Source organism: Aeromonas aquatilis (assembly GCF_054052405.1).
Genome location: NZ_JBSTYP010000006.1, coordinates 57,672 through 107,720, shown reverse-complemented (window position 1 = coordinate 107,720; position 50,049 = coordinate 57,672). Strand labels below are relative to the sequence as shown.

The 50,049-nt window shown below is 60.9% G+C and carries 45 protein-coding genes and 1 pseudogene (1 of these 46 cut by a window edge); 20 read left to right on the top strand and 26 right to left on the bottom strand.

What is annotated here, in order from left to right; all coding sequences use genetic code 11:
- Positions 1 to 91 precede the first annotated feature (91 nt).
- Positions 92 to 628: pseudogene (locus ACW5W8_RS03770) on the bottom strand (IS21 family transposase); the annotation flags it as partial.
- A 254-nt stretch (positions 629 to 882) separates the two neighbouring features.
- Here ACW5W8_RS03770 and ACW5W8_RS03765 point away from each other — a divergent pair.
- A protein-coding gene (locus tag ACW5W8_RS03765; protein ID WP_498626473.1) for an IS3-like element ISAs9 family transposase occupies positions 883 to 2,372 on the top strand; the annotation gives its coding sequence in 2 pieces (ribosomal slippage) (positions 883 to 1,297 and positions 1,297 to 2,372; 1,491 coding nt in all).
- A 222-nt stretch (positions 2,373 to 2,594) separates the two neighbouring features.
- On the opposite strand, the gene ACW5W8_RS03760 is transcribed toward ACW5W8_RS03765, so the two are convergent.
- The 6 genes from ACW5W8_RS03760 to nadK all read right to left on the bottom strand — a co-directional run bounded on the left by ACW5W8_RS03760 (position 2,595) and on the right by nadK (position 11,350).
- A complete protein-coding gene (locus ACW5W8_RS03760) occupies positions 2,595 to 3,959 on the bottom strand; it encodes an efflux transporter outer membrane subunit (protein ID WP_498626471.1) in 1,365 nt (454 codons plus the stop codon).
- Between the two features lie 2 nt (positions 3,960 to 3,961).
- Entirely contained in the window at positions 3,962 to 5,935 is a 1,974-nt protein-coding gene (locus tag ACW5W8_RS03755) for a MacB family efflux pump subunit (protein WP_498626470.1), read from the bottom strand.
- Complete coding sequence (locus tag ACW5W8_RS03750; protein WP_498626469.1) at positions 5,932 to 7,095, bottom strand: efflux RND transporter periplasmic adaptor subunit; 1,164 nt, start codon at positions 7,093 to 7,095, stop codon at positions 5,932 to 5,934. The genes ACW5W8_RS03755 and ACW5W8_RS03750 overlap by 4 nt, the downstream gene beginning before the upstream one ends.
- A 250-nt stretch (positions 7,096 to 7,345) precedes the next feature.
- On the bottom strand, positions 7,346 to 8,236 hold the full coding sequence (locus ACW5W8_RS03745; protein ID WP_040065992.1) for a manganese-dependent inorganic pyrophosphatase: 891 nt from the start codon (positions 8,234 to 8,236) through the stop codon (positions 7,346 to 7,348).
- A 314-nt stretch (positions 8,237 to 8,550) separates the two neighbouring features.
- Positions 8,551 to 10,215: a DNA repair protein RecN gene (gene recN / locus ACW5W8_RS03740; protein ID WP_421332608.1), complete on the bottom strand. Its 1,665-nt coding sequence runs from the start codon at positions 10,213 to 10,215 to the stop codon at positions 8,551 to 8,553.
- Between the two features lie 250 nt (positions 10,216 to 10,465).
- The gene (gene nadK / locus ACW5W8_RS03735) at positions 10,466 to 11,350 is read right to left on the bottom strand and encodes an NAD(+) kinase (protein ID WP_498626468.1); all 885 of its coding nucleotides are present in this window, start codon (positions 11,348 to 11,350) and stop codon (positions 10,466 to 10,468) included.
- Between the two features lie 291 nt (positions 11,351 to 11,641).
- Between nadK and grpE the strand changes: the two genes are divergently transcribed.
- The 3 genes from grpE (at position 11,642) to dnaJ (ending at position 15,688) form a co-directional block, all read left to right on the top strand.
- Positions 11,642 to 12,217, top strand: coding sequence for a nucleotide exchange factor GrpE (gene grpE / locus ACW5W8_RS03730; RefSeq protein ID WP_236270990.1), 576 nt, complete (start codon positions 11,642 to 11,644; stop codon positions 12,215 to 12,217).
- A 298-nt stretch (positions 12,218 to 12,515) separates the two neighbouring features.
- Complete coding sequence (gene dnaK, locus ACW5W8_RS03725; RefSeq protein WP_498626466.1) at positions 12,516 to 14,444, top strand: molecular chaperone DnaK; 1,929 nt, start codon at positions 12,516 to 12,518, stop codon at positions 14,442 to 14,444.
- A gap of 101 nt (positions 14,445 to 14,545) precedes the next feature.
- Positions 14,546 to 15,688, top strand: coding sequence for a molecular chaperone DnaJ (gene dnaJ / locus ACW5W8_RS03720; RefSeq protein WP_033136595.1), 1,143 nt, complete (start codon positions 14,546 to 14,548; stop codon positions 15,686 to 15,688).
- A gap of 61 nt (positions 15,689 to 15,749) precedes the next feature.
- Here dnaJ and ACW5W8_RS03715 read toward each other — a convergent pair whose 3' ends face one another.
- The 3 genes from ACW5W8_RS03715 to ACW5W8_RS03705 form a co-directional block, all read right to left on the bottom strand.
- Entirely contained in the window at positions 15,750 to 16,478 is a 729-nt protein-coding gene (locus ACW5W8_RS03715; RefSeq protein WP_021231152.1) for an MgtC/SapB family protein, read from the bottom strand.
- 218 nt (positions 16,479 to 16,696) lie between these two features.
- Positions 16,697 to 17,101 (bottom strand): hypothetical protein, encoded by a 405-nt coding sequence (locus ACW5W8_RS03710; protein ID WP_075115460.1) that lies wholly within the window; start codon positions 17,099 to 17,101, stop codon positions 16,697 to 16,699.
- A 359-nt stretch (positions 17,102 to 17,460) separates the two neighbouring features.
- Entirely contained in the window at positions 17,461 to 17,646 is a 186-nt protein-coding gene (locus ACW5W8_RS03705; protein ID WP_033136592.1) for a YgaP family membrane protein, read from the bottom strand.
- A gap of 88 nt (positions 17,647 to 17,734) precedes the next feature.
- On the opposite strand from ACW5W8_RS03705, the gene ACW5W8_RS03700 reads away from it, so the two are divergent.
- The 9 genes from ACW5W8_RS03700 to ACW5W8_RS03660 all read left to right on the top strand — a co-directional run bounded on the left by ACW5W8_RS03700 (position 17,735) and on the right by ACW5W8_RS03660 (position 27,527).
- Positions 17,735 to 18,049, top strand: coding sequence for an ArsR/SmtB family transcription factor (locus ACW5W8_RS03700; protein WP_498626465.1), 315 nt, complete (start codon positions 17,735 to 17,737; stop codon positions 18,047 to 18,049).
- On the top strand, positions 18,049 to 18,462 hold the full coding sequence (locus tag ACW5W8_RS03695) for a YeeE/YedE family protein (RefSeq protein ID WP_498626464.1): 414 nt from the start codon (positions 18,049 to 18,051) through the stop codon (positions 18,460 to 18,462). The genes ACW5W8_RS03700 and ACW5W8_RS03695 overlap by 1 nt, the downstream gene beginning before the upstream one ends.
- Positions 18,463 to 18,475: 13 nt before the next feature.
- Positions 18,476 to 18,946: a DUF6691 family protein gene (locus tag ACW5W8_RS03690; protein ID WP_498626463.1), complete on the top strand. Its 471-nt coding sequence runs from the start codon at positions 18,476 to 18,478 to the stop codon at positions 18,944 to 18,946.
- 41 nt (positions 18,947 to 18,987) lie between these two features.
- Positions 18,988 to 20,037: an efflux RND transporter periplasmic adaptor subunit gene (locus tag ACW5W8_RS03685; protein WP_498626461.1), complete on the top strand. Its 1,050-nt coding sequence runs from the start codon at positions 18,988 to 18,990 to the stop codon at positions 20,035 to 20,037.
- Complete coding sequence (locus tag ACW5W8_RS03680; RefSeq protein ID WP_498626460.1) at positions 20,030 to 23,194, top strand: efflux RND transporter permease subunit; 3,165 nt, start codon at positions 20,030 to 20,032, stop codon at positions 23,192 to 23,194. Before ACW5W8_RS03685 ends, ACW5W8_RS03680 begins: the two co-directional genes overlap by 8 nt.
- 79 nt (positions 23,195 to 23,273) lie before the next feature.
- The gene (locus ACW5W8_RS03675) at positions 23,274 to 24,413 is read left to right on the top strand and encodes an efflux RND transporter periplasmic adaptor subunit (RefSeq protein WP_498626459.1); all 1,140 of its coding nucleotides are present in this window, start codon (positions 23,274 to 23,276) and stop codon (positions 24,411 to 24,413) included.
- The gene (locus tag ACW5W8_RS03670; RefSeq protein WP_498626458.1) at positions 24,406 to 25,113 is read left to right on the top strand and encodes an ABC transporter ATP-binding protein; all 708 of its coding nucleotides are present in this window, start codon (positions 24,406 to 24,408) and stop codon (positions 25,111 to 25,113) included. Before ACW5W8_RS03675 ends, ACW5W8_RS03670 begins: the two co-directional genes overlap by 8 nt.
- Positions 25,114 to 26,328, top strand: coding sequence for an ABC transporter permease (locus ACW5W8_RS03665; protein ID WP_498626457.1), 1,215 nt, complete (start codon positions 25,114 to 25,116; stop codon positions 26,326 to 26,328).
- A complete protein-coding gene (locus ACW5W8_RS03660) occupies positions 26,328 to 27,527 on the top strand; it encodes an ABC transporter permease (RefSeq protein WP_124929826.1) in 1,200 nt (399 codons plus the stop codon). The genes ACW5W8_RS03665 and ACW5W8_RS03660 overlap by 1 nt, the downstream gene beginning before the upstream one ends.
- A 52-nt stretch (positions 27,528 to 27,579) precedes the next feature.
- Here ACW5W8_RS03660 and ACW5W8_RS03655 read toward each other — a convergent pair whose 3' ends face one another.
- Positions 27,580 to 30,042 (bottom strand): diguanylate cyclase domain-containing protein, encoded by a 2,463-nt coding sequence (locus ACW5W8_RS03655; protein ID WP_498626456.1) that lies wholly within the window; start codon positions 30,040 to 30,042, stop codon positions 27,580 to 27,582.
- A gap of 430 nt (positions 30,043 to 30,472) precedes the next feature.
- On the opposite strand from ACW5W8_RS03655, the gene lplA reads away from it, so the two are divergent.
- Both lplA and ACW5W8_RS03645 read left to right on the top strand, forming a co-directional pair.
- A complete protein-coding gene (lplA, locus tag ACW5W8_RS03650) occupies positions 30,473 to 31,489 on the top strand; it encodes a lipoate--protein ligase (RefSeq protein WP_498626455.1) in 1,017 nt (338 codons plus the stop codon).
- 225 nt (positions 31,490 to 31,714) lie between these two features.
- Positions 31,715 to 33,409, top strand: a complete 1,695-nt coding sequence (locus ACW5W8_RS03645) for a pyridoxal phosphate-dependent decarboxylase family protein (RefSeq protein ID WP_498626454.1) — start codon at positions 31,715 to 31,717, stop codon at positions 33,407 to 33,409.
- Between the two features lie 133 nt (positions 33,410 to 33,542).
- Here ACW5W8_RS03645 and ACW5W8_RS03640 read toward each other — a convergent pair whose 3' ends face one another.
- From ACW5W8_RS03640 to yiaY, 3 genes are all read right to left on the bottom strand, one after another.
- Positions 33,543 to 34,172: an NAD(P)H-binding protein gene (locus tag ACW5W8_RS03640; protein ID WP_498626452.1), complete on the bottom strand. Its 630-nt coding sequence runs from the start codon at positions 34,170 to 34,172 to the stop codon at positions 33,543 to 33,545.
- Between the two features lie 171 nt (positions 34,173 to 34,343).
- Positions 34,344 to 34,682: an outer membrane protein assembly factor BamE gene (gene bamE / locus ACW5W8_RS03635; protein ID WP_005337980.1), complete on the bottom strand. Its 339-nt coding sequence runs from the start codon at positions 34,680 to 34,682 to the stop codon at positions 34,344 to 34,346.
- A gap of 136 nt (positions 34,683 to 34,818) precedes the next feature.
- Positions 34,819 to 35,970: an L-threonine dehydrogenase gene (gene yiaY, locus ACW5W8_RS03630; protein WP_498626451.1), complete on the bottom strand. Its 1,152-nt coding sequence runs from the start codon at positions 35,968 to 35,970 to the stop codon at positions 34,819 to 34,821.
- A 382-nt stretch (positions 35,971 to 36,352) separates the two neighbouring features.
- Between yiaY and udp the strand changes: the two genes are divergently transcribed.
- Positions 36,353 to 37,108, top strand: coding sequence for a uridine phosphorylase (gene udp, locus ACW5W8_RS03625; protein WP_005337975.1), 756 nt, complete (start codon positions 36,353 to 36,355; stop codon positions 37,106 to 37,108).
- A 58-nt stretch (positions 37,109 to 37,166) separates the two neighbouring features.
- Here the strand turns inward: udp and ACW5W8_RS03620 are convergent, their stop codons facing one another.
- Both ACW5W8_RS03620 and ACW5W8_RS03615 read right to left on the bottom strand, forming a co-directional pair.
- Positions 37,167 to 37,238, bottom strand: coding sequence for a hypothetical protein (locus ACW5W8_RS03620; RefSeq protein WP_498626472.1), 72 nt, complete (start codon positions 37,236 to 37,238; stop codon positions 37,167 to 37,169).
- 9 nt (positions 37,239 to 37,247) lie between these two features.
- Complete coding sequence (locus tag ACW5W8_RS03615; RefSeq protein ID WP_498626450.1) at positions 37,248 to 37,943, bottom strand: RluA family pseudouridine synthase; 696 nt, start codon at positions 37,941 to 37,943, stop codon at positions 37,248 to 37,250.
- A gap of 239 nt (positions 37,944 to 38,182) precedes the next feature.
- Between ACW5W8_RS03615 and rihA the strand changes: the two genes are divergently transcribed.
- Entirely contained in the window at positions 38,183 to 39,118 is a 936-nt protein-coding gene (gene rihA, locus ACW5W8_RS03610) for a pyrimidine-specific ribonucleoside hydrolase RihA (protein ID WP_498626449.1), read from the top strand.
- 33 nt (positions 39,119 to 39,151) lie between these two features.
- A complete protein-coding gene (locus ACW5W8_RS03605; protein ID WP_005350434.1) occupies positions 39,152 to 39,619 on the top strand; it encodes a hypothetical protein in 468 nt (155 codons plus the stop codon).
- Between the two features lie 187 nt (positions 39,620 to 39,806).
- Here ACW5W8_RS03605 and ACW5W8_RS03600 read toward each other — a convergent pair whose 3' ends face one another.
- Together ACW5W8_RS03600 and ACW5W8_RS03595 are read right to left on the bottom strand one after the other, a co-directional pair.
- Positions 39,807 to 40,103: a winged helix-turn-helix domain-containing protein gene (locus ACW5W8_RS03600; RefSeq protein ID WP_498626448.1), complete on the bottom strand. Its 297-nt coding sequence runs from the start codon at positions 40,101 to 40,103 to the stop codon at positions 39,807 to 39,809.
- On the bottom strand, positions 40,100 to 40,630 hold the full coding sequence (locus ACW5W8_RS03595; RefSeq protein ID WP_005350438.1) for a DUF1523 family protein: 531 nt from the start codon (positions 40,628 to 40,630) through the stop codon (positions 40,100 to 40,102). The genes ACW5W8_RS03600 and ACW5W8_RS03595 overlap by 4 nt, the downstream gene beginning before the upstream one ends.
- 364 nt (positions 40,631 to 40,994) lie before the next feature.
- Here ACW5W8_RS03595 and ACW5W8_RS03590 point away from each other — a divergent pair, with 364 nt between their 5' ends.
- Positions 40,995 to 41,627 carry a LysE family translocator gene (locus ACW5W8_RS03590; RefSeq protein WP_498626447.1) on the top strand — a complete coding sequence of 211 codons (633 nt, stop codon included), beginning with the start codon at positions 40,995 to 40,997 and terminating at the stop codon, positions 41,625 to 41,627.
- A gap of 73 nt (positions 41,628 to 41,700) precedes the next feature.
- On the opposite strand, the gene ACW5W8_RS03585 is transcribed toward ACW5W8_RS03590, so the two are convergent.
- The 8 genes from ACW5W8_RS03585 to ACW5W8_RS03550 form a co-directional block, all read right to left on the bottom strand.
- Positions 41,701 to 42,909, bottom strand: a complete 1,209-nt coding sequence (locus ACW5W8_RS03585; RefSeq protein WP_498626446.1) for a cation:proton antiporter — start codon at positions 42,907 to 42,909, stop codon at positions 41,701 to 41,703.
- A 113-nt stretch (positions 42,910 to 43,022) separates the two neighbouring features.
- Positions 43,023 to 44,126, bottom strand: coding sequence for a beta-N-acetylglucosaminidase domain-containing protein (locus ACW5W8_RS03580; RefSeq protein WP_498626445.1), 1,104 nt, complete (start codon positions 44,124 to 44,126; stop codon positions 43,023 to 43,025).
- Positions 44,127 to 44,169: 43 nt separating this feature from the next.
- On the bottom strand, positions 44,170 to 45,897 hold the full coding sequence (locus ACW5W8_RS03575; RefSeq protein WP_498626443.1) for a potassium/proton antiporter: 1,728 nt from the start codon (positions 45,895 to 45,897) through the stop codon (positions 44,170 to 44,172).
- Positions 45,898 to 46,177: 280 nt separating this feature from the next.
- Positions 46,178 to 46,324 carry a hypothetical protein gene (locus tag ACW5W8_RS03570; RefSeq protein WP_005337933.1) on the bottom strand — a complete coding sequence of 49 codons (147 nt, stop codon included), beginning with the start codon at positions 46,322 to 46,324 and terminating at the stop codon, positions 46,178 to 46,180.
- Positions 46,321 to 47,010, bottom strand: a complete 690-nt coding sequence (locus ACW5W8_RS03565; protein WP_498626441.1) for a M15 family metallopeptidase — start codon at positions 47,008 to 47,010, stop codon at positions 46,321 to 46,323. Before ACW5W8_RS03565 ends, ACW5W8_RS03570 begins: the two co-directional genes overlap by 4 nt.
- On the bottom strand, positions 47,007 to 48,134 hold the full coding sequence (gene dapE / locus ACW5W8_RS03560; protein WP_498626440.1) for a succinyl-diaminopimelate desuccinylase: 1,128 nt from the start codon (positions 48,132 to 48,134) through the stop codon (positions 47,007 to 47,009). The genes ACW5W8_RS03565 and dapE overlap by 4 nt, the downstream gene beginning before the upstream one ends.
- A 19-nt stretch (positions 48,135 to 48,153) precedes the next feature.
- A complete protein-coding gene (locus tag ACW5W8_RS03555; RefSeq protein ID WP_498626439.1) occupies positions 48,154 to 48,504 on the bottom strand; it encodes an ArsC family reductase in 351 nt (116 codons plus the stop codon).
- A 319-nt stretch (positions 48,505 to 48,823) separates the two neighbouring features.
- Positions 48,824 to 49,138 carry a hypothetical protein gene (locus ACW5W8_RS03550; RefSeq protein WP_498626438.1) on the bottom strand — a complete coding sequence of 105 codons (315 nt, stop codon included), beginning with the start codon at positions 49,136 to 49,138 and terminating at the stop codon, positions 48,824 to 48,826.
- Between the two features lie 285 nt (positions 49,139 to 49,423).
- Between ACW5W8_RS03550 and dcuC the strand changes: the two genes are divergently transcribed.
- Positions 49,424 to 50,049, top strand: the 5' portion of a protein-coding gene (gene dcuC / locus ACW5W8_RS03545) for a C4-dicarboxylate transporter DcuC (RefSeq protein WP_498626437.1). Its footprint extends 751 nt past the window's final position; only the first 626 of its 1,377 coding nucleotides appear in the window; its start codon is at positions 49,424 to 49,426; its stop codon lies off the right edge, out of view.

The following is a 50,049-nucleotide window of genomic DNA, read 5'->3' as shown; positions in this document are numbered from 1 at the left end:
CAATGTCAGCCCGGCGGAGTTTAACAAGAGGTATTGGAGAACTGCTCAGGCTGCTTGATCCGGGACTGTCCGATCTTGTCAGGACACCTCAGTAGTTGGACGCACCGAGCACGGCGACAAAGACTTGTGCCTGACGGACCTCACCCGTGGTCGGCGACACGGTGGGCACCGTGGGCCCGCAGTAGTCGATAAAGAGCTTTTCCCCCGCCTTATGGATCTGGCGCATGGAGCGCTTTTGCAACTGACTCCAGGACTTGTAACGGTCGCAGAACTGGGAGTAGCTGTAACAGCTGTTGGGATAGCGCTGGGTGTACTCTTCCCAGAGCAGTTGTTTGGAGACCCCCTTGCGCTTGAGCTCCTGATGGACAGAGGGCCAATCCGGCACGACATGGCGGGCCGATATGGTGGTATCGGCCTGCGGATAAAACAGGGCAGCCAGTCGGCCATCATCAAGCTCGGTGGGCAGGGGCCAGGTCAGGCCGAGCGCCTGGGCACTTTTGAGGAGTTTCTGGATGGAGCCGACACTGACCTTGGTACAGATACTGATCTGGCGAAAAGAGAGCTGAGCCTCCAGCCGCAGTCGCAGCACTTCACGAATTTTACGCATTGCAATCCTCTTGGCAGACATAGGCTCTTCCCTGGCAAAAGGGAGAGCGTATCAAAGGTTGTTAAATCAATGCGTTAAGGATGATTCCGGTGAATGTGAACAGTGATTCCGGGATGTTGAACACTGTTTCCGGAAAGGAGGGGCAAAGTGTTCAGGTTGAGCCGGAACCCCCAGTGGCAGGGTAGTTGTCGCCTGATTTTTTCACTGGGGGCTGGAGCTGTAAAATGGTTAATCACAGGATTGCGCCTGAGCTTAGGGAGAGAGCCATCATGCATATGATGCCACCCTATAACTGGAGCCTCAGACAGGTTGCTGATGATATTGGTGTTGGCATTGCAACTGTTCATGGCTGGCGAAAACAACTGGAACTAGAGGGGCTGATCATCCGAAAAATCGAACCCGACTCGGAGCATTCTACAGAGCAAATTTTTACGATCCTGCTTGAAACGGCCGCATTGTCTGAACATGAGCTGGCTGAGTATTGTCGGAAACATGGTCTGTACCCTGAGCATCTTGTGGCATGGAAGCACAATTGCCTGGCGGCCAATCAGCCTAAACATCGCCAATTGGTTAATGAACAGCGTGCTGTTCGTTCAGAGAAAGCCCGCATCCGAGCGCTTGAAAAAGAGCTACGTCGAAAAGACAAGGCGCTAGCCGAATTGGCTGCACTGCTGGTACTTCAGGAAAAGTTGTCAGCCCTCCGGGACAACGAAGAGGACGACTGACCTCTTACCTGGAGAGGCAACGGATAATTGCGCTGATAGAGGAAGCGGTAGACCACGGGGCTCGCTATGCGCAGGCCTGCCGAGTTGCTGGAATCACACACAGGACCTTTCAGCGATGGTTCTGCGACGGCAGGCTAAAACCGGATGGAAGACCATTAGCCAGACGGCCAGTGCCAGCCAATAAGCTGACAGAACATGAGCGAACACAGGTACTACAAGTATGCTCTGAGGCTGAGTACGCGTCTTTGCCTCCGTCGAGGATCGTCCCCATGCTTGCTGACAGGGGCATATACCTTGCTTCGGAAGCAACATTCTATCGGCTCCTGAAGGCAGAAGATCAATTGCACCACAGAGCCGGTGGGAAACCCCGTGGTACTTATAGCCGTCCGACCAGCTATACAGCACATGGTCCGAACCAAGTCTGGTCTTGGGACATCACCCATTTGCCAGGAGAGATCAAAGGGGAGCGGTATTATCTATACATGCTCATGGACGTATATAGTCGTAAAATTGTGGCAGCGGAAGTGAGGGAGGTCGAGCGCGGTAAATATGCAGCAGCCTTGTTACAGCGGGCCGTCATCATGGAAAACTGCCGGAATAGCGGATTAATTTTACACTCAGATAACGGGGCTCCGATGAAGAGCTTCACCATGCTGGCCAAAATGTATGAACTGGGTGTCTGCTCGTCATTCAGTAGACCCCGGGTCAGCAATGATAACCCCTACTCGGAGTCGCTGTTCCGAACACTGAAATATTGCCCTGCATGGCCTGCCGATGGCTTTAGCGATATAAGCAAAGCACGGGCATGGGTACACAACTTCATACGCTGGTACAACACCCAACATCGTCATAGTGGGATTAAGTTTGTCACACCAGAACAAAGGCACCAGGGTTTGGATAAGCCTCTGCTTAAACAACGGGAAGCAGTCTATGAAGCCGCACGATGCCAGCATCCTGAACGCTGGTCTGGTAAAACAAGGAACTGGACACCAGTAAGTATGGTGGCGCTCAATCCGGAAAATGAACGCCGGGCTGCATAAAAAGCGACAACTACCTTGAAAAACGCCGGGAATCGGTGTTCATGATCGGCCGGAATATGCATATTCAGGGTCGCCGATGCATGTAATTGGATGGGCTGCCGTAACAGCCCCTGATGATGGGCAATGGAGTTCGGTTGCCGTGTGGGCGAGGGGGGGCTGTGCGGTCCATTGCGATGGCATTCCCCACTCTGCCGGCTGAGCGGGGAATGGCCGGGTGAAGCGTTATCGGGGCGCCACGCTATCGCTGCCACCCAGGGCGCGATAGATTTTGGCAGTGGTGGTGAGCTGCTCTTTTTGCTGGGCCAACAGGCTCTGCTGGGCATCCCACAGTCGGTTCTGCTCATCGAGCCAGGCTTGCACGCCGGTCGCACCCGCCTGGAAGCGTGCCTTGGCCAGTCGTTCGGCCTCCCGGGCATAACTCAGCTGCTCCTGCAGATAATCGAGTCGCTGCTGGCCATAGTGGCGTGCGGCCAGATTGTCTTCCACCTCCACCAGTGCGGTGTAGAGCTGTTTGCGAAACTCGGTTTCAGCAATCTGGTAATCCAGCTCTGAGCTTTCGATGGCGAGCTGGGTGCGGTTGTATTCAAGGAAGGGGAGGGCGAGGCTGGCTCCCAGCGTACCTACCGGATTTTGCAGCACCTGCGCCAATCTATCGGATGCGGTGCTGGCACTGCCGGTTAGGGTCAGGCTGGGGTAGAAGCTGGTGCGGATCTCATCCCCTTTAGCCAGCGTCTTGCGCAGCCGCAATTCGGCCGCTTTGACATCGGGGCGGCGGGCCAGCACATCGGCCGGAATACCCACTGCAAGTTCAGGAATGGCCTGCTTTGCAAGGGAAGCGGGTGCATACTCCAGCGGCCCGCTGCTGCGGCCCAGCAACAGACGCAGGGCATTGCGAGCCTGTTCCTGCTGCGCTTTGAGGGAGGCCAGCTCAGCCTGCTTGCCTGCCAGTTGCTGGCGTGCCTGCGCCAGATCGAGTCGGGTGATGGCGCCTGCCTGGTATTTGGTTTGGGTCAGCTGCTTGGTTCGGGTCAGGTTGGCCAGCTGCTGTTCTCCGAGTGCGATGGCAGAGCCGAGATAGCCGAGCTGCCAATATTGCTCCAGAGTATTGCCGATCAGCAGGAGTCGGGTGCTGGCGAGATCCTGCTCGCTTGCCGCCGCCTCCCAGCTTGCCTGATCTTGCACCGAGGCAAGCTTGCCCCACAAATCCACTTCGTAACTGAGGCTCAGCGAGGGACCCAGACTGTTGGTGTCTTTGCCGGTTTTCAGATCCTTGTTGCCACTGGCTGCGATAGTGCCATTGACCGAGGGGGTGAGGTTGGTATCGGCCTGCTCGGCGCCCAGTCTGGCGCTTTTGAGCTTGAGGGCCGCCACACGCATGTCCGGGTTGGCGACCAGTACCGCGTCGACCAGTTTGTCGAGCTGGGGATCATGAAATTCCCGCCACCAGGGGCCTGCCTGCGCAGCCAGTTGGGAGCCCTCTGCCTGTTGCCATGTGGGGGCGATCGCCAGTTCGGGTCTTTGATAGGTGCTGTGCTGACTGCAGCCGCTGAGGGCCATGCAGAGAGCCAGCCAGGAGAGTTTGTGCATTGTTATTCCCTCGCCAGTGCGACAACAGGGTCGAGCCGCGCCGCATTGCGTGCCGGCAAGTAACCAAACAGGATCCCGATGAGTGACGAGCAGCCAAAGGCCATCAGGATGGAGAAGAGCGAGAACTGCATCTTGATGGAGTCCACCAGCAGTGAAAAGAGCGCGCCAATACCGAGCGAGAGGCCGACGCCGAAGATCCCCCCCAGCAGGCTCACCATCACAGCTTCAATCAGGAATTGCTGCAAAATATCTGACTGGCGGGCACCCACGGCCATGCGAATGCCGATCTCGCGGGTGCGCTCCACCACCGACACCAGCATGATGTTCATCACGCCCACCCCGCCGACGATCAGCGAGATCACCGCAATGGCCGAGACCATCAGGGTCATGGTGGCGGTGGTTTTCTCCACCGATTTGATGATGCTGTCGCTGCTGAAGGTGAAGAAATCCTTCACCCCGTGGCGCTTGGTGATCAGCTCGATCACTGCCTGCTCGGCAAGTGCCGGTTGTACCCCGTCTTTGACCCGGATGGTGATCTGGCTGAAGTGGTGCTGCGAGATGAGGCGACTCATCACCGCGCTGTAGGGCAGCCAGATATTGACCGACTGGCTGGTGGGGCCGAAGCCGGTCTCCTGCGAAACCACACCGACAATCCTCACCGGCAAGGTGCCGACCAGTACCACCTTGCCGACCGGTTCTTCTTTGCCAAGCAGGCTGGTGATGCTCTTCTTGTCAACTACGGCAACGGCGGCACGCTGCTGGATATCTTGCCACTCCAGTAAGCGACCACTGACCAGCGTCATCCCCTTCACCTTGAAATAGTCGTTACCAACCCCGGTCACATTGCCGCTGTTGGTCTTGTTGCGATATCGCAACTGGCCGGAGCTGCCAATCTCGGGGCTGGCGCCCGCAAGATAGGGTTGCCCCAACAGGGCATCGAGATCCCCCTTGTTGAGGGTCTGGATGCTGGCCATCTTCTCATCGCCCCATCCCTTGCCCGGGAAGATTTCGATGGTGTTGGTGCCCATCGCATTGATCTGGTCGATCACCTTGGCGCGAGCCCCTTGACCAAGGGCGACCACGCTCACTACGGCGGCGATGCCGATGATGATGCCGAGCATGGTGAGAAAGGTGCGCATCCGGTGGGCTAGCATGGCATGGATCGCCATCCGTCCCGCTTCCCGATAGCGATCCCAGTCGTGGCCCATGGCACCTTTAGTGGGCACTATTTTTTGAGGGGTTGTGGCGGTGGCTGGAGCCAACACGGCCGTTTGGCAGGGGCCGCTATCTTGTTCAATCCGACCATCTTTGAGAGTGATGATCCGGTCGGCATGGCTGGCCACGTTCATATCGTGGGTGACCAGAATGATGGTGTGGCCCTGAGCGTGCAGCTCCTTGAGGATCGCCATCACCTCCTTGCCGCTCTGGCTATCCAGTGCGCCGGTCGGTTCATCGGCGAGGATCACTTCGCCGCCATTGGCCAGCGCCCGGGCGATACTGACCCGCTGCTGCTGACCGCCGGAGAGCTGGCCCGGGGTATGGTGGCTGCGATCGGCCAGCCCCAGTCTGCCCAGCAGCTGACGCGCGCGCGCCTGGCGATCCGGGCGACTGGTGCCGGCATAGACGGCGGGGATCTCCACGTTGGCGGCGGCATCGAGATGGGGCAGCAGGTGGTAGCGCTGAAAGATAAAACCGAAGTGGTGGCAGCGCAGCCGGGCCAGCGCCAACGCATCCATGCTGGCTGTGTCCTGACCGCGAAACAGATACTGACCGCCGCTCGGGCTATCCAGGCAGCCCAGCAGGTTCATCAGGGTCGATTTGCCAGAGCCGGATGCGCCGACAATGGCGATCATCTCTCCTGCCGAGATGGTGAGATCAAGAGGGTGGAGCACGGTGACTTCGCTGTCGCCGCTCTGGTAGCGTCGCTCGACCCCTTTCAGCTGGATCAACGGCAGCTGGTTCAGGGGCTCACTCATAGCATCACCGCCATCTCATCATTGTCGGTGGGGGCTCCGTGATTGAGCTGCACCTCCTCCTTCTCACTCAGCCCGCTGATCACCTCAATGCGGATCTCGTCCTTCATACCTGTCTTGATATGACGGGTTTCGGTCGTCTCATCTTCCTTGATCACGGTGGCTTCATACTCGTTGTCACCCAGCGACTTGCCGAGGGCGGTTTGCGGCACAGTGAGCACCTGCTTGCGCTCGCCTAGCACTATGGTCACCTGGGTGGTCATTGCGACCCGCAGGGTATGAGCGGGATTGGGTACATCGAACAGGGCGTAGTAGTAGACAGCCGCATTGCTGGTGGTGGTACCTGTGGTGGCCTGATCGTTGATGTTGGTGGGCGCTAACTCCACGGCGCGAAGCGTACCCTGATAGCGGGTATCCGGATCGCCGATCAGGGTGAAGTAGACCGGCATGCCGGCTTTGACCTTGGTGACATCTGCTTCGGAGATCTGCGCCTTGACCGTCATAGTCTCGAGGTTGGCCAGCTTGAGCACGGTCGGAACCGTCTGGCTGGCAGCCAGGGTCTGGCCCTGACGGGTCACAATGCTGATGACGGTGCCATCCATCGGCGCCAGGATCTTGGTGTAGCCCAGCTCAGTCTTGGCCCGATCAACCTTGATCAGGGCGTTGTCGATATTGGCCTGGCTATTTTGCAGTTCGGCGCGGGTGACCGCCAGCAGGGCCTCGGCACTTTCCAGATCGGCCCGTGAGCTTGCCTCCTGCTTGAACATCTGCTGCTGGCGCCGCCAGGCGAGCTCGTTCTGTTTTAGTTGTGCCTGCTTGATCTTGAGCTGGGCGCGGTTGCTGGCAAGTTCCGCCTCGGCCGTCTTGAGGTTGTTCTGGGCAATCAGGGGATCGATCTCGGCCAGCAGGTCTCCCTGCTTGACCTGATCTCCGGCCTCGACGGCCAGCTTGGTAACCTGACCGGAGACCTGAGCCCCCACATCCACCTGCTCTACGGCCTGCAGCACACCACTGGCCAGCACGGTTTGGGCGATATCCTCGCGGGTCACCTGAGCGGTCAGCATCGCCTTGGGTGGTTGACTGGGCCAGAGCAGCCAGCCGAGGAGCACCACGGCGATCAGCATGGTGATGGCCAGGGTTCTCTGCTTGGGGGTCATGTTCATCGATCACCTGAATGGAAACGGAAAAGGTTGTGCGCGGCGATTATCCTGCAGCAAAGCCCTGATAAATAACAGCCGCAAATATGTAAGCAAAGTTATGGCGTTAACTGTCAATAAGCCGTGAAAGGAGTAAGCGAGAGACCGCAGTGGTGAGCAAGATGGTCAGCAAGCGGATAGGGAGTGCCGCTGGCGGTGGCGATGAAAAAGCCCTGCGCAGAGGCAGGGCTTTGGAATAGGTGATGGCGAGGGAAGATCAGGCCTTGGCCAGCAGATCCATCACCCAGGGCAGACCCTGCTTCTTGCGGCTGACAAAGCCCGGGTGGTAGCTGGACTCTGCCGGTACTTTGGCGTGCTCGGTAAAGTAGATACGGCTGGCAGCCGCAGTCAGGTCAGTCACCATCAACACGAAGAAGTCGAGCCCTTCGCTCGCCACGCGCTGGGCCATCTCCTGCTGCAGGGCTGGCAGGTGCTCGGCCAGTTGCTGTTCGCTGCCCACTTCGATCTGGCTCATGATGAAGTTCAACCCTTCGGCTTGGAATGCCTTCTCATCCTGCTGCAGCAGTTGAGCTGGAGTCAGGCCGCTCAGGTCGGTTTTCGCCATCAGCAGCTGTTGGCCGAATTCGGCCAGCGATACTTCGGCCAGCGGTGCCAGACGCTCACAAGCGATCTTGTCCTGCTCGGTGGTGGTGGGCGAGGTGAGACAGAGGGTGTCGCTCATGATGGCGCCCAGCATCAGGCGAGCCTGGCTGCGGGTCACAGTGCCTTGCTGGCTCAGCAGATCGAAGGCGATGGTGCAGGTGCAGCCGACGGCACGGATCCAGGCATCCAGCGGAGACTGGGTGACCAGGGTACCGAGACGGTGGTGATCCACCAGACCCAGTACATTGGCTTGTGCCAGTGTGGCAGGACCCTGTTCCAGATCACTGAAATCCACCAGCCAGACATCTTCACCGGTCAGATCTTTGGTCAGCAACTCGGGTTCGCTGACGCCAGCCTGCTCCAGAATAAAACGGGTTTCGGTGCGCAGGTCACCCAGACGCCATGGGGTGGCCTGACGGCCCTGGCCATTGAGCCAGTCGGTGATAACCAGCGCACTGCAGATACTGTCGCTATCAGGATTCTTGTGACCAAAAACGTGGATCATAGACAAAGCCTCACAATTGGATACCCATAAAGGGGGGCAACACTATGCGAAATCCGCTACATGAAGGCAACCGGATCCACGTCCATGTTGCTGCCAGCTTCGCCTAACTCGCTATTTTATTGATCTGGGTCGGTAATCCTGACGCGAGTTCAGTTATCACAGTTGGCTATTGGCTATTGGCTATTGGCTATTGGCTATTGGCTATTGGCTATTGCTGACTGCGCAGGCTATGGCACTCGTTCTTGCCTGCGCAGTCAGCATGTTCTGTCAGCGTTATCAGTCGCCATCGCTGCAAGTGGGCTTTATTGCCTGATTCAGCGACGCAGCAGCTCGCGGGCATTGGCCAATGTGTTGTCGGTGATCTGGTCGCCACCGAGCAGGCGTGCCAGCTCGTTGAGACGGGCTGTCTCATCAAGGTTACTCATTTGGGTTTCGGTGGTTTTGCCATCGGTATGCTTGCTCACCACCATATGCTGGTGGCCGTTGCCAGCCACCTGAGGCAAGTGAGTGACCACCATCACCTGAGTGGACTCCCCGAGCTGGCGTAGCAGGCGACCTACCACAGCGGCAGTCGGGCCGCTGATCCCCACATCCACCTCATCGAAAATCAGGGTCGGAGTGGAGATCTTGCGGGCGCTGATCACCACGATGGCGAGGCTGATGCGCGACAGCTCACCGCCGGAGGCCACCTTGCCAAGCGGCTGGATCGGTTGGCCCGGGTTGGTGGTGACCATAAACTCCACCCGATCTATACCTAGCGGAGAGAGGCTGCTCTGGGCATCGGGGCGCACCTCGATGGCAAAGCGGCCATCGGGCATCGCCAGTTCGTGCATGCTGCAGGTTACCTTGGCGCCCAGCTCCTGGGCGTAACGCTGGCGACTCTGGCTCAGGGCTTCGGCGGCCTGCACAAAAGCTTGACGGGCATCGGCCAGCTCATCTTCCATCCCCTCTAACCGCTCCTCATCGGAGTTGAGGCGAGCGAGATCCGAGGCCAGCTCCTGATGGTACTGAGCCAGATCTGCCGGTTTGACATGGTGCTTGCGGGCCAGATTGATCGCCTTGGAGAGGCGGGCCTCCAGCTCGTTGAAACGTTCGGGATCCAGCTCCAGCCGATCGAGGTAGCTGCGCAGTTCGCTGTGGCTCTCCTGCACCCCGATCAGCGCTTCGTTCAGCATCTCCAGTACCGGGGTGAGGCGGCTGTCCATGCTGACCAACCCCTCGGCCCGATCGACGGCCGATTGCAGCAGCCCTGCGATAGTGGTCTCTTCGTTGTCATAGAGCAGGTCGAGGCAAGCCCCGCACTCTTGCATCAGTTCTGTGCCGTTGGCGAGACGCTGGTGCTCTTCCTCGATCTCTTCGAACTCCCCCGGTTGCAGGGCAAATTCGTCCAGCTCCTGCACCTGGTACTCGATAAGCTGACGGCGCGCTTCCCGCTGCTGCTGCTCGGCCTTGAGCCGGTTCAGTTCGTTTTGCAGTTGGCGCCACTGCTGATAGTGCTGGCGCACCTCGTCGAGCAGCAGATGGTGACCGGCATAGCCATCGAGCAGAGCGAGCTGGTAGTCCGGTTTGAGCAGCATCTGGTGGGCATGCTGACCGTGTACGTTGACCAGCAGCTGGCCCAGATTCTTGAGCTGGGTGAGGGGGACGGGCACGCCGTTGATATAGCTGCGTGAGCGCCCCTCGGCTGAGATGACTCGCCTGACGATACACTCACCTTCGTTTTCCAGCTCGTTGGTAGCGAGCCAGGCGCGGGCGGCCGGGTTGTTGTCCAGCAGGAAGCGGGCGCTGACCTCGCTTTTGTCGCTATCGGGTCGCACCATGCCGGCTTCGGCCCGCTCTCCGAGGCAGAGACCGAGGGCGTCGATGGCGATGGATTTACCGGCACCGGTCTCACCTGTGATGCAGGTCATGCCCGGTTGCAGATCGAGTTCGAGAAACTTGACGATGGCGAAGTTGTTGACGGTCAGCTGGGTCAGCATGGTCTCATCCTGTATAGGTCAACATTACTGTGTATGCATCCAGTATATACTGGTCTTATATACAGTAAAGAGGGCACCGTCATTTTTAACAAAGGAAAGCCGCGCCAGTGCGGTATGGCTATGAAAATGCGGTACTGACTATTGGGACGCGGTACGGATATGAGAGTGCAGGGGACGTTGCCACGACAGAAAAGAGAAGGGCGCCAATTCAGGCGCCCTCTCTGGCAATGCCGTTGTCGGTCAGCGACGATTAAAACAGCTTGCTGCCCCAGCCGAGCTTGTTGCGCAGCACGTGGAAGTAGCTGTAGTCGAGTGGGTGAACCAGATGAAGCTGATGATGGCTCTTCTTGATGAGTATCTCGTCCCCCGGGTGGACCGCCAGCGTCACCTGGCCGTCACAGCTCACCTGCATGGCATCGTCCTGATTGTCCGGCGAGACCAGCAGCCGTACTTCGCTGTCGGCATCGAGCACGATGGGGCGACTGCTCAGGGTGTGCGGGAACATGGGTACCAGCGTGATGGCGTTGAGTTTGGGGGTGAGGATGGCGCCGCCCGCTGACAGGGAGTAGGCGGTGGAGCCGGTCGGGGTGGCGACGATGATGCCGTCCGAGCGCTGGCTATACATAAAGCTGCCATCGATATAGACCTCAAACTCGATCATGTGAGCGATCTTGCCCGGGTGCAGCACTGCTTCATTCACCGCCAGATTGCTCGATTTGCGCTCGCCGTGGCGATAGACCGAGGCTTCCAGCAGGAAGCGGTGTTCGCTCTTGTAGTGACCGGAGAGCACCTGCTCCAGCGGCAGCAGGTAATCTTGTGGCGAGAGATCGGTCAGAAAGCCGAGGTTGCCCCGGTTGACCCCGATCACCGCCACATCGAAGCGCGACAGCACCCGCGCCGCCCCCAGCATGTTGCCGTCACCGCCGACCACGATGGCAAGATCGGCTTGCTGGCCCAGTTGCACCAGATCCATCACGTGTTCATCGAGGATGCTCAGGGTCTGGGCGACCCGGCTCTCCACCAGTACCCGAAAGCCGCGGGCGGTCAGGTATTGATGCAGGCCGGTCAGCGTCTGGTTGGCCCCCTCATGGTGGGGTTTGCCAATCAGGGCGATGGTTTTGAACGGAGAATCCATAGTCAGTCAGATCTGGGATGGGTATTGCGGGCCAGTATACAGTGCTTTGCTCCGCTTGTGACGCTCTCCCGTGTGACGGGGCCGGCTATCCCCTTGAGGCTACTGGTTAAACGGTGAGCGGTAACCCGGATAAACCGACGGTTGCTGCTATTCAGCAACCCTGATTGCCCTTTACCCCTTGAAAGCCGGGGATGCATCCCCATAATAGCGCCAACATAGTCGGTCTGTTGTCGTCCGGTCGCTCAACCAGACGTCAGGGCCCTCATAAGTAACCCCGGAATTGGAGATGTCATGAACCACGAAGAGCAAAAGGTTGAAGCGATGGAGCAAGTGGAAGCCCAGCCAGTCGAGCCGACCGATGTAGACAGTGAAGTGACAGCCGAGCAGGCCCGCATTGCCGAACTGGAAGCGCAGCTGGAAACCGCCATCCAAAAAGCGGCGGAAGAGCGTGAACGCGCCCTGCGTACCGCCGCCGAGATGGAGAACCTGCGCCGTCGTACCGAGCTGGATGTGGAGAAGGCGCACAAATTCGCTCTGGAGAAGTTCGCCAATGAACTGCTGCCGGTGCTGGACAACCTTGAGCGAGCCATCGAACTGGCCGACAAGGAGAACGATGCCCTCAAGCCGATGATCGAAGGTGTCGAGCTGACCCTGAAATCCATGCAGAGCGGCGTGGCCAAGTTTGGTCTGGTAGCGCTCGACCCGATCAACCAGCCGTTTGACCCCAACGCCCATCAGGCGATGAGCATGGTACCGAGTGCCGATGTGGCGCCGAACACCGTGATCGCCGTAATGCAGAAGGGCTATGACCTCAACGGTCGGGTGATCCGTCCGGCCATGGTGATGATCGCCAAAGCGGTCGACTGATTGGCTGTGGGTGCCCGAGCCCGCCCCGTGGCGGGCTTTTTGTTTCGCAGTGCAGCACCTGCTCATCTTGCCCGGTTTAACGGCTCAACGTGACCGTGCAACCATGACAAAGGGTGTGGTTTTTTAGGGTTGGGGCTTGAAGCTGCGTCTGGCGACCCCATATAGGTAGCAAGGCCGCGGCGGCACAAAAAATTTGATGCCGGGAGCTTGAAAGCCAGATTGGCAGCCCCCACCTAGCCGTTAACGCATTAAGGCGAGTTCCTCGCCAGTTTATTCAAAGTATTTGGAGATTCGTCAAATGGGTAAAATCATCGGTATTGACCTGGGTACTACCAACTCCTGCGTCGCTATTCTGGATGGCGACACTGCTCGCGTGATCGAGAACGCAGAAGGCGATCGTACTACTCCGTCCATCATTGCCTATGCCGATGATGGCGAGATCCTGGTTGGTCAGCCGGCCAAGCGTCAGGCCATCACCAACCCGAAAAACACCCTGTTCGCCATCAAGCGTCTGATCGGTCGTCGTTTTGAAGATGAAGAAGTGCAGCGTGACCTGAAAATCATGCCGTACGCCATCGCCAAAGCTGACAACGGCGACGCCTGGGTTGAAGTGAAGGGCAAGAAAATGGCACCGCCGCAGATCTCTGCCGAAGTGCTGAAGAAGATGAAGAAGACCGCCGAAGACTATCTGGGCGAGCCGGTAACGGAAGCCGTTATCACTGTTCCGGCCTACTTCAATGACGCCCAGCGTCAGGCTACCAAGGATGCCGGTCGCATCGCCGGTCTGGATGTAAAACGCATCATCAACGAACCGACTGCAGCAGCTTTCGCCTACGGCGTGAACAAGGTCAAGGGCGAGCGCAAGGTTGCCGTATATGACCTGGGTGGCGGTACTTTCGATATCTCCATCATCGAGATCGACGAAGTTGAAGGCGAAACTACCTTCGAAGTACTGGCGACCAACGGTAACACCCACCTGGGTGGTGAAGACTTCGACAACCGCGTCATCAACTACCTGGTTGACGAGTTCAAGCGTGAGCAGGGCATCGACCTGCGCAACGACCAGCTGGCTCTGCAGCGTCTGAAAGATGCCGCCGAGAAAGCCAAGATCGAGCTCTCTTCTGCCCAGCAGACTGACGTCAACCTGCCGTACATCACTGCAGATGCCACCGGTCCGAAGCACATGAACATCAAGGTAACCCGTGCCAAGCTGGAATCTCTGGTGGAAGACATGGTGAAGGACTCTCTGGAGCCGGTTCGTGTCGCCCTGAAAGACTCCGGTCTGGCAGTTGGCGAGATCGACGACGTGATCCTGGTTGGTGGTCAGACCCGTATGCCGCTGGTTCAGAAGACCGTTGCCGAGTTCTTCGGCAAAGAGCCGCGTAAAGACGTCAACCCGGACGAAGCCGTGGCCATGGGTGCAGCCATCCAGGGTGCCGTACTGTCCGGTGAGAAGACCGACGTACTGCTGCTGGACGTCACCCCGCTCTCCCTCGGTATCGAAACCATGGGTAGCGTGATGACTGCGCTGATCGAGAAGAACACCACCATCCCGACCAAGAAGTCCCAGGTGTTCTCCACTGCCGAAGACAACCAGTCTGCCGTGACCATTCACGTGCTGCAGGGTGAGCGCAAGCGCGCCAGCGACAACAAGTCTCTGGGCCAGTTCAACCTGGAAGGCATCCGTCCGGCACCGCGCGGTCTGCCGCAGATCGAAGTGACCTTCGACATCGATGCCAACGGTATCCTGCACGTCTCTGCGAAAGACAAAGAGACCAACAAAGAGCAGAAGATCACCATCCAGGCCTCCTCTGGTCTGTCTGATGACGAGATCGAGCGCATGGTACGCGAAGCCGAAGCCAACGCGGCCGAGGACAAGAAGTTTGAAGAGCTGGTACAGGCTCGCAACCAGGCTGATGGTCTGGTCCACTCCGTACGCAAGCAGATCACCGAAGCCGGTGAAGCCCTGCCTGCCGACGACAAGACCAAGATCGAAGCCGCTCTGAGCGAGCTGGAAGCGGCCATCAAGGGTGACGACAAGGCTGCTATCGAAGCCAAACAGCAGGCGCTGCTGGAAGCGTCCCAGAAGCTGATGGAAATTGCCCAGCAGCAGGCTCAGGCCCAGGGTGCAGCCGGTGCTGATGCCGGTCAGTCCTCCTCTTCTACCAATGCTGACGACGACGTAGTCGACGCCGAGTTCGAAGAAGTGAAAGACGACAAGAAGTAAGCCCTACCCAGATGGGCGGAGTCCGCTTCGCCCATCGGCTTGGTCAATGAATTCACGGGCGTTGGGTAACCAACGCCCGTCTGCGTAACCACAGGATGAGTATGTCGAAGCGCGATTTCTACGAAGTACTGGGTGTGGCGAAAGATGCCGACGATCGCGAGATCAAGAAGGCGTACAAGCGCCTGGCCATGAAGTATCACCCGGATCGTAACCAGGGTGATGCCGCATCCGAAGAGAAGTTCAAAGAGGTCAAGGAAGCCTACGAGGTCCTGACCGATGCCAACTTGCGTGCCCGTTACGACCAGTACGGCCATGCCGGTGTTGACCCGAGCCAGGGTGGCGGTGGCCACGGTGGCTTTGGCGGCAATGCCGACTTCGCCGACATGTTTGGTGACGTATTCGGTGATATCTTCGGCGGTGGCCGTGGGGGTGCCCGTCGTGGCCCGGCCCGTGGCTCCGACCTGCGCTACACCATGGAGCTGACGCTGGAAGAGGCGGTTCGCGGGGTCTCCAAGGAGATCAAGGTGCCGACCCTGGTTCACTGCGAAGTCTGTAACGGCTCCGGTGCCCACACGGGCAGCAGCGCCCAGACCTGCCCGACCTGCCACGGCTCCGGCCAAGTGCAGATGCGTCAGGGCTTCTTTGCGGTGCAGCAGGCGTGTCCGCACTGTCACGGTCGCGGCAAGATCATCAAGGATCCGTGCCGCAAGTGTCACGGTGAAGGTCGCTACCAGCGCACCAAGACCCTGTCGGTGAAAATTCCGGCGGGCGTCGATACCGGCGATCGCATCCGTCTCTCCGGTGAAGGGGAAGCGGGGGAAGCGGGGGCGCCGGCAGGGGATCTCTACGTACAGGTGCACGTCAAAGAGCACGAGATCTTCGTGCGTGACGGCAACAACCTCTACTGCGAAGTGCCCATCAGCTTCACCGCAGCTGCCCTGGGTGGCGAGATTGAAGTGCCGACCCTGGATGGCCGCGTCAAGCTCAAGGTCACTCCGGAGACCCAGACCGGCAAGATGTTCCGCATGCGTGGCAAGGGCGTGAAGTCCGTGCGCTCCGGTCAGGTAGGGGATCTGATGTGCAAGGTGGTGATCGAGACGCCGGTCAACCTCACCGAGCAGCAGAAAGAGCTGCTGCGCCAGCTGGACGAGTCGTTCAGCGGTGCCGCTGCCAAGACCCACAAGCCGAAATCGGAAGGCTTCTTCGAAGGGGTGAAACGCTTCTTCGACGATCTGACCAGCTGATTTCAGCCACCCGAATAAACAGAGCCGGCCTTGTGCCGGCTCTTTTTTTGATCTTTTGCTGTCAATCCGTGGTACTGGTGCGCCAGAACACCTGCTTGATATGGGGGTGGATGCCGAGTTTCACCATCAGGGCATCCAGCTCGTCGCCATCGATGGAGGTAGCCAGCAGCACCGCAGAGATCTCCAGATCCCCCTCGCCAAACGGCTCGATATCGAGTTCGCTCAAGGGGTAGTTGGCCTGCTCCAGCATCTCCTCGAGCCAGTGCAGCACCTCCTTTTGATGCTCGCGCGGGGTCAGGGCCGTCACCTTGTAGGTGACTTCGGTGTCCAGATTGTCTACCGGGCGACGGTTGATCTGGTTGACCAGCGGTCGCAGCAGGGTGTTGGCGGCGAGCACGAACAGGGCGCCCAGAATTGCCTCCATGGCCAGCCCGGCGCCACAGGCGGCGCCGACTGCTGCCACGCCCCAGAGGGTGGCGGCGGTGTTGATGCCGCGGATATTGCCCGACTCGCGCATGATGACGCCGGCGCCGAGAAAGCCGATGCCGGAGACGATATAGGCCACCACATGGACCACGTTGTAGTTGCCGCCGTGCAGGTCATAGATACGCTGGGCCAGACTGACGAACAGGGCGGCCCCCACGGCGACCAGCACGTTGGTGCGCAGGCCTGCGGTACGCTGGCGGTACTGGCGCTCCAGCCCGACCAGACTGCCAAGCACAAAGGCGAGCAACAGGCTGGCCAGGGTGTCGAGCAGGGAGATCATGTCAATTTGTTGCCACATCTTCATGGCGTACTCCTTCTGATAAGCGCTGGCTTGACGCAATCCATGATGAAACGCCGGATGGCGGATGGATCAGGGGATGATTGCGCGGATGGCCAGCAGACAAACAAAAACGCGGTGTCCCGGGGCGCGAGCACCATCAGATGCCCTGATGCTCGGCGAGGACGCAACAAGCGGGGCCAGCGTGGCTGGCCCCTTTCACTGTGGTTAACGCAGGTGTGCGGTCAGTTGAGCTCGGGATCGCAGTCGATGCGCGGGCGCAGTTGCCAGCGCACCGGATGTGCCACCCCGACCTGATGAACAAACTGCACCAGATAGCGGCGCTGGGGCGGGGTGCACTGCAGGTTGAGCACCAGCTCTCGCCCGCCGCCGCGACCCGGCTTCATCGATTGCATCGGTTGCAGCCCGGCCGGTTGCAGGGTGTGGTTCACCATATCCAGCACCTGCTCCATATCGGCGCGATCCTCGCAGCGGATCTGCAGCCGGTAGTGATGCTGACGCGGTTTGCCGCCCAGCCAGCGTGGCAGCATGCCACGGCCGAGCCGGCTCAACAGGGGGTGAGCCCGGGTAGCAACAGAACCTGTTGCTACCGCGCGATCCGCAGCCGGTTTGATTGAGATAAAACGCATAGCAGCCTCCTTGTGGGAAGCAGAAACTATGCAGGCATGGCGACCGTGGCGATTGGCCTCTGGTTGCCAGACGTCAAGTGTAAAAAGAGAAGAGGGGAGTGGATTTCCGCTTCTCGCAGGGCTGCGAGCATGCGGCAGAGAAAGACCTGCGGCTAGCTCGCGACCTTGGTACCGACGATGAGGGTCGGTCTACAACTGTCACTTGATGAGTTGCCCACTGATGGTCTCCGCTATTGATAAGAGGCTCGAATGATAGCCGAGGCGGCTGGCTGGGTAAACCCCGCGCCGCCCGCAGCAACATCTTGAAACATAATCGAAAGCCCCGTTTTACCACGCAGGATTGCCAAAATCCGACCCGGTTATTTCAATCCCATCCGCTTGAGGATCATCGCGGCCGGGCAGAAACCGGTGAACGCGCTCTGGATCAGGTTGACCCCGACAAAGGCACTCAACCAGACAAAGCCCGGATGAACCCAGGTGGTAAGGATCAGTGAGAGCAACAACATGCAACCCGCGACGATTCTGACTCCGTTATCTACTGTCATGGCCCTTCTCCTTATCTACTTTAGATGTTGCTAATTTAGTGTTGTTTTATACAATAGAACAAATATCAGCAATTGCTAATTTACTCTTATGAGCCAATTCGACGAGATGAACAGACATGCGACAGCTGCAGCCTCCCTGCTCAAGGCGTTGGCTCATCCCGAACGCCTGATGGTGCTCTGCCAGCTGGTGGAGGGGGAGAAAGGCGTCGGGGAGCTGCTGGCCCATAGCCAGCTGGGGCAGTCGGCCTTCTCCCAGCAACTTTCGGTATTGAAGCGCTACGGCCTGATCCGTTCGCGCAAGGTCTCCCTGCAGATCTACTACTCGTTGGTGAGCGAGGCGGCCGCCGATGTGCTGGGTGCGCTGCAAACCCATTTTTGTCACTCAGAAAATAAGGAGTCTTGATGATGGAAAGCCAATGGCTGCTCTCTTTGGGCGGCGGCATGCTGGCGGGGCTGTCGGCCCTGATCCTGATGTTGTTCAACGGCCGGGTGGCCGGGATCAGCGGCATTCTGGCCGGTGCACTGCAACACCGTGCGCCCTGGCGGGTGTTGTTTCTGCTGGGGCTCGGGGCGGGCGCCTGGTTGGCGCTGACCCTGGGCTGGGCCAGCATGCCCGCATTCACCACCTTGCCCGGCTGGCCTGTGGTGCTGCTGGCCGGTCTGCTGGTCGGGGTCGGTACCCGTCTTGGCAATGGCTGCACCAGCGGCCACGGCATCTGTGGCATGGGGCGGCTCTCCCTGCGCTCCATCGTCGCCACTCTCACCTTTATGGCGGCAGGCTTTATCACCGTCTTCGTCACTCAACATCTGTTGTAAGGGGCTGATCGCCATGACATTGCTGACAAGTTTGTTTGCGGGCCTGCTGTTTGGACTGGGGATGGCCATCTCCGGCATGGTGGATCCCGCCCGGGTTACCGGTTTTCTCGATCTGGCCGGGGCCTGGGATCCCAGTCTCGCCTTCGTGATGGGGGGCGCCCTGCTGGTCTTTATGCCGGGTTATTTTCTGCTGGTGAAACCCCGTCGCCAGAGTGTGCTGGGGGAGCCCATCGTCGCCGTACCTGCCCCAAAGTTGGATCGCAATCTGGTCGGCGGTGCTGCGCTGTTCGGTATCGGCTGGGGATTGGTGGGTATCTGCCCGGGGCCTGCCTTGAGTCTCATTTCCAGCGGCCAGCCCATGATAATGTTGTTTATAGCGGCCATGGTGGCCGGGATCTTGCTGTTTGACAGAGGGCTGGCCAGGGGGCTGACCAAGGCGCCAGCTCGGGGAAAGGGTAAGGTACGCCAGTCCCATACCGGCTGATCCCGTGAAGTGACTGATGATGCCAGGGAAGGAGAGTGACGATGGAACAGAACCGGTTGCTGGTGATCACCTTGTTGGTGATGACATCGCAGGCCATGACATCCGCCCTGGCCGCAGAAGGGGAGCCTATTGCCCCGCTGACAGAGCCCTTGCTGACAGTGGCGCCACAGCCAGTGACCGACTGGCTGACGCTGGATGGCACCGTCAGTGCCATCAATCAGGGGACGGTGGCGGCCCAGACCAGCGGCCGCGTCTCCCGCATGCTGGTGGATGTGAACGATCAGGTGCAGGCGGGACAACCGCTGCTCGAGATCAGCGGCAAGGAGCAGTTTGCCGCCGTCACGGGTGCCCAGGCGCGGCTGGCCCGGGCGCAGGCCCAGCAGGTGGAGGCAGAGCGCCAGCTTGCCCGCTTTCAGGCACTGATTGCCAAGGGCGTGATCACCCGCGCCCAGCTTGATAATGCCGAGGCTTCCGAGCGCGCCGCCCGCGCAGAGGTCAATGCCGCCAACGCGGCCCTCACTCAGGCCCGTGAGGCCTACGGTTATACCCGCATTCTGGCTCCCTACGCCGGAGTGGTGACCAAGCGGCTGGTGGAGTTGGGGGAGACGGTGGCCCCGGGTACCCCGCTGCTCTCCGGCTTCTCCCTCGACACATTGCGGGTGGAGGTGGAGTTGCCCCAATCCGCCCTGACGCTGGCTCGTGAGCCTGCGGATGTGCAGGTGCTGCAGCCCGATGGCAAGTCTGTTACCCCGGTCAAACTGACCAGCTTCAACTATGCCGACAGCCAGAGCCACGCCTTCAGGTTGCGCCTCGACTTGCCGCCGCACACCGCCGGGGTATTGCCCGGCATGTGGCTCAAGGTGCAGCTCAAGCAGGGTGAGCGTCAGGTGTTACAGGTGCCGGATCGCGCCCTGCTGCGGCAAGGGGAGTTCAACGGCGTCTATCTGCAGCAGCCCGCTGGCTGGGCCCTGACGCCGGTGCGGGTCGGCCATTGCGTCGAGGGACGGTGCGAGATCCTGGCCGGGCTGCAAGCCGGTGACAAGCTGGCCCCCGATGGCTGGGCGCAGCAGCAGGAGGTAGCCCATGAGTAGCGAGCAGAACGGCAACAAGGAGAGGCTGGGGCCTGCCGGTCGGCTGGCTGCGCTGTTTCAGGGCTCGGCCATCACCCCGCTGCTGGCACTGGTGGGGCTGTTGCTCGGTCTGTTTGCTGTGCTGGTGACTCCCAAGGAGGAGGAGCCGCAGATCGATGTCACCTTCGCCGATGTCTATATTCCCTTCCCGGGAGCCACTCCGGCTGAAGTGGCCTCTCTCGTTACCACCCCTGCCGAGCAGGTGGTCTCCCAGATAAAGGGTATTGATACCCTCTACTCTTTTTCCCAACCCGATGGCGCCCTGCTGGTGGTGGTGTTCAAGGTGGGGGTGAGCCGCGAGCAGGCTATTGTCGATCTCAACAACCAGCTCGACTCCAACCGTGACTGGTTGCCACAGGGGATCGGAGTTGGTCAGCCACTGGTAAAACCCCGGGGGATCGATGATGTCCCCATCGTCAGTTTGACCTTATGGAGTAAAGAGGGGAGCAAGCAACTGGGGGCACCCGAGCTGACCCTGGTCGCCCATGAGCTGGAGACCGAACTCAAGCGCATTCCCGGTACCCGCGATATTTACACGCTGGGCAGCCAGAGTGCCGTGTTGCGGGTGATGCCGGATCCGGCGGCCCTCAGCGCCCACGACATCAGCTGGGGCGATCTGAGCCAGCGACTGGCGGCCGCCAATCAGGTGGGCCCGACACTGGCCATCGAACAAGACAACCGGGAGATCAAGGTACAGGTGGGGCAGTTCCTGCAAAGTGAGCAGGAGGCTAGAGAGCTGGTGGTGGGGCTGCACGACGGCAAGCCGGTCTATCTGGGGGAGGTGGCCAGGGTCTCTCTGGGTCAGGAGACCCCGACCAAACGCAGCTGGATGGGGCAGGGGGATCGCAGTTATCCGGCGGTGACCCTGGCTATCGGCAAGCAGCCGGGTCAGAACGCAGTCGATGTGGCCAAACGGGTGGAGGCGCGGGTCGAAAGTTTGCAGAACCGACTGATCCCTGCCGGGGTTGAGGTGACGGTGACCCGGGACTACGGCGTCACCGCCGAGACCAAATCCAACACCCTGATCGGCAAGCTGATTTTTGCCACCACGGCGGTGGTGCTGCTGGTACTGGTGAGCATGGGCTGGCGCGAGGCGCTGGTGGTGGGTGTGGCCATCGTCATCACCCTGGCGCTGACCCTGTTTGCCAGCTGGGCGTGGGGCTTTACCCTCAACCGGGTGTCGCTGTTCGCGCTGATCTTCTCCATCGGCATTCTGGTGGATGACGCCATAGTCGTGGTGGAGAACATCCACCGCCATCGCGGTTTGGGCAAGGGGGCGCTCAAGGATCTGATTCCGGGGGCAGTGGACGAAGTAGGGGGGCCAACAATACTGGCGACCCTGACCGTCATCGCGGCCTTGCTGCCGATGGCCTTTGTCAGTGGCCTGATGGGCCCTTACATGAGCCCCATCCCCATCAATGCCAGCATGGGGATGCTCATCTCCCTGCTGGTGGCCTTTATCTTCTCCCCTTGGCTGGCGAGCCATTTGCTCAAGGGGGAGGCGCACGGTGCCCACGGCGAGGCCAAGGCGGGTCTCTTTCACCGGCTGATGACCCCTTTCCTGATCGGTGATGGCGCCAAGCGCGCCAGACGCAAGCTCTGGCTGGTGGTGTTGCTGCTGGTCGGGGCTGCCGCCGCCATGCCCATGGTGCAGTGGGTAGTGCTCAAGATGCTCCCCTTTGACAACAAGTCGGAATTCCAGCTGGTGCTCGATATGCCGGAGGGGGCGACCCTGGAGCAGACCGAGCGTACCCTGCTGGCGGTCGGACGAGAGCTTGCCAAGGTGCCTGAGGTGAAGGATTACCAGATCTACGCCGGCGCCGCCGCCCCCATCAACTTCAATGGCCTGGTGCGCCACTACTTTATCCGCAGCGGCGCCAACGTGGGGGATATTCAGGTCAATCTGGTGGACAAGCATGAACGGGATCGCAGCAGCCACCAGATTGCCCAGTCGGTTCGGGAGCCGCTGCAGGCTATCGCCAGCGAGGCGGGGGGCAACCTGAAAGTCGTTGAGGTGCCGCCCGGCCCGCCGGTCTGGTCACCCATCGTTGCCGAGGTGTATGGCCCGACTCAGGCCGCCCGCGAAGCGGCGGCGCGCGCCGTTCAGGCCCGCTTTGTGGCCACGGCCGATCTGGTGGACGTGGATATCTATCTGACCGACCCGCAGCCCAAGTGGCGGCTGGTGGTGGATCGCAGCAAGGCGGCCCTGCTCGGGGTCGATCTCGGGGATCTGGTGAACACCCTCAATGGCGGGGTGGGTTATCAGGATGCCAGCTGGCTGCAGGGGCACGGTGCCAAGTATCCGGTGCCGATCCGCATCGAACTGGCTCCCGGTGACAAACGGGATCTGGCGGGCGTACTGGCCCTCAAGGTGCGCAGCCAGAGCGGCCAGCTGGTGCGGGTCTCCGAGCTGGTGAGTCGCCGTGATGAGGTGGCCCCCAGCTATATCATGCACAAGAACATGCAGCCCATGGTGATGGTGGTGGCCGATATGGGCGGCCATACCGACAGCCCGCTCTACGGCATGTTTGCCGCCGGTGCCGATATCGACCTGCCCCAATATTACGTGCAGCAGCCCGATAAATTGGGGGAGGTGGCGCTGTTGTGGGACGGGGAGTGGAAGATCACCTACGAGACCTTCCGCGATATGGGCATCGCCTACGGGGTGGGGATGATCCTCATCTATCTGCTGGTGGTGGCCCAGTTCCGTTCCTATCTGGTGCCACTCGTCATCATGGCCCCCATTCCGCTCACCATCATAGGGGTGATGCCGGGCCACGCCCTGCTGGGGGCCCAGTTTACCGCCACCTCGATGATCGGGATGATTGCGCTCGCCGGGATCATCGTACGCAACAGCATCCTGCTGGTGGACTTTATCGAGCAGCAGCGCAGCGCCGGGGTGGCGTTCGAGCAGGCGGTGATCGAAGCGGCGCAGGTGCGGGCCAAACCCATCATGCTGACGGCGCTGGCGGCGATGATCGGGGCTCTGTTTATCCTCGATGATCCCATCTTCAACGGACTGGCCATCAGTCTGATTTTCGGGATCCTGGTCTCCACTTTGCTCACCCTGGTGGTGATACCCTTGCTCTATTATGCCCTGCTCTCCCGACGCTCATGACGGGAGTCACTAGCGAAGGCGAAATGATGCCCTGCTCTCCTGTTGGTCGTGACGGGAGTTATTAGCGAAAGGATGCGCGATGAAGAGAGGTTGGTTGTGGTGGGGAAGTGGCGCCGTGGTAGCGGTGGCTGCTGTGGCATGGTGGTGGCGACCGCAGCCGACGCCGATCAGACTGGCTGAGGTCGGGCGGGGGGATGTGCTGGTCACTGTGGTCAATACCCGGGCTGGCACCATCAAGTCGTGTCAGCGGGCCGGGCTCAGTCTGCCCGGTGGCGGCGTGGTGGAGCAGATCGCCGTCAAGGCCGGGGAGCGGGTAGCCCGGGGAGATCTGCTGCTGACCCTCTGGAGTGATGATATTCACGCCGATCTCGCCCGGGCCCGCGCCCAGCAGGCCCTTGGCAAGACCCAGCGCGAGGAGCGTTGCAGCGAGGCGGCCTACTACGAGCGGGAGGCCAACCGGCTGGCCACCTTGCTGGCCAAAAATCTCACCTCCCGCACCCTCGCCGAGCAGGCCCAGAATCTGGCTGATACCCGCCGCTATGTCTGCCAGGCATCCCGTCAGCAGGAGCGGGTCGACGAGGCGCAGGTCGCCCAGGTGGAGGCCCGCTTGAGCGAGCGCCGCCTGCTGGCGCCGTTTGCCGGAGTGGTGGCTGAGGTCAACAGCAAGCTGGGCGAATACATGACCCCCTCACCGCCCGGAGTGGCCATGCCCCCGGTTATCGATCTTATCGACGATCGCTGCCTCTATGTCTCAGCCCCCATCGATGAAGTGGATGCTGCCCGCCTCAAGGTGGGCCAGTCTGCCCGGGTATTGCTCGACGCCATGCCCGGGCGCGATTTTGCCGCCAGCGTCACCCGCATCGCCCCCTATGTGAAAGAACTGGAGAAGCAGGCTCGTACCGTGGAGGTGGAGGCGACGCTCACCACTGTGCCCACCGATGTCCCCCTGCTTATTGGCTACAGCGCCGACCTTGAGGTCGAGGTGACCCGCGCCACCGATGTGCTGCGGGTAGCGGCCAGCAGCCGGGCCGACGATGGCAGTGTGCTGCGGCTGGAAGGGGATAAGCTGGTGCGGGTGGTACCCCGCTGGGGTGTGGAGAACTGGAACTGGATTGAAGTGGCCGAGGGACTCGCCGCCGGTGAGCGGCTGGCGGCCCAGCCCGGACAGATTGTCGGGGATGGCCCTTTCAGCGCCGCTACGGAGCAAACGGATGAGTGATCTCATTCGCCTCGAAGCCGTCAGCCGTCGTTTCACTCTTGGCGGCAGCGAAGTGGCCGCCCTCGATCGCGTTTCCCTGCGGGTTGCCGAGGGGGAGTATCTGGCGGTGATGGGCCCCTCGGGCTCCGGCAAATCGACCCTGCTCAATGTGCTGGGGCTGCTGGATCGGCCCGATGAGGGGCGTTACTGGCTGGGAGAGGAGGATACCGCCACCCTGTCAGAACCGGCGCTGGCCCAGCTGCGCGGCCATCGCATCGGCTTCGTGTTCCAGTCGTTTCACCTCATCTCCCGCCTCACCGCCCGTGAAAATGTCGAGCTGCCGCTGATGCTGTGCGGGATCGCTCCCGCCGAGCGCCATCGTCGCAGCCAGCAGTTGCTGGGAGAGCTGGGGCTGGAGAACCGGGCAGGACACCGCCCAGCCGAACTCTCCGGCGGTCAGCGCCAGCGGGTAGCCATCGCCCGGGCCATGGTGATGGCACCGCGGTTGATCCTGGCCGACGAACCCACCGGCAATCTCGACTCCCGCTCCGGGGAGGAGGTGATTACCCTGCTGGAGGGGCTCAACCGGGAGCAGGGGATCACGCTGGTGGTGGTGACCCACGATCCGCGCCTCGGGGAACGGGCGGGCAGGCGGATCCTGATGAACGATGGCCGCATCAGCACCGATAGCATTGATAGCACTCATAGCGGTGGGGGCTGAATGCGGCGGCCCGACGTTATTCGCTTTGCCGCCGTGGCCCTGCTGCGCCAGCGCTCACGGGCGTTGGTGCTGATCCTGGCGGTGAGTCTGAGCGTCACCTCGGTGCTGCTGCTCACCTCGCTGGGGGAGGGGGCAAGGCGCTATGTGGCCGACCAGTTCAGTTCCCTTGGCAAGGATCTGCTGGTGATGTTCCCGGGCCGCAAGGAGACCACCGGCGGGCTGCCGCCGGTCACCGGCAACAGTCTGCGGCAGATCACTCTCGATGATATGCACTACCTTGGCCAGCATCAGCCCAAGGTGCGGCTGGTGCCGCTGGTGATGGGCTTTGCCGAGGCCAAACAGGGGGCGCGGCTGCGCCAGACCATGCTGCTTGGCAGCAGCAACGGGCTGCGCGATACCCACGGGCTGGAGCTGCTCTCCGGCCGCTGGCTGCCGGGGGATGCCGCAGAGGATCGACCGGCCGTCCTGCTCGGGGCCAAGGTGGCCCGTGAGCTGTTCGGTCAGGCCGATCCGGTCGGCCAGTGGCTGCGTTTTGACAATCGCCGCTTTCGGGTGGTGGGGGTCTTCACCAGCCAGAGCAGCAATCTGGGGATGGATATGGCCGAGGCCGCGCTGATCCCGGTCGGTAGCGCCATGCGGCTGTTCAACACCGAGGGGCTGTTTCGGCTGCTGATCCAGCCGCTGGCGGGGCAAGCGGTGCCCCCGCTGGTCAAGCGACTGGAGCAGCTGATGCAGGCGCGCCACGGGGTGCTCGATGTGACCGTGGTGCGCCGCGACGCCATGCTGGCTACCTTCTCCACTATTCTCTCGACCCTCACCCTGGCAGTTGCCGGCATCGGCGCCATCAGCCTGCTGGTCTCCGGCATCATGATGATGAATCTGGCGCTGATCAGCACCCGCCAGCGCACCGGCGAGATCGGCCTGCTCAAGGCGCTGGGGGCCGACAGCCGCCAGATCCACCAGCTGTTTTTGTGGGAGGCGCTGCTGCTGAGCGGCAGTGGCGCGCTGTTTGGCACTGTGTTGGGCTATGCCCTGGTGGCCCTTGCCAGGGTGATTTGGCCCGGATTTCCGGCGGCGGTCCCTCTGCTCGCTACTTTCTGCACCATACCGGCGGCCCTGCTGACCGGGCTGTTTTTTAGCTGGCTGCCCGCCTCCCGGGCGGCACGGCAAGATCCGGTCAGCAGCCTGCGCAGCGGGCAGTGGAGCGGTGGCTGATGCGCGCCGCTGATCTGCTGTTCTGGTTGTGGCGTGCCCTGCTGGCAGGGCGCAGTCGCAGCCTGCTGTCGGCGCTGGGTATCGCCATCGGGATCGCTTCGGTGACCCTGCTCACCGGCATCGGCGAGGGGCTCAGGCTCTATCTGCTCGACAGCTTCTCCCAATTTGGCACCCGGCTGATCGCCGTGACCCCGGGCAAGACCGAAACCGCCGGCGGCCCGCCCGGCATCCTCTCCAGCAGCCGTCCCCTGCTGCTGGAGGACGCCGATGCCCTCGCCAGATTGGCAGGGGTAGAGGCGGCGCTCCCTGTGGTACAGGGGCAGGGGGAGGTGCGCAGCCGCGGACTGACCCGCAGCACCGCTATTCTGGGCACCGGCCCGGCTGCGCTCTCCGGCTGGCGACTCACCCTGGTGCAGGGACGTTTTCTGCCCGCGGACGACAGTGCCATGCCCCGCGCCTATGCGGTGCTGGGGGCCAAGGTGGCGGCGGAGCTGTTTCCCGGCGGCGATGGGCCGGGGAGTCTGCTGCGGGCCGGTGATCGCCGTTTTCGGGTGGCCGGGGTGCTGGCCCCCAAGGGGCAATTTCTCGGCTTTGATCTGGACGACATGATCTATCTGCCCGCCGCCCACGCCCAGGCGCTGTTCAACAAGGAGGGGCTGCAGGAGATCGACGTCATCTATCGCGCCGGGCAGACGGAGGCCGACATCACCGCTCAGATCCGGCGGGTGCTGATCGCCCGCCACGGCGCCGAGGATTTCACCCTCACCTCCCAGCAGGACATGCTGACCAGCCTCGACAAGATACTCTCCATCATCAAGCTGGCGGTTGGCGGGCTCGGCATTATCTCGCTGCTGATCGGGGCGGTCGGCATCTTCAGCATCATGAGCATCGCCCAGCAGGAGCGGATCCCCGAGGTGGGTCTGCTGATGGCGCTGGGGTGTCCGCGGCGGCGCATTCTATTGCTGTTCCTGCTCGAAGCCGTGGTGCTGGCGCTGCTGGGCGGAGCCATGGGACTGACCTTGCTCGGGGGGCTCAAGCTGCTGCTCACCCTGCTGGCGGCCGGCTTGCCGCTCACCCTTCATCCTCTCTATCTGCTGCTGGCGCTCGGTTGCAGCGCCCTGGTCGGCCTGCTGGCCGGGGTCGCTCCCGCCTTGCGGGCAGTGCGTCTCGACCCCGTGGTAGCCCTGCGCGGTGACTAGGCCGCCCCTTTCGCAAGAGTCGCATTACGCTCGGGTCTGAACAGGGGGAAGACTAGGCGACCACCTCCGCAACCGACAGGCTGCGTTCTGATCTGAACAGGGGAAAGTAGCGGCGATCCGCCTGACTCATGTGGCCGACCACCAGCTCCTGAATGATGAAGTTGAGCAGTTCGTCGTTGCCCAGTCTCCCCGCTTTGGCAGCGTGCAGCAGCTGGCTTGCTTTGTTGAGCAGGCGCTGGTGATCCTGACGGTGGCTGACGAGTTCCTGATAGTCGATCTCCGCCAGCATCTGCTCTTCAAAGGCGAAGTGGTGGCGTGCCATGTCGAACAGGCTCTCCAGACTCTCCAGAAACGGGGCCGGATCCTCGTGCTGATCTTTCATCCGCTCCAGCAGCCGGTTGGTCAATACGAAGAGCTGGCGATGCTCGGCATCGATACGCGGGTGACCGCACTCGTGGCCGGGTTGCCACAGCAGGGCGCCCTGCTCGGGATCAAGGCCTTCGGTATAGAGGCAGACCCGGCCGCGGCCGCGACTCTTCGCCTGATACATCGCCTGATCGGCGTGGTGCATCAGCGTCTTGGCATCCTCCCCGTGCTCGGGATAGAGCGCCAGCCCGATACTGCTGGAGATGAGCAACTCCTGCCCCTCCAGCTGGAACGGATGACGCAGCTGCTGGTGCAGCTTGTCGGCCACCGCCAGCACTTCGTCGCCACTCTCCGGCAGCAAGATAACGAACTCGTCGCCCCCCAGCCGTGCCACCAGATCCTGTTTGCGCACGCAGTGGCTCATCCGCTCGGCCACCATATTGAGCAGAATATCCCCGGTCTCATGGCCGAAGGTGTCGTTGATCGGCTTGAAGTGATCGAGGTCGATAAACATCAATGCCAGCGGACGGGGCGTCTCCTGCTCCATCAGCTCCTTGAGCCGTTGCTGCAGCAAGCGGCGATTGGGCAACCCGGTGAGGGGGTCGTAGAAGGCGAGGCGGCGCATCATCTCCTCCCGCGCTGCCCGCTCGGTGATATCCCGGGTGACCCCGAGGATCGCCTCCGGCTGGGCATTGTGGTTGCCATGGAGGGTGGTGATGGTTTCGGTGGCCACCAGATGGCCATCCTTGTGGCGCAGTTGGGTGCGAATGACCCGGCGGGTCTGGTCATGCTCTCCCCGCTGCCATGCCTCCAGGGTTGCGGAGATCTCCTCACGCAGCAGTTTCCTTGAGGCATCCGGCAGCAGCTGTTTGAGGGGCAGGGCAAACAGCTCGGGGGCCTCGTAGCCGCTCAGGGGGGCGATAGCCGGGCTGACATAGCGAAAGCGCAAGCTGGCGGCATCCATGGTCCAGATCACATCGGCACTGTTCTCCGCCACGAAGCGATAGTGCTGCTCGCTCTGGGCCAGTTCACGGGTCAGCCGCTGGCGATCCCGCGCCTCCTGGCGCAGGCGCAGATAGAGGTGCAAGAAGATGCCGAGCAGGGTCATCAGGGTAAAGGTGATAAGCATGGCCACCGCCACGCTCTTGTCGAATAGTTGCCGTTGCTGGCGCAGCCGCTCCTGCGCCGGGTCGTAGATAAAGCGGTCGAGGTTGGGCAATACCGTGAGCATGCCCGCCTCCAGATAGGTTTTGGCGATCTGCAGCCAGCGCTCCTGCTGCATGTAGCCAGGTTCGATCAGATCCGGCTGCATCAGCGCTCTGGTTTCGCGAGCCTCGAACTCCAGCTGTTCACGGCCAGCCCCGGTCGGGTACTGCTCCATGATGAGGTTGATCATCTCTTCGGGGTGGTCCATCGCATAGCGCCACCCCTTGAGGCTGGCCTGCTGGAAGGCGTAGACCCGATCCTGTCGGGTGATCAGCTCCCGCTCGGAGGTAAACAGGTTGTCGCCGTAGAAGTCGAAGTCGATGGTGCGCGGACTAAAAACCCGATAGGGGATCTCTTTTTGTTGCAGATAGAAGGGCTCGGTAGTGCTGTAGGCGCTGATGGCATCCACCTTGCCCGCCAGCAGTGCCTGAATCCCCTGTTTGTAGGGAAGGGTGACCCAGTCGCGGCTGCGGGTATGGTGGGAAAGGTAGGTCAGCAGCTCGTTGGAGCCAGGCTCCAGCATCAGTCGCTTGTTGGCCAGATCGGCCGGGTTGCGAATATCTGGCCGATCCAGCGTGAGCAGGATCAGCGGCGAGTGCTGCAGCAGGGCGGCGAGCACCACCACCGGACGACCGGCAGCCCGATCCAGCAGCAGATCACTGCCGCTGATGCCAAACTGGGCCTTTCCCGAGATCACCTCGCTGACCACATCGGTCCGGGCGTTCGCTTCGCGCAGGGTGACCTCTAAACCGGCCTCCCGATAAAATCCCTTGGCGATGGCCGCGTAGTAACCGGCAAACTGGAACTGGTGTTGCCACGGCAACTGGACGATGACCTGCTCGCCGGCGCGCACGGAGGGAGAGGTCAGGGTCGCGATGACCATACTGACCAGCATTGGCAGAAACCAGCGGAGGGGCTGGCGGGGGGCTGCGTTCTCCGTCATACAACGTTTCTCTCGGGAGCGATGTCTAGGCTAGATTCAAGCAATTTTGTGTCACCTGCAAGGGGAGAAAAGGCGTTTGCAATGGGGTATAGGGGGGTTGGGAAGTCATTTTTGTGTCATTCATCACACGGGATGGATACATGCCGCTTTTTTGCAAGTTACGTGACCAATAAGAGAGTCATATGGCCTATCGAAGTGGTCGCATTCTAGCCACTTTTTCCCGTTTTTATCGTTGTCATTGTGGCTTGACTGCATTTTTTCCGTGGTTGCACGTCAAGCTGTGTCGTTATATCAATAGATACTTTTATGGGGCGGTCAGGTGTGACGCAAATGTGTCACGGCTGCTGCGCACCGGTTAATGTGCGATGGCTCAGTGATGGTACCCCGTCAGTGTTATCATGCTGCCCCCAGTTCCGGATAAGGTCTTTTTATGTCTCGCCTGCGTCTGCTTGTCTCCGACTCTCACGATCCCCTGTTCAATCTGGCCGTTGAGGAGTGCATCTTCCGCCAGATGGACCCCGGCCAGCGGGTGCTGTTCCTCTGGCGCAACGCCAATACCGTGGTGATCGGCCGGGCCCAGAATCCGTGGAAGGAGTGCAATACCCGCCGGATGGAAAAGGACGGGGTCACCCTGGCGCGTCGCAGCAGCGGTGGCGGCGCCGTGTTCCACGACCTTGGCAACAGCTGCTTCACCTTCATGGCGGGCAAGCCGGAGTATGACAAGAGCGTCTCTACCGCCATCGTGCTGGACGGGCTCAAGCGATTGGGGATCGAGGCGTTTGCCTCCGGTCGCAACGATCTGCTGGTGGCCACCCCGGACGGGGAGCGTAAGGTATCGGGGTCGGCCTATCGGGAGACTCTGGATCGCGGGTTTCACCACGGCACCCTGCTGCTGGACGCCGATCTCGGCCGCCTTGCCAACTACCTCAACCCCGACCCCAAGAAGCTGGCGGCCAAGGGAATCACCTCGGTGCGCAGCCGGGTGGCCAACTTGTGCGAACTGCTACCGGGGATCGACCATCAACAGGTGAGCGAGGCGCTGCAGGAGGCGTTTTTCCACCACTACGGTGCGCGGGTCGAACCCGAGCATATCTCCCCGGCGCAGATGCCGGATCTGCCGGGCTTTGCCGAGACCTTCGCCCGCCAGCGCAGTTGGGAGTGGAACTATGGCCATGCCCCGGCCTTCAGCCATCTGCTGGAGGAGCGCTTTAGCTGGGGCGGGGTGGAGCTGCACTTTGATGTGGAGAAGGGGGTCATCACTCGGGCGCAGCTCTTTAGCGATACTCTGGAGCCAGCCCCGTTTGATCTGCTGGCGGCCGAACTGGCGGGTTGCGGTTATCGACCGGACGCTGTTGCCGCGCGCCTGCAGCCCTGGTTGGCGACCTTCCCGCAGCAGCAGAGCGAGCTGGCGGAGTTTGCCGAGTGGCTGTTAGCCTCCCTGCGTTGAGGGGGGGGCTCTGCACTGATGGCGGTCCGTTAGTGAGGGCGCTGTCAGCCAGGATGGGAGCAAGATCACGAAATATAAAGAGGCGCCTCAAAGGCGCCTTTTTGCCAGCCCATGTCATGGCTGATACATAACAAAAAGTAGGGTAGGCCATTAGATATTGTCGCTGTCGGCTCCGCTGGCACAGGGGTATAACGGCCGCACATTTGCTGTACTAATGGTATAAAAATGAGTGACTTAGTTTATCTGAAAGACGAAAACGTCAATGCCGTCCATCCTGATTTCTCCGCCCGTTTCGCCACAGTCAAAGCCAACTTTTTCTCGCGCAATCCCGATCTCTGGCCCGTTTTTCGCGAACCCGGATTTGCCACCCTCAACGAATTTCGGGCCCGTGGTCTGGCGCCGGATGCCCGCCTGAACGCCTGGCCTGATGGCCGTGCACGCTTGGCCGATCTCTGCGAGACCATGCCGGTGCCCGCCACCATGCGCACCCCGGGCGAGCCGATGGCCGAGCTGCTGTTTGCCGCTGCTCTGTCGAAGGATTGGGAGAACCCCGCCAGCGTCGAGAACGTCATCACCATGTCAGCGGATCCCGCCATCTACGGCGCCCAGCTGGGTATTCTGGCCAATCCCAATCTGGTCTACTCCGAATACGCCGGGGTGGCCGAGGAGCTGGAGAAAAAGGTGGTGCGCCAGATTGCGCTGCTGGCGGGTTACGACCCGGCTCGCGCCACCGGCATCTTCACCCAGGGGGGGACCTTCTGTAACCTCTACGGCTACCTGCTCGGCATTCGCAAAACCTTGCCCGAGGCCAAGCACAAGGGGCTCGGCCACTATCAGGATTACCGCATCATCAACTCTCAGGGGGGGCATTACTCCAACATCACCAACCTCTCCCTGCTCGGGGTCGACATCGAGAACAAGACTATCCGCATTCAGGTCGGCGAGAACAACGACATCGATCTCGACCACCTCGAACGCACCCTGACCGCCTGTTTTGCCCTGAAACACGTGGTGCCCACCATCATGCTCACCATGGGCACTACCGACACTTTCGGGGTGGATCAGGTGAAACCCGTGTTCGAGCTGCGCAATCGCCTCTGCGAGCAGTTTGAGGTGGCGGTCAAACCTCACATCCACGTCGACGCAGCGATCGGCTGGTCGATGATCTTCTTCCTCGGTTACGACTTTGCTGCCAACCCGCTTGCCATCAACAGCGCGACTCTGGCAGGGATCGAGCGCAACGTGGCACGCTTTGCCGAGCTGAAATATGCCGACTCCTTCACCGTCGACTTCCAGAAGTGGGGCTATGTGCCCTATACCTCCAGTCTGGTGATGATCAAGGAGCAGGATGACCTCAAGGCGATGGAGAATGACCCGGAGAACTTCTCCTACTTCGAGCGGGACATTCAGGGCCAGACCCACCTGCAATCCACCATCGAGTGCTCCCGCGGCGCGAGTGGCCTGTTCGGTGCCTATGCGGCGCTCAACTATATGGGGGTGGAGGGGTATCGCACCGTGCTGGCCCACTGCCTGCAAAATGCCAATTACTTCCGCTTCCGGTTAAGCCAGCTGGGCAACGTCAAGCTGGTGGCGCAGGAGAATCAGGGGCCGAGCGTCGGCTTCAAGATCTACAACCCCGAGTGGGTGAGCGATCCGGAGGCCGAGTTCGCCTTCGAGCTGGCCCGCTCCGGCGATCCTGCCTACAAGGCGCGGCTGCAGCGCAACACCGACTATCACCGCAGCCTGTTCAAGGGGCGTGGTAAAGTCGGGCTCTATACTAACTGGGTGGAGGCGGTGGCCCACTCCGACTATGACGCCCGCGGCAAGTACTCCTATATCGCCGGGGAGAAGGCAGTCTTTATGAATCCGGCCTGCACTCGCGAGCAGATCGACGCCTTTATCGACCATATTCGCGGTTGATGGCGTTCTTCCTGACCACCGATAGTGGCCAGTGGTGGTGGGGAAACTCGCCAACAGATAGACAAAGGGCAAGCCGGTTGGCTTGCTCTTCTGTTTTTGCAGCACTGTGCGTAAGTAGTGGGGAAGGCCTAGTTCAGAGGGCCAGCAGTTGCTCGTTCTCGGCAATCTCGCACCCGGCGGGCAGTTTCGAGAGGGCGATCATGGCGCGGGCCACCTGACGGGCCTCGATGGCGCGCCAGCGGGCGAGCTTGCCCACCAGCAGTGGCCGAAACAGCGGGTAGATGGTCTGAAAGATCTGCTCGGAGAGGCGCGGTGGCTGGCGATCCCCCAGCAGCATGGCGGGACGCACGATGGCGAGCCGTGGCCAGGATTGGGCCAGCAGGGCCTGCTCCATCTCCCCCTTGGTACGCGGATAGAGAGCTGGGGAACTTGTGTTGGCTCCTATGCTCGAGACCACGATCAGCCGCTGACAACCGTGGCGACGGGCCAGCTCGGCAAAGGCGATGACATAGTCGAGATCGACCCGACGAAACGCCTCGGCAGAGCCCGCTTCTTTGCGGGTGGTACCGAGGGCACAGAAGGCGATATCCACCGGGCGGGAGAGGGTGACGCTGGCCAGATCATCAAAATTGACCGGCAGCCAGTGGTGTGCCTCCTTGCCCGGCTTGCGACAGAGCAGGGTCAGTTCATGTTCGGCAGGCAGTTGCTGCACCAGTTCGCGACCGATCAGGCCGCTGGCTCCGGCAATCAGGATCCGGCTCATGGGGATTCTCCCTGTGTCATTCGATGGTGTTGATGCCATGGTGGCTGCTCATCAGCATCAGGCAATTTGCGGGCAGCTGCAATGGGGAGAAATGACTCAGTGTTGTCGGGCAGGATGAATTACGCGGGGCTGGATAAAACAAAACCGGCGCGAGGCCGGTTTTGCGGGATATCAGAGCGGGGTATTGAAGGCTGCTGGCAGCGGGAAGTCACCCGTCACTGTGGTCAGCCTGTCGTTGGCGAAGGTGACAGTGAGCTCTTTGCGCTCCTTGTCGCCGTGGCCCGGCTGGAATTCATAGAGGTAGTACCAGGTGTTGGGGTCAAAGCCGTCACGCAGCATGGGGGTTCCCAGTACATAGCTGACTTGCTCGCGGGTCATCCCCTGGCGCAGTTTGTCGACCTGTTTTTGTTCCACATAGTTGCCCTGAGGAATATCGATACGATAGACCAGGCTGCAACCGGAGAGAGTGAGGGCGGTCAAAGCCGCGGCAATCAGGTGTTTCATCCGCATATCGAGTTCAGATCATCCATACAGTCTTTTTGGCTCGGCAAATCATACCGACTCCCTCCACGGAAGTAAAAAGCCATTGATCCATCAGCCAATAAAAAGGGCCGCACTGCGACCCTTTCTGGCAATCCGGCGGCCGTTACATGGCGGCGCGGAAGATGGCAACGATCTCTTCGTGGCTCGCCTGTTTCGGGTTGGTGAAGCCGCAGGCATCTTTCAGGGCGTTGTTGGCCAGGGTATCGAAGTCATCGGCCTTTACGCCGAGTTGCTCCAGACCGGCCGGGATTTTCACATCCAGCGCCAGCTGCTTGATGGCGGCAATGGCAGCGGCAGCGCCCTGTTCGTCGCTCATGGTGCTCACATCTACACCCATATAGCGGGCTACATCCTTCAGACGAGCCGCGCTCACCTGGGCGTTGAACGCCTGAACGTGGGGCAGCAGCACGGCGTTGCAGACACCGTGGGGCAGGTCGTAGAAACCGCCCAGCTGGTGGGCCATGGCGTGCACGTAGCCGAGGCTTGCGTTGTTGAAGGCCATGCCGGCCAGGAACTGGGCATAGGCCATCTGCTCGCGGGCGTGCAGGTCATCGCCATGGTGAACGGCGGTGCGCAGGTGCTTGGCAATCAGCTCGATGGCCATCACGGCGCTGGCATCGGTCACTGGGGTGGCGATGGTGGAGACATAGGCCTCGATGGCGTGGGTCAGGGCATCCATACCGGTGGCGGCGGTGAGACCGGCTGGCTTGGCCAGCATCAGCTCGGGGTCGTTGACCGACATCAGCGGGGTAACGTGCTTGTCGATGATGGCCATTTTCACGTGGCGCGCTTCGTCGGTGATGATGCAGAAGCGGGTCATCTCGGAGGCGGTACCGGCGGTGGTGTTGATGGCGATAAGCGGCAACTGCGGCTTGGCGGAGCGATCCACCCCTTCGTAATCCTTGATGCTGCCACCGTTGGCGGCCACCAGCGCAATGCCCTTGGCGCAATCGTGAGGCGAGCCGCCACCCAGTGAGATGACGCAGTCGCAGCCGTTGGCCTTGATCATCGCCAGACCCGCTTCGACGTTGGTCATGGTGGGGTTCGGCTTGGTCTCATCGAAAACAACGCTTTCAATGCCATGTTCAGCCAGCAGGGTGGTGAGCTTGGCGACCACGCCGATCTGGTTGAGAATTTTGTCGGTGACGATCAGCGCCTTGCGGTAGCCGTAACCCTTGATATCGGCGGCAGCCTCTTGCAGGCAGCCGGCACCCATCAGGTTGATTGCAGGAATATAGAATTTGAATGTAGCCATGATGGACTCCCTATCGTTAGCCATTAAGTGGTAATTGGCTGCCACGTTACCATCTTGATGGGGATACAAAAGCATCTGTTTTGCAACTTTACGGGGGCGATCACGAGTCGTTAATTAAGCGCTGAACCAGGCTTGACTTTCCCGCATCTGACTCGATTTGCAGAAAAACGTTTGTCAATTATTTCATTGAGTTAGCAAACGTTTTGCGCAATGTTTGTCACTGTCAATGCATGGAAGTGTGAGGCGCTTCAAGGAATTGGAAAGCGCTTTCGACCATAGTTGGCGCCTCCCCGAAGAGGGGGGTAAAGGCTTGAAAGTATCATAAAGAATCATCTTAACTTGTGCCCTGACCATGCTGGCAGGGGGCAACCAGGAGTCCACTATGTCTGATGTATTTCACTTGGGTTTGAAGAAAGCGGATCTGCAAGGCGCCACCCTGGCGATCGTCCCCGGTGACCCCGAGCGCGTGAAGCGTATCGCAGAGCTGTTGGATAACCCGGTGCACCTGGCCAGCCATCGTGAATTCACTACCTGGCGCGGCGAGATGGACGGCAAGGCCGTGATCATCTGCTCTACCGGTATCGGTGGCCCGTCCACCTCCATCGCGGTAGAAGAGCTGGCCCAGCTGGGCATCCGCACCTTCCTGCGTATCGGCACCACTGGCGCCATCCAGCCGCACTTGAACGTGGGTGACGTGATCGTGACCACCGGTTCCGTGCGCCTCGACGGTGCCAGCCTGCACTTCGCACCGATGGAGTTCCCGGCTGTTGCCGACTTCGACTGCACCACCGCGCTGGTGAACACCGCCAAAGAGATGGGCTCCAAGCTGCACATCGGTGTGACTGCCTCCTCCGACACCTTCTACCCGGGTCAGGAGCGTTACGACACCGTATCCGGCCGCGTAGTGAGCCGTTTCCAGGGTTCCATGAAAGAGTGGCAAGCCATGGGCGTGCTGAACTATGAGATGGAGTCTGCAACCCTGCTGACCATGTGCTCCAGCCAGGGCCTGCGTGCCGGTATGGTGGCTGGCGTTATCGTCAACCGTACCCAGCAAGAGATCCCGAACGCCGAGACCATGGCGAAGACCGAATCTGATGCCATCAAGATCGTATTGGGCGCTGCCCGCAAGCTGATCTGATAGCACCACAAAGAGTGGGGGGTGGGGGCCGTTGCGAAAGCGCGGCCCCTATCTTTATCTACCGTTTACCGCTTTTCCCTCCCGTCACACCGGTCACTGATCCCGCCGCAATTGCGCTTGTTGTCTCCACTGATTGTCTCTAAAACGGAGGCGCGCAGCGGATCTGCATCGGCTCGCCGCTGACCGGATGGACAAAATCCAGCTCGCTGGCGTGCAGCATCAGCCGCGGTGCCTGTTCGCAGCCGGGTGACAGCAGGCCGTCGTAGAGATCGCAGCCGAGGATGGGGTGACCCAGCCGCTGGCTGTGGATGCGCAGCTGATGGGTGCGGCCGGTCTCCGGTACCAGCCTTACACGGGTCAGTGGCACGGTCAGCCCCTGCATCTGCAACTCCAGCCGCTCAACCACCTGAAAGCGGGAGCGAGCGGGTTTGCCACTGACAGCGCAGATCTTCATCAGCGGAAAGAGGGCCGGATCCTTGGCGATGGGGGCGTCGATAACCCCTTCATCACTAGCCAGATGACCGCACAGCAGAGCGCTGTAGGCCTTGCTCACCGCCCGCTGACTGAACTGCTGGCAGAGCAGGGAGTTGATGGCCTTGTTTCTGGCCACCACCATGATGCCAGAGGTGCCAAAGTCGAGGCGATGCACCAGGGTGCAGCCGGGGTAATCCTGTACCAGTCGATAATGAACCGAGTCGAGGTTTTGCGGGTTCTTGCCCGAGAGGCTCAGCAGGCCGCTCGGCTTGTTGATGAGCAGCAGATGCTCATCCTCGAACAGGATCTCGATGGCGGTACTGCAAGGTGGAGCGATAAAGGTGTCGACGATAACGGACATAGGGTGCACGGGCAGAATACGGGGGGCCATCATACCCAAGTGGCGGGGAAGGCGCGAATCGGCGTAGCGGATGGGCTCGCCACATCATTCCCTCATTGCGGCCTGCTACTGGCGAGCCGTGACAGTGCGAAGGTAACTGATTGAAAAAAATCAGGAACCGTTTTGTGACCCCCTCCCGAGTTCAGCCGCCGCGAGCTTGCTAAGGTAGGGCTCCCTTTGATGTTGTAAGGACCCTTTCCATGGCACTGCCCGTTATTCTCGATTGTGATCCCGGCCACGACGACGCCATCGCCCTGATTCTGGCGCTGGCCAGCCCCGAACTCAAGGTGCTGGCGGTTACCACCAGCGCGGGCAACCAGACGCCGGACAAGACCCTTAACAATGCCCTGCGCATCCTCACCTTGCTGGGACGGGACGATATTCCGGTGGCGGCCGGGGCGCCGAAACCACTGGCCCGCGAGCTGATTATCGCCGACAACGTCCATGGCGAATCTGGGCTCGATGGCCCCAAGTTGCCGGATCCCGCCTTTGCGCCGCAGGGGATGACGGGGATCGAGCTGATGGCCAAATGTCTGCGCGAGAGCCTAAAACCTGTGACCCTAGTGCCGACTGGGCCGCTCACCAATATCGCCCTGCTGCTGGCGGCTCATCCCGAGCTCAAACCCAAGATTGCCCGCATCGTATTGATGGGGGGCGCCGCTGGGGCTGGCAACTGGACGCCGGCGGCGGAATTCAATATTTATGTGGACCCGGAAGCGGCCGATATGGTTTTCAAGTCGGGTATCCCCATCACCATGTGTGGCCTCGATGTGACCCATGAGGCGCAGGTGATGGACGAGGATATCGAGCGGGTGCGCGCCATCACCAACCCGGTAGCCCAGTGTGTGGCCGGGCTGCTCGACTTTTTCATGATCTACCATCGGGATCCCAAGTGGGGATTTGCTGGTGCACCGCTCCACGACCCCTGTACCATTGCCTGGTTGCTGGCTCCCGAGCTGTTCCACGGGGTCGAGTGCCGGGTCGATATCGAGACCAGCGGGGTGCATACCGTGGGGATGACGGTGGTGGATCGTTATGGTCTAACCGGCAAGCCAGCCAATGCGCTGGTGTTGCTGGGGCTGGATCGGGCAGGCTTTATTGATCTGCTGGTCGAGCGGCTGCGGGCGTTTGACTGAGCGCCGGTTCATTTTTGCAAGAAGGGGCGGGGAATGTGGAAGAGAGGCTTGGTGCTGCTGGCCGGGTTGCAACTGACAGGCTGTGCGACGCCATTCGAGCGGATGTGGCAGGGGCTGGCGACCTGTGAATTTACCGATCTCTATGTGGATGAGACAGGCAGGCCCGCCAATCTACAACTGGCCAACTACACCCCCTACAAGGTGAGCGACGGCTTTGCCTGGTACAAGGTGCACGAGGAGCTACACGGCTTGCCGGTGGTCGGCTTTATCGTGCCCGCTTCCAGCTTCGAAGTGCATGCTCTCTTTGTCGATACTCCCATCGCCAATGCCCGCCGCTTGACCCACAACGCCTACGGCAGCGAGTTTGGCGACGAGCAGAAGCACGATGAAGGTTCCGCCCCTTTGCTGCTGCGCGATCCCAACAACCCCAAGCGCTCCATCATCGACTGCACCCGCGGCGAGTCTGACGGAGAACTTGAGGATTCGGCCATGCCCGAGTAGAGCCACCTGTCACTCCATCGGCCTGAAAAAAGAGGGGCCAGCCTTGTCGGCTGGCCCCTCTTTTTTTATTGTTGCTTAGCGCCCTGATCAGGGATAGCTCAGCGTCTCCTTGATAAGCGGCACTTGAGCCTTGATCCATGCCGGATTGCAATAGGTTCCCCAGTCGCAGGCCTGACTCGACCTCATTTCAGGGATAGCTCAACGTCTCTTTGATAAGCGGCAGTTGAGCCTTGATCCACGCCGGATTGATGGGCCCCCAGTCGCTTATGTGGTAGTGTCCCTGCAGGTGGCGAGCCCCCTCGGTCTGCTCGAAGGCGCAGCTGATGTCGAGCTCGGCCAGCGCCGTCAGGGTATCCTGCGCGGTGCGGCGCGGCATGCCGGTCGCCTCCATGATGGCAGGCACCGTATCTGTGCCCTGACTGATCAGCCAGGCCACGTAGAGCCGCCGGTAGAAGCTGGTGCGGGTCTTGCTCGGCTCACTCATAGCTCGTCCTCAAGACGATCGAAGTAGCGCCAGGTCGCGATGGCTGCCTTGCCCATCACCAGTGCCCAGAGGCCGAACCAGAACCAGCGGAAGAAGCTCCAGGTGGAGGCGTCAGGCTCTGTGCTCTCGATCTTGGTGACGTTGGGGAACATGGAGAACATGTTCACGCGCCAGCCGTAGGAGGTGATGATGGCCAGGCGTTTCTCGAACTCCATCGACTTGGCCTTGGCCTGGACATCGGCGGCGTTGAACTTGAAGTAGAAGGGCCAGCCCCACTCGGTATCTTCATTGCGAAACACCCGGATCTTCTCGCCGGGGCGCTCGGTGTAGATGTAATAGACGTCGGTGGTGGGGCCGTCAGCCGGGTTCTTCTGGCTGATGGGGCCATCCTTGTCGGTGCGCTTCACCTCGACCCCGGTGATGGTGGCGATGGTGTGCTCCGGCAGGTAGTAGTCGAGCCAGGCGGCGGAAATGAGGGCGATGAGCCCCAGGGCGATAAAAGCGGGTTTCTTGAATCTCAGGCTCATGATGGTCTCACGTGAGGGGGAGTGACGTGCCTCTACCATACCGATATTTGACAGGGCAGCCCAGCCCCTTATGGCACCAACGGCCAAAAAATGGCGTTTAAAACAGGGGGTTCATCATCAGCCCGAGGCCATCAGGGGGGGAGACGACAGCGTTGCAGGGAAACCTGGGCGCTGCCGGTGGCATGGCGAGTCGGCTGAGCGAGCATGTGTGCTTCCGCTGTGGGTTGATGAACATTTTCCTTGTCGCCGTGGTGCTGGCGAGGCAAGATGGCTCTCCCCCGAGGCCGCGTCAAACATCAGCCATGTGCAGCCATCCGAGTGTTCCGGCTGCATCGTTATTTGCTTATCGTCATGGAGGTGTGTTGTGTCCAGCTGGATCGATCCGGCCATTCTGGCTCTGTTTATCCCGACCTTTTTCTTTGTCTCGGTGACCCCCGGCATGTGTATGACCCTGTCGATGACCCTAGGTATGAGCCTGGGGGTGCGCCGTACCCTGCACATGATGTGGGGAGAGCTGATCGGGGTCGGGCTGGTCTCGGTGCTGTCGGTGATCGGGGTGGCAGCCATCATGCTCAACTATCCGGGGATCTTCGCCGCCTTCAAATATGTCGGGGGGGCCTATCTGGTGTGGCTCGGCATCCAGATGTGGCAGGCGAAAGGCAAGATGGCCATTCCGGCAGATCTCTCGGCCGGTCAGCAGACCAGCGCCACGGGACTAGCGGTGCAGGGTTTTGTCACCGCAATCGCCAACCCCAAGGGGTGGGCCTTCATGATCTCCCTGCTGCCACCGTTTATTTCGGCCAGCAAGCCGATGGTGCCGCAGATCACTGCGCTGGTGGCGCTGATTCTGGTCATCGAATTCGCCTGCCTGCTGCTCTACGCCAGTGGTGGTCGTACCCTGCGCCACTTCCTCGCCAAGAGCGGCAACGTCACCCTGATGAATCGCATCGCCGGTACCCTGATGCTGGGGGTGGGGGTCTGGCTAGCGCTCGGTTAAGAGCTGTCAGTGACTCTCGCCACAAAAGAAAAATGCCACCGCTCGGTGGCATTTTTAATGGGCGCAGGGTGGCTCAGCGAGGCTTGAAACGCTCGACCCAGGGGTTGGCGGTGAGGCCGTGCAGGATGACGCTCAATATGATGGTGCAGAGCACGGTGGCGATGATGGGGCGCTGGCCAATCAGGGCGGGCTCGTTTTGCAGTACCATCACCGCAAAGACGATGCTGGCAAGGCCCCGTGGCCCGAACCAGCCGATAAAGAGCTTGAGCTCCGGCTTGAGGCCGGTGCCGATGAGGCTGAGCCAGACCGGTACCATCCGCAGCAGGGTGAGGCTGGCAATGGCATAGAGCCAGTATTGCCAGTGCAGCAGCTCCGGCAGAATGGGCATCAGGGTTGCACCAAACACCATCCAGATCACCACGGAGAGCAGGTCGCCGTAGCCTTCGCAGCTGTCCATATAGGCGTGCTTGTGCTCGCCGAGACGGTGGCCGATAAAGAGGCCGCCGACAAAGGCGGCGATAAAGCCGCTCCCCCCGAGAGTCTGGGCCAGCGCGAAGCAGAGCAGGGCCAGCCCCGGCATGGTGAGCTGGCGCCACAGTGGCAGTTGCCAACCGTTGAGATAGGAGGTTTTTAGCAGCCGGATGGTGAGGCTGGTCAGCACAAAGGCGACCAGCAGACCAATACCGATCTCCTCCAGCATCAGGGTGATGGCCAGGGTGGCGGTGCCTGCGTGCTGCTCTGTGGGGGCGATAAGAGCCAGCAGCAGAAGCAGCACCGGCACGCAGATGCCGTCGTTGAGGCCGCTCTCCTGATTGAGCCCTTCTCGCACAGGTGCAGGCACCGCGGGGTTGCTCACCACCGCTTTGCCGAGCGCCGCATCGGTGGGGGCAAGAATGGTGGAGAGGATCGCCATCTCCAGGAGCGGCAGGTCGGGAAAGATCCAGTGGCCAAACAGGGCACCACAGAGCAGGGTGAGGGGCAGGCCAATCAGCAGCAGCCGGATGGGGAGCTGGCGGTTGGCCAGCAATACCTGCCAGTTGGTGTTGGCGGCATCGTTGAACAGCACGATAACCAGCGTCAGCTCGGCCAGCAGCTTGATGCCGGCGCTGTCGATAGAGAGGGAGAGCAGCTCCAGCCCGCCCGGCCCCAGCAGCCAGCCTGTCAGCAGAAACAGCAGGGGGCCGTTGACAAGTTTTGATTCGAAGCGCCCCGCGATCAGGCTGTAGATCAGCAAGAAGGCGCCGATCACCGCCAGATTCTGGTAAAGCAGATGTGTATCCATACCAGCTCCCTTGAAACCATCCTGTCAGGACTATTGCACGACCAGCTTGGGTCCGGGCTGCGTCCATCACGCTAGCCGAGACAGACTCTAACGCTCCCCGCCGGGCGATTCAATCAATCAGTCAGACAGTCCGGGTCAAACACATACTCGCCATCCAGCCAGCGCACGATTTCGTCGACGCAGGATTGGTCGCGAAATGGCAGGTAGCGCGCCTTGAGGGCAGCAATCTGCTCGGGGGTGAGCTGTGCCAGCCCCAGATCCTGAAACAGCGGCAGGTCGGCTTCGATCATCGCCGAGATCTGCGGGCCGCAGGTGGCGTTGAGGGCGGCATGCAGCGCCTTGTCGGGGTCGAACTGCTTGCCGAGTCGGTAGCTCATTGGCAGGGTGGCGAGGGGCAGGGCGGAGAGTGCCGCCTGTTTCATCGGGTTGACCGCGTGGCCAGAGACCAGCTCTGCCAGCTCGGCAGGGCGATTCTCGAAGGCGCGCAGGTGCAGGTAGCTGCTCGCCTTGCTGCCATCGTTGACCGGGTAGTTGTCCCACAGGAACGGCTTGCGGCCGAGCAGTTCGGTCACCTGCTTGAGGTGACTGGCTGGATATTCGCTGGAGCAGACCTTGGGGCCGGTCCAGAAGATCTCGAAACGGCGATCGAGCTGCTCGCCAAGCTCCTCCAGATAGCGGGGAGGCATGGCGCCAAACACCTTCTCCAGCACCGGATCGGTCGAGTAGTAGCTGGGGCAGAAGATGAGGCGGGTCGCCTTGCTGTGGGCCGCAATGTCGTGGGCGATGGTGAGCTGGTGACGGGCCAGGTCCGGGGTATCCCCCTTCATATCGTCAAACAGCACCGCCAGAATATCGGGCTGGAGCATCTCGTCGATGAGGCGCACTTTCTCAAGCAGCGCCGAGCGTTTGCGATCGTAGTCGTGATGCGCCCCCATGGGGCTTAAGCCCACCCCGAAGGCGAGCTCGTTGGCGCGGCACTGGCGCGCCAGCTCGGCGAGATCGGCCAGTTGCTGCTCGGGCCAGGGCAGGGCCCAGTGCTTGCGCAGATAGCCATCCTCTTTCGGGGCGTAGATATAGAAGCCGTAGCCGTGGCGTGGCAGCCACTGGGCGTAGCGGGTGCGAGCCTGCCAGCTCCATCCCTTGCCAAAAAAGCCTTCAATCACCCCCAGATTGGCAGCGGGGGGCAGGGGGCCGGACAGCAAACTTTGATATGGCATAACTCTCTCCCTTCTTGCTGGGGGCTTGATACGGGACGGTCAGTCAGACCGGGTCCTCTTCCTGAAAGCGCACCCCGATCTTGCTCGGCACGCTATCGTCCATTTCGGCCACGGTCCAAATCAGGCCCTGCCATTCGATGTTGTCACCGACCACCAGATTATCGCCCAACTGACTGGCAATAAAATCGCCCAGTGTCTGATCCGCCACCTCGCTCACATCCAGCCCGTAAAGAGGGGCGAGATCCATCAGCCGCGCGGCCGCTTCCAGCAGGAAGTCACCGAAGAAGCGGGGGCCGAGATCTTGTTCCGGCGCCTGACTGAACAACTGGCCGAGGGCGGGGAGGTCACGTTCGTGACCGATCACGCAGAGGATGTCATCGGCCTGCAGACAGGTACTACCCGAGGGGTGGAGCAGCTCACGGCCTCGAAACAGGGCGCAGATCCGGGTGCCGGTAGGCATCTGCAGATCCCGCAGTGGCGAGCCGATGCACCACTTCTCCTCCCCCAGCTGGTAGACGAAGGTCTCCCACTGGCTGTCGAGATCGATTTCGAGCCCAGAGCGGTTGATGGGCGACGGCGGTGCCGGCACCTCCACTCGCGCCAGCCTTGATGCCAGCGGTAGCGAGCTGCCCTGCAAAATCAGCGAAACCAGCACCACGAAGAAGGCGACGTTGAAGTAGAGCTGGGCGTTGGGCAGCCCCGCCATCATGGGGAACACCGCCAGAATGATGGGCACGGCGCCGCGCAGGCCGACCCAGGAGATAAACCAGCGCTCGCGTGGGGCGAAGTTTTTGAACGGCAGCAGCCCGATCCAGACCGAGATGGGGCGGGCAAACAGGATCATCCACATTGCCAGTGCCAGCGCCGGCAGGGCGATGGGCAGCAGCTTGTGGGGCGAGGCGAGCAGCCCCAGCACCAGAAACATGCCGATCTGGCTGAGCCAGGTCAGGCCGTCCAGCACCGACAAGGTAGTGCTGCGACTGCGCAGGGAGAGGTTGCCGAGCAACAGACCAGTGAGATAGATGGCGAGGATACCGCTGCCACCCACCGCCGTGGTGAGGGCGAAGATCAGCAGGCCGCCGCTGACGGTGAGCAGCGGGTAGAGGCCGGGTGCCAGCTTGGCGCTGTTGATGAGTTTCCACAGCAGCCAGCCGCCGCCAAGGCCAATCCCGGCACCAAGGCCGAACTGCTTGACCAGTTGCAGCAGCAGGAAGCCCCCATCCAGCCCTTGCTGGGCGGTGGCGAGCACCTCGATCAGGGTGACGGTGAGAAACACCGCCATGGGGTCGTTGCTGCCTGACTCTATCTCCAGAGTGGCGCTCACCCGCTCGTTGAGGCTGCGCCCACCAAGCAGGGAGAAAACCGCCGCCGCATCGGTGGAGCCGACGATGGCGCCGATCAGCATCCCCTGCATCAGGTTGAGGTCAAACAACCAGGCAGCGGCCAGACCCGTCAGGCCGGTGGTGATAGCCACCCCGACCGTCGCCAGCGACAAGGCAGGCCAGAGTGCCACCCGGAACGAGGAGACCCGGGTGCGCATGCCGCCGTCGAGCAGAATGATGGCAAGCGCCAGGTTGCCCACCAGATAGGCGATGGAGTAGTCAGCGAAGTGGATACCACCTGGGCCATCCTCACCGGCCAGCATGCCGACGGCGAGGAAGATAACCAGAATGGGAATACCGAGGCGGGAAGAGAGGGCGCTCAACAGTACGCTGGCTCCCACCAACAGGGCAGCGACAAAAAAGAAACTGTTGATCGTAGCGGCGTCCAAGGGCTAACTCCTTCCTGGTAATCTGTAAAGAAGGCACATTATATGCACTTAGGTCCCCCTTGTGTGGCCTGTTTATGCATCAATTTGCACTTTCTTACATTTTTAATCCCTTTTTCCGGCATGGTCGCGCCATATCCTGACTGTGACGGGGTCAACGAAAATGGGGTCAAAGGAGCGTCGATTTCAGGATGCGCAGGGAGGAGAGGGCGGGGAAAAGCGAAACGGCACAGCAGAGGGAGAGGGGAGCAAAAGGGCGCTCCCCACGGGATGGGGGCGGGATTCAGTCGTCCTCGTCATCCTTCACTTCGCGGATCTTGTCCTTGTAGTTGGGCAACTGCTTCTCCAGCCGTTTCATGTCTTTGATGGCATTGAGAAACAGCCCGAGCAGGAACAGCAGCGGCAACCCTATCCACAGCCAGAGATTCATGGGATTTTCCTTTCGTCAGGACAGGTGGTGACATAACTGGCCAAAATTTCATCAAGATTGGCCAATATGGTCGACTTGCCTTCAATATCCGCCTGTTGCAGACAAAGTGCCAGTGCTGCGGGATCGAGTCGCTGCTCGTCGGACTCCAGCGAAAAGCTGATATGCCAGGGCTCGTAGGCGACCCCGATCGCGGCCCCGACCGGCTTGGCATAAGGGAGGAAGAAGCCGAAGTCGCTCATATGCTCGCTGAGCCACTCGCTGAGATCTGCAAACCAGCCCCCGGCTTCATACTCCCAGGGCTCCAGCGCCAGTTTGGTATCGGCAGGCAGGCAGTCCGGGTCGTAGATGTCGAGATCGGTCCCCCAGTGGTGGCGACTGGTGCCGGGCAGGGCACTCCAGCGCAGGATGGCGTGCAGCCGCTCAATCTCGCTCAGTTGCAGGGCATCGATGGGCTGACTGTTGGCATCGAGCAGCGGCCGCTCGCCGCGCCACTTGCCATTCCAGATGGCGAGCTGGCGCTCGAAGCTGCGCCAGCTGGAGGCTGCCTGCAGGTTGAACCCCTCATAGGCTGCTGCCACCTGCATGTCGTTGAAGGCCGCTGCGGTGGCCGCGGTTAGACGATGGGGGCCGCGCCCCACCAGAATAAGGTGGCTCTCGTCGAGCCCCAGCAGTTGTTCCTGCGTCATGCCAGCAATCTCTCGAGTACCCCTTGGTACATGTCGGCCAGCAGATCCAGATCGTCCGCCTTCACGCACTCGTTGACCTTGTGAATGGTGGCGTTGACGGGGCCAAGCTCAATCACCTCGGCGCCGGTGGGGGCGATAAAGCGCCCATCGGAGGTGCCGCCGGTGGTGAGCAGGGCTGGCTGCTGGCCATTGACTGCCTCGATGGCCGCCACTGCCGCCGCCAGCAGTTTGCCTGTGTCGGTGAGGAACGGCTGGCCGGAGAGGGTCCAGCTCAGCTGATAATCGAGGCCATGTTTATCCAGCAGTGCCTCGACCCGCTCGCGGATATCCATGTCGGTCAATTCGGTGCTGAAGCGGAAGTTGAACTGCACCTGCAGCTCGCCCGGAATGACGTTGGAGGCGCCGGTTCCGGCCGAGATGTTGGCGATCTGGAAGCTGGTGGGGGGGAAGTAGGCGTTGCCCTCATCCCACACGGTGGCGGCAAGCTCGGCCAGTGCTGGCGCGGCTTTGTGAATGGGGTTGTCAGCCAGATGGGGATAGGCCACATGGCCCTGCACCCCGCGCACCAGCAGATCGCCGGTGATGGAGCCGCGTCGGCCATTTTTTACCACATCGCCGACCACGGCGGTGGAGGAGGGCTCGCCGACGATGCACCAGCGGATCTTCTCGTCGCGGGCCTCCAGGGTGTCGATCACCCGGGTGGTGCCATTGATAAAGGGCCCCTCCTCATCGGAGGTGATGAGAAAGGCAATGGACCCGGTGTGATCCGGATGCTCGGCAACGAAGCGCTCGACCGCCACCACCATGGCAGCCAGCGAGCCCTTCATGTCGGCGGCGCCGCGCCCGTAGAGCACACCATCCTTGATGGTCGGCTCGAACGGCGGGGTGTGCCATTTGTCCAGCGGCCCGGCGGGCACCACGTCGGTGTGACCGGCGAAGCAGAACAGCGGCCCCTTGCTGCCACGGCGGGCCCAGAGATTGGTGGTGTCCTCAAACACCATGGGCTCGATAACGAACCCGATCTTGGCGAGGCGCTCCGCCATCAGGGTCTGGCACCCTTCATCGAGGGGGGTAACGGAGGGGCGGCGGATCAGATCCTTGGCCAGTGCGATGACATCCGACATCAGTTGTCCTTAGTTGTCCTTAACGGGAGAAGAGGGATTGGTAGTGATCGGCCTTGAAACCCAGGGTCAGCTCGCCGTCACGATCCAGCAGCGGGCGCTTGATCATCGCCGGGTGCTCCAGCAGCAGGGTGCGCGCCTTGGCGGTGTCGAGCCCCTGTTTGGCCTCGTCCGGCAGAGCGCGGAAGGTGGTGCCGCGGCTGTTGAGCAGCGCTTCCCAGCCGAGCTTGGCCAGCCAGCGGTCGAGATCGTCCGGGCTCAGGCCATCGGCGCGATGGTCGTGAAAGCGGTAGTCGATACCGGCCTCATCCAGCCACTTGCGGGCTTTCTTGATGGTGTCGCAGTTCTTGATGCCATAGAGGGTGATGGCCATGGGGAGTCCTTCTCATGTGGGCGCTGCCGTGGGCCGCGTCCCGAAAATCCGAATCAACAGAGTGCAAGGGCCTGATTCTGGCATTGTGGCAATCCCATGGCAACGCCGATGGTCTGGCTCGCGGGTTTTACCGGAACTGGTTACACCTGAACGGCGATTTTGAGCTCAAGGTCAGAAGCAGTGGGGCTGGCGTGCCCGATGGGGTTGGGTATTGCGGGAGAAGATCGACTATTGCAGGAGAAAAAGAGAAGGGGGCAAACGCCAGATAGCCAAAACGCGCCAGCGGGCGCGTTTTGGTCGGCATCATCAAGCACCTCAATCAGTGCAGGGTGGTCCACTCATGGTCAAAGACCCGGGCCCGTTCCCAGGGTGCATCAGGCAGGCTGGAAGAGAGGCCAGTGTATTTGCCCACGTCATCCACCACGATGGCGGAGAGGATCGGCAGGTTGTTTTCGGTGCAGTACATGCGGATGCGTTGCAGCAGGGTGCGTAGTTCATCCTGGCACTGCTCCAGCCCGGCCTGCTTGGCCAGTTTGGAGTAGCGAATGGTAGTGCGTTCCTTTGCAGACTCGACGAGGATGTCCCACAGCTGGTAGTCGCAGGTCGAAGCACCTGCGGTGGCTTGGCTTGTCATAACTCTCTCCGGCGCGAAATGGTCGCTATATGTCGAAGCGCATCTTCGCCAGTTCGGCGCCGTCATATGTTGATCCAACGCAAAAAAGAGGGGCGTCGCGTCACACAATTCCCGGATAAGGGGTGATAAAGGTTTTTCAGTAGTTGAAATCACTAAAGATTGTTACATGGCAGACATATTATGCTAATGAATCACGGTGACGGCACCTTTATTGATAGGGATCAAAGGCAAACAGTGGCCAGATCACTAGATTTCGCTCTTCGATAAATTTATCAGGAGTGAATATTGGAACTGCTATTCGTCTTGCTCGTTCTGGTCGCCGTGGTCTACGGCATTATCAAGGATTACAACCCGCAGGCGGTGCTGGCGCTGGCGGGCATGGCCATTTTTGCGGTGGCCTACTGGTTGGGGCTGCACCCCATTCTCCCCGCTGACAAGAGCACCGGCTTCGCCCTGTTCGACCTGTTCGAAGTGTTCAAGGGGATCTTCTCCTACCGCGCGGCGGGGCTCGGCCTCACCATCATGGCGGTGGCGGGTTTTGCCACCTACATGTCCCATATCGGGGCCTCCCAGGCGCTGGTGCGGGTGGCGGTCAAGCCGGTGGCGGGCATCCAGTCCAGCTACCTGATGCTCTCCATCTGTTATCTGGTGGCGGTCTTTGTCTCTCTGTTCGTCACCTCCGCCACCGGCCTTGGCCTGCTGTTGATGGTCACCATGTATCCGGTGATGCGCAACCTCGGCATCAGCCCGGCCTCCGCTTGTGGCGTCATCGCCACCTCCCAGGCGTTCGAGATTGGCCCGACCCAGACCAACGCCATCTTCTCCGCCGGTCAATCCGGCATGGATCCGACCAGCTATTTCGTCGACTACCAGATCTGGCTGGTGGCCCCCATGCTGCTGGTGACCATGGT

Coding starts and splice junctions, on each gene's coding strand:
- grpE (WP_236270990.1), top strand. CDS start 11,642: ATGAACCACGAAGAGCAAAAGGTTGAAGCGATGGAGCAAGTGGAAGCC.
- dnaJ (WP_033136595.1), top strand. CDS start 14,546: ATGTCGAAGCGCGATTTCTACGAAGTACTGGGTGTGGCGAAAGATGCC.
- recN (WP_421332608.1), bottom strand. CDS start 10,215: ATGCTGACCCAGCTGACCGTCAACAACTTCGCCATCGTCAAGTTTCTC.
- ACW5W8_RS03715 (WP_021231152.1), bottom strand. CDS start 16,478: ATGAAGATGTGGCAACAAATTGACATGATCTCCCTGCTCGACACCCTG.
- ACW5W8_RS03670 (WP_498626458.1), top strand. CDS start 24,406: ATGAGTGATCTCATTCGCCTCGAAGCCGTCAGCCGTCGTTTCACTCTT.
- rihA (WP_498626449.1), top strand. CDS start 38,183: ATGGCACTGCCCGTTATTCTCGATTGTGATCCCGGCCACGACGACGCC.
- ACW5W8_RS03600 (WP_498626448.1), bottom strand. CDS start 40,103: ATGAGTGAGCCGAGCAAGACCCGCACCAGCTTCTACCGGCGGCTCTAC.
- ACW5W8_RS03700 (WP_498626465.1), top strand. CDS start 17,735: ATGAGCCAATTCGACGAGATGAACAGACATGCGACAGCTGCAGCCTCC.
- ACW5W8_RS03655 (WP_498626456.1), bottom strand. CDS start 30,042: ATGACGGAGAACGCAGCCCCCCGCCAGCCCCTCCGCTGGTTTCTGCCA.
- ACW5W8_RS03615 (WP_498626450.1), bottom strand. CDS start 37,943: ATGTCCGTTATCGTCGACACCTTTATCGCTCCACCTTGCAGTACCGCC.
- ACW5W8_RS03595 (WP_005350438.1), bottom strand. CDS start 40,630: ATGAGCCTGAGATTCAAGAAACCCGCTTTTATCGCCCTGGGGCTCATC.
- ACW5W8_RS03755 (WP_498626470.1), bottom strand. CDS start 5,935: ATGAGTGAGCCCCTGAACCAGCTGCCGTTGATCCAGCTGAAAGGGGTC.
- ACW5W8_RS03685 (WP_498626461.1), top strand. CDS start 18,988: ATGGAACAGAACCGGTTGCTGGTGATCACCTTGTTGGTGATGACATCG.
- lplA (WP_498626455.1), top strand. CDS start 30,473: ATGTCTCGCCTGCGTCTGCTTGTCTCCGACTCTCACGATCCCCTGTTC.
- ACW5W8_RS03585 (WP_498626446.1), bottom strand. CDS start 42,909: ATGGATACACATCTGCTTTACCAGAATCTGGCGGTGATCGGCGCCTTC.
- ACW5W8_RS03695 (WP_498626464.1), top strand. CDS start 18,049: ATGATGGAAAGCCAATGGCTGCTCTCTTTGGGCGGCGGCATGCTGGCG.
- udp (WP_005337975.1), top strand. CDS start 36,353: ATGTCTGATGTATTTCACTTGGGTTTGAAGAAAGCGGATCTGCAAGGC.
- ACW5W8_RS03640 (WP_498626452.1), bottom strand. CDS start 34,172: ATGAGCCGGATCCTGATTGCCGGAGCCAGCGGCCTGATCGGTCGCGAA.
- ACW5W8_RS03580 (WP_498626445.1), bottom strand. CDS start 44,126: ATGCCATATCAAAGTTTGCTGTCCGGCCCCCTGCCCCCCGCTGCCAAT.
- dnaK (WP_498626466.1), top strand. CDS start 12,516: ATGGGTAAAATCATCGGTATTGACCTGGGTACTACCAACTCCTGCGTC.
- ACW5W8_RS03565 (WP_498626441.1), bottom strand. CDS start 47,010: ATGACGCAGGAACAACTGCTGGGGCTCGACGAGAGCCACCTTATTCTG.
- ACW5W8_RS03675 (WP_498626459.1), top strand. CDS start 23,274: ATGAAGAGAGGTTGGTTGTGGTGGGGAAGTGGCGCCGTGGTAGCGGTG.
- dapE (WP_498626440.1), bottom strand. CDS start 48,134: ATGTCGGATGTCATCGCACTGGCCAAGGATCTGATCCGCCGCCCCTCC.
- ACW5W8_RS03645 (WP_498626454.1), top strand. CDS start 31,715: ATGAGTGACTTAGTTTATCTGAAAGACGAAAACGTCAATGCCGTCCAT.
- ACW5W8_RS03680 (WP_498626460.1), top strand. CDS start 20,030: ATGAGTAGCGAGCAGAACGGCAACAAGGAGAGGCTGGGGCCTGCCGGT.
- ACW5W8_RS03555 (WP_498626439.1), bottom strand. CDS start 48,504: ATGGCCATCACCCTCTATGGCATCAAGAACTGCGACACCATCAAGAAA.
- ACW5W8_RS03550 (WP_498626438.1), bottom strand. CDS start 49,138: ATGACAAGCCAAGCCACCGCAGGTGCTTCGACCTGCGACTACCAGCTG.
- ACW5W8_RS03605 (WP_005350434.1), top strand. CDS start 39,152: ATGTGGAAGAGAGGCTTGGTGCTGCTGGCCGGGTTGCAACTGACAGGC.
- nadK (WP_498626468.1), bottom strand. CDS start 11,350: ATGGATTCTCCGTTCAAAACCATCGCCCTGATTGGCAAACCCCACCAT.
- bamE (WP_005337980.1), bottom strand. CDS start 34,682: ATGCGGATGAAACACCTGATTGCCGCGGCTTTGACCGCCCTCACTCTC.
- yiaY (WP_498626451.1), bottom strand. CDS start 35,970: ATGGCTACATTCAAATTCTATATTCCTGCAATCAACCTGATGGGTGCC.
- ACW5W8_RS03705 (WP_033136592.1), bottom strand. CDS start 17,646: ATGACAGTAGATAACGGAGTCAGAATCGTCGCGGGTTGCATGTTGTTG.
- ACW5W8_RS03570 (WP_005337933.1), bottom strand. CDS start 46,324: ATGAATCTCTGGCTGTGGATAGGGTTGCCGCTGCTGTTCCTGCTCGGG.
- ACW5W8_RS03665 (WP_498626457.1), top strand. CDS start 25,114: ATGCGGCGGCCCGACGTTATTCGCTTTGCCGCCGTGGCCCTGCTGCGC.
- ACW5W8_RS03710 (WP_075115460.1), bottom strand. CDS start 17,101: ATGCGTTTTATCTCAATCAAACCGGCTGCGGATCGCGCGGTAGCAACA.
- ACW5W8_RS03660 (WP_124929826.1), top strand. CDS start 26,328: ATGCGCGCCGCTGATCTGCTGTTCTGGTTGTGGCGTGCCCTGCTGGCA.
- ACW5W8_RS03750 (WP_498626469.1), bottom strand. CDS start 7,095: ATGAACATGACCCCCAAGCAGAGAACCCTGGCCATCACCATGCTGATC.
- ACW5W8_RS03690 (WP_498626463.1), top strand. CDS start 18,476: ATGACATTGCTGACAAGTTTGTTTGCGGGCCTGCTGTTTGGACTGGGG.
- ACW5W8_RS03760 (WP_498626471.1), bottom strand. CDS start 3,959: ATGCACAAACTCTCCTGGCTGGCTCTCTGCATGGCCCTCAGCGGCTGC.
- ACW5W8_RS03745 (WP_040065992.1), bottom strand. CDS start 8,236: ATGATCCACGTTTTTGGTCACAAGAATCCTGATAGCGACAGTATCTGC.